At 70.7% G+C, this 56,110-nt stretch carries 52 protein-coding genes, 1 tRNA gene and 1 riboswitch (2 of these 54 running past the window's edge); of the genes, 29 read left to right on the top strand and 24 right to left on the bottom strand.

What is annotated here, in order from left to right; all coding sequences use genetic code 11:
• Positions 1-881, top strand: partial view of a DUF5926 family protein gene (locus ACIPSJ_RS16725; RefSeq protein ID WP_355713570.1) — the 3' portion only. It extends 109 nt beyond the left edge of the window; 881 of the gene's 990 nt are visible here — the last part of the coding sequence; the start codon falls outside the window, past its left edge; it ends in the stop codon at positions 879-881.
• A 342-nt stretch (positions 882-1,223) separates the two neighbouring features.
• Here ACIPSJ_RS16725 and ACIPSJ_RS16730 read toward each other — a convergent pair whose 3' ends face one another.
• Positions 1,224-1,919: a hypothetical protein gene (locus ACIPSJ_RS16730; RefSeq protein ID WP_401346448.1), complete on the bottom strand. Its 696-nt coding sequence runs from the start codon at positions 1,917-1,919 to the stop codon at positions 1,224-1,226.
• 54 nt (positions 1,920-1,973) lie between these two features.
• Entirely contained in the window at positions 1,974-2,648 is a 675-nt protein-coding gene (locus ACIPSJ_RS16735) for a bifunctional DNA primase/polymerase (protein ID WP_359212028.1), read from the bottom strand.
• Between the two features lie 656 nt (positions 2,649-3,304).
• On the opposite strand from ACIPSJ_RS16735, the gene ACIPSJ_RS16740 reads away from it, so the two are divergent.
• Together ACIPSJ_RS16740 and ACIPSJ_RS16745 are read left to right on the top strand one after the other, a co-directional pair.
• Positions 3,305-4,690: a PP2C family protein-serine/threonine phosphatase gene (locus ACIPSJ_RS16740; protein ID WP_401346449.1), complete on the top strand. Its 1,386-nt coding sequence runs from the start codon at positions 3,305-3,307 to the stop codon at positions 4,688-4,690.
• 121 nt (positions 4,691-4,811) lie between these two features.
• Positions 4,812-6,269, top strand: a complete 1,458-nt coding sequence (locus ACIPSJ_RS16745) for an aminopeptidase P family protein (RefSeq protein WP_359212034.1) — start codon at positions 4,812-4,814, stop codon at positions 6,267-6,269.
• 152 nt (positions 6,270-6,421) lie between these two features.
• Here the strand turns inward: ACIPSJ_RS16745 and ACIPSJ_RS16750 are convergent, their stop codons facing one another.
• From ACIPSJ_RS16750 to ACIPSJ_RS16765, 4 genes are all read right to left on the bottom strand, one after another.
• Positions 6,422-7,237 (bottom strand): triphosphoribosyl-dephospho-CoA synthase, encoded by an 816-nt coding sequence (locus ACIPSJ_RS16750; protein ID WP_359212037.1) that lies wholly within the window; start codon positions 7,235-7,237, stop codon positions 6,422-6,424.
• 10 nt (positions 7,238-7,247) lie between these two features.
• Positions 7,248-8,189, bottom strand: coding sequence for an intradiol ring-cleavage dioxygenase (locus tag ACIPSJ_RS16755; RefSeq protein ID WP_355724537.1), 942 nt, complete (start codon positions 8,187-8,189; stop codon positions 7,248-7,250).
• A 143-nt stretch (positions 8,190-8,332) separates the two neighbouring features.
• The gene (locus tag ACIPSJ_RS16760) at positions 8,333-8,908 is read right to left on the bottom strand and encodes a GNAT family protein (protein ID WP_359212043.1); all 576 of its coding nucleotides are present in this window, start codon (positions 8,906-8,908) and stop codon (positions 8,333-8,335) included.
• A 38-nt stretch (positions 8,909-8,946) separates the two neighbouring features.
• Positions 8,947-9,396 (bottom strand): ATP-binding protein, encoded by a 450-nt coding sequence (locus tag ACIPSJ_RS16765; RefSeq protein WP_355724531.1) that lies wholly within the window; start codon positions 9,394-9,396, stop codon positions 8,947-8,949.
• 283 nt (positions 9,397-9,679) lie between these two features.
• On the opposite strand from ACIPSJ_RS16765, the gene ACIPSJ_RS16770 reads away from it, so the two are divergent.
• The 9 genes from ACIPSJ_RS16770 to ACIPSJ_RS16810 all read left to right on the top strand — a co-directional run bounded on the left by ACIPSJ_RS16770 (position 9,680) and on the right by ACIPSJ_RS16810 (position 19,696).
• The gene (locus ACIPSJ_RS16770) at positions 9,680-10,546 is read left to right on the top strand and encodes a hypothetical protein (RefSeq protein ID WP_401346450.1); all 867 of its coding nucleotides are present in this window, start codon (positions 9,680-9,682) and stop codon (positions 10,544-10,546) included.
• A gap of 145 nt (positions 10,547-10,691) precedes the next feature.
• Positions 10,692-11,447, top strand: coding sequence for a YcnI family protein (locus ACIPSJ_RS16775; protein WP_401346452.1), 756 nt, complete (start codon positions 10,692-10,694; stop codon positions 11,445-11,447).
• A 105-nt stretch (positions 11,448-11,552) separates the two neighbouring features.
• A complete protein-coding gene (locus ACIPSJ_RS16780; RefSeq protein WP_359212053.1) occupies positions 11,553-12,206 on the top strand; it encodes an SCO family protein in 654 nt (217 codons plus the stop codon).
• Positions 12,203-12,682: a copper chaperone PCu(A)C gene (locus ACIPSJ_RS16785; protein ID WP_401346454.1), complete on the top strand. Its 480-nt coding sequence runs from the start codon at positions 12,203-12,205 to the stop codon at positions 12,680-12,682. Before ACIPSJ_RS16780 ends, ACIPSJ_RS16785 begins: the two co-directional genes overlap by 4 nt.
• Positions 12,683-12,696: 14 nt before the next feature.
• Positions 12,697-14,739 (top strand): copper resistance CopC/CopD family protein, encoded by a 2,043-nt coding sequence (locus ACIPSJ_RS16790; RefSeq protein WP_401346456.1) that lies wholly within the window; start codon positions 12,697-12,699, stop codon positions 14,737-14,739.
• An 8-nt stretch (positions 14,740-14,747) separates the two neighbouring features.
• Positions 14,748-16,025, top strand: coding sequence for an iron uptake transporter deferrochelatase/peroxidase subunit (gene efeB / locus ACIPSJ_RS16795; RefSeq protein WP_401346459.1), 1,278 nt, complete (start codon positions 14,748-14,750; stop codon positions 16,023-16,025).
• 133 nt (positions 16,026-16,158) lie between these two features.
• Entirely contained in the window at positions 16,159-17,094 is a 936-nt protein-coding gene (pheA, locus tag ACIPSJ_RS16800) for a prephenate dehydratase (RefSeq protein WP_359212065.1), read from the top strand.
• Between the two features lie 530 nt (positions 17,095-17,624).
• Complete coding sequence (serS, locus tag ACIPSJ_RS16805; RefSeq protein ID WP_355724507.1) at positions 17,625-18,902, top strand: serine--tRNA ligase; 1,278 nt, start codon at positions 17,625-17,627, stop codon at positions 18,900-18,902.
• The gene (locus ACIPSJ_RS16810; RefSeq protein WP_401346463.1) at positions 18,899-19,696 is read left to right on the top strand and encodes an HAD family hydrolase; all 798 of its coding nucleotides are present in this window, start codon (positions 18,899-18,901) and stop codon (positions 19,694-19,696) included. The genes serS and ACIPSJ_RS16810 overlap by 4 nt, the downstream gene beginning before the upstream one ends.
• A 91-nt stretch (positions 19,697-19,787) precedes the next feature.
• Here ACIPSJ_RS16810 and ACIPSJ_RS16815 read toward each other — a convergent pair.
• The 6 genes from ACIPSJ_RS16815 to ACIPSJ_RS16840 all read right to left on the bottom strand — a co-directional run bounded on the left by ACIPSJ_RS16815 (position 19,788) and on the right by ACIPSJ_RS16840 (position 23,965).
• Positions 19,788-19,875 (bottom strand) — tRNA-Ser (locus ACIPSJ_RS16815).
• Positions 19,876-20,183: 308 nt separating this feature from the next.
• The gene (locus ACIPSJ_RS16820) at positions 20,184-20,381 is read right to left on the bottom strand and encodes a hypothetical protein (protein ID WP_355724499.1); all 198 of its coding nucleotides are present in this window, start codon (positions 20,379-20,381) and stop codon (positions 20,184-20,186) included.
• Positions 20,382-20,460: 79 nt separating this feature from the next.
• Positions 20,461-21,180, bottom strand: coding sequence for an ABC transporter permease (locus tag ACIPSJ_RS16825; RefSeq protein WP_355724496.1), 720 nt, complete (start codon positions 21,178-21,180; stop codon positions 20,461-20,463).
• A 10-nt stretch (positions 21,181-21,190) separates the two neighbouring features.
• Positions 21,191-22,102 carry an ABC transporter ATP-binding protein gene (locus tag ACIPSJ_RS16830; protein WP_123975777.1) on the bottom strand — a complete coding sequence of 304 codons (912 nt, stop codon included), beginning with the start codon at positions 22,100-22,102 and terminating at the stop codon, positions 21,191-21,193.
• Positions 22,099-23,007, bottom strand: coding sequence for an ABC transporter permease subunit (locus ACIPSJ_RS16835; RefSeq protein WP_359212078.1), 909 nt, complete (start codon positions 23,005-23,007; stop codon positions 22,099-22,101). The genes ACIPSJ_RS16830 and ACIPSJ_RS16835 overlap by 4 nt, the downstream gene beginning before the upstream one ends.
• Positions 22,997-23,965 carry an ABC transporter ATP-binding protein gene (locus ACIPSJ_RS16840; protein WP_359212081.1) on the bottom strand — a complete coding sequence of 323 codons (969 nt, stop codon included), beginning with the start codon at positions 23,963-23,965 and terminating at the stop codon, positions 22,997-22,999. Before ACIPSJ_RS16840 ends, ACIPSJ_RS16835 begins: the two co-directional genes overlap by 11 nt.
• A 232-nt stretch (positions 23,966-24,197) precedes the next feature.
• Here ACIPSJ_RS16840 and ACIPSJ_RS16845 point away from each other — a divergent pair, with 232 nt between their 5' ends.
• From ACIPSJ_RS16845 to ACIPSJ_RS16875, 7 genes are all read left to right on the top strand, one after another.
• Positions 24,198-25,046, top strand: coding sequence for a M24 family metallopeptidase (locus ACIPSJ_RS16845; protein ID WP_401346467.1), 849 nt, complete (start codon positions 24,198-24,200; stop codon positions 25,044-25,046).
• Entirely contained in the window at positions 25,043-26,806 is a 1,764-nt protein-coding gene (locus ACIPSJ_RS16850) for an SDR family oxidoreductase (protein ID WP_401346469.1), read from the top strand. The genes ACIPSJ_RS16845 and ACIPSJ_RS16850 overlap by 4 nt, the downstream gene beginning before the upstream one ends.
• 73 nt (positions 26,807-26,879) lie before the next feature.
• Positions 26,880-27,827, top strand: a complete 948-nt coding sequence (locus ACIPSJ_RS16855) for a MerR family transcriptional regulator (RefSeq protein ID WP_401346472.1) — start codon at positions 26,880-26,882, stop codon at positions 27,825-27,827.
• 175 nt (positions 27,828-28,002) lie between these two features.
• Complete coding sequence (locus ACIPSJ_RS16860) at positions 28,003-28,572, top strand: RNA 2'-phosphotransferase (protein ID WP_401347412.1); 570 nt, start codon at positions 28,003-28,005, stop codon at positions 28,570-28,572.
• A 19-nt stretch (positions 28,573-28,591) separates the two neighbouring features.
• The gene (locus ACIPSJ_RS16865) at positions 28,592-29,056 is read left to right on the top strand and encodes a hypothetical protein (RefSeq protein WP_401346474.1); all 465 of its coding nucleotides are present in this window, start codon (positions 28,592-28,594) and stop codon (positions 29,054-29,056) included.
• A gap of 42 nt (positions 29,057-29,098) precedes the next feature.
• The gene (locus ACIPSJ_RS16870) at positions 29,099-30,001 is read left to right on the top strand and encodes an LLM class flavin-dependent oxidoreductase (protein ID WP_393544758.1); all 903 of its coding nucleotides are present in this window, start codon (positions 29,099-29,101) and stop codon (positions 29,999-30,001) included.
• A 71-nt stretch (positions 30,002-30,072) separates the two neighbouring features.
• Complete coding sequence (locus tag ACIPSJ_RS16875) at positions 30,073-30,960, top strand: HAD-IIB family hydrolase (protein ID WP_359212099.1); 888 nt, start codon at positions 30,073-30,075, stop codon at positions 30,958-30,960.
• A gap of 61 nt (positions 30,961-31,021) precedes the next feature.
• On the opposite strand, the gene cydD is transcribed toward ACIPSJ_RS16875, so the two are convergent.
• The 4 genes from cydD to hisC form a co-directional block, all read right to left on the bottom strand.
• Positions 31,022-34,606 (bottom strand): thiol reductant ABC exporter subunit CydD, encoded by a 3,585-nt coding sequence (cydD, locus tag ACIPSJ_RS16880; protein ID WP_401346477.1) that lies wholly within the window; start codon positions 34,604-34,606, stop codon positions 31,022-31,024.
• A gap of 70 nt (positions 34,607-34,676) precedes the next feature.
• On the bottom strand, positions 34,677-35,681 hold the full coding sequence (cydB, locus tag ACIPSJ_RS16885; RefSeq protein WP_355724465.1) for a cytochrome d ubiquinol oxidase subunit II: 1,005 nt from the start codon (positions 35,679-35,681) through the stop codon (positions 34,677-34,679).
• A gap of 18 nt (positions 35,682-35,699) precedes the next feature.
• Positions 35,700-37,208, bottom strand: coding sequence for a cytochrome ubiquinol oxidase subunit I (locus tag ACIPSJ_RS16890; protein ID WP_401346479.1), 1,509 nt, complete (start codon positions 37,206-37,208; stop codon positions 35,700-35,702).
• A gap of 245 nt (positions 37,209-37,453) precedes the next feature.
• Complete coding sequence (hisC, locus tag ACIPSJ_RS16895) at positions 37,454-38,533, bottom strand: histidinol-phosphate transaminase (protein ID WP_359212109.1); 1,080 nt, start codon at positions 38,531-38,533, stop codon at positions 37,454-37,456.
• A gap of 439 nt (positions 38,534-38,972) precedes the next feature.
• Here hisC and ACIPSJ_RS16900 point away from each other — a divergent pair, with 439 nt between their 5' ends.
• From ACIPSJ_RS16900 to ACIPSJ_RS16910, 3 genes are all read left to right on the top strand, one after another.
• Complete coding sequence (locus ACIPSJ_RS16900) at positions 38,973-40,085, top strand: LacI family DNA-binding transcriptional regulator (RefSeq protein ID WP_359212112.1); 1,113 nt, start codon at positions 38,973-38,975, stop codon at positions 40,083-40,085.
• 288 nt (positions 40,086-40,373) lie between these two features.
• Positions 40,374-41,471, top strand: a complete 1,098-nt coding sequence (locus tag ACIPSJ_RS16905) for a metallophosphoesterase (RefSeq protein WP_401346482.1) — start codon at positions 40,374-40,376, stop codon at positions 41,469-41,471.
• Between the two features lie 181 nt (positions 41,472-41,652).
• Complete coding sequence (locus ACIPSJ_RS16910) at positions 41,653-42,522, top strand: hypothetical protein (RefSeq protein WP_359212118.1); 870 nt, start codon at positions 41,653-41,655, stop codon at positions 42,520-42,522.
• Positions 42,523-42,743: 221 nt separating this feature from the next.
• Here ACIPSJ_RS16910 and thiC read toward each other — a convergent pair whose 3' ends face one another.
• The gene (gene thiC, locus ACIPSJ_RS16915; RefSeq protein WP_359212121.1) at positions 42,744-44,564 is read right to left on the bottom strand and encodes a phosphomethylpyrimidine synthase ThiC; all 1,821 of its coding nucleotides are present in this window, start codon (positions 44,562-44,564) and stop codon (positions 42,744-42,746) included.
• Positions 44,557-44,734: riboswitch (TPP riboswitch) on the bottom strand. It overlaps the preceding gene by 8 nt.
• Positions 44,735-44,805: 71 nt before the next feature.
• Here thiC and ACIPSJ_RS16920 point away from each other — a divergent pair.
• Entirely contained in the window at positions 44,806-46,344 is a 1,539-nt protein-coding gene (locus ACIPSJ_RS16920) for a YibE/F family protein (protein WP_401346484.1), read from the top strand.
• 133 nt (positions 46,345-46,477) lie between these two features.
• Here the strand turns inward: ACIPSJ_RS16920 and ACIPSJ_RS16925 are convergent, their stop codons facing one another.
• The 4 genes from ACIPSJ_RS16925 to ACIPSJ_RS16940 all read right to left on the bottom strand — a co-directional run bounded on the left by ACIPSJ_RS16925 (position 46,478) and on the right by ACIPSJ_RS16940 (position 48,711).
• Entirely contained in the window at positions 46,478-46,915 is a 438-nt protein-coding gene (locus tag ACIPSJ_RS16925; protein ID WP_401346487.1) for an SsgA family sporulation/cell division regulator, read from the bottom strand.
• Positions 46,916-47,014: 99 nt separating this feature from the next.
• Complete coding sequence (locus ACIPSJ_RS16930; protein WP_359212128.1) at positions 47,015-47,803, bottom strand: IclR family transcriptional regulator C-terminal domain-containing protein; 789 nt, start codon at positions 47,801-47,803, stop codon at positions 47,015-47,017.
• A gap of 211 nt (positions 47,804-48,014) precedes the next feature.
• On the bottom strand, positions 48,015-48,227 hold the full coding sequence (locus tag ACIPSJ_RS16935) for a DUF5326 family protein (protein ID WP_401346489.1): 213 nt from the start codon (positions 48,225-48,227) through the stop codon (positions 48,015-48,017).
• A gap of 166 nt (positions 48,228-48,393) precedes the next feature.
• The gene (locus ACIPSJ_RS16940) at positions 48,394-48,711 is read right to left on the bottom strand and encodes a cupin domain-containing protein (RefSeq protein WP_355728312.1); all 318 of its coding nucleotides are present in this window, start codon (positions 48,709-48,711) and stop codon (positions 48,394-48,396) included.
• A gap of 59 nt (positions 48,712-48,770) precedes the next feature.
• Between ACIPSJ_RS16940 and ACIPSJ_RS16945 the strand changes: the two genes are divergently transcribed.
• From ACIPSJ_RS16945 to ACIPSJ_RS16965, 5 genes are all read left to right on the top strand, one after another.
• The gene (locus tag ACIPSJ_RS16945; RefSeq protein ID WP_189262814.1) at positions 48,771-49,148 is read left to right on the top strand and encodes a phage holin family protein; all 378 of its coding nucleotides are present in this window, start codon (positions 48,771-48,773) and stop codon (positions 49,146-49,148) included.
• Positions 49,149-49,155: 7 nt separating this feature from the next.
• Positions 49,156-49,647, top strand: a complete 492-nt coding sequence (locus tag ACIPSJ_RS16950; RefSeq protein WP_401346492.1) for a low molecular weight protein-tyrosine-phosphatase — start codon at positions 49,156-49,158, stop codon at positions 49,645-49,647.
• On the top strand, positions 49,644-50,777 hold the full coding sequence (locus ACIPSJ_RS16955; RefSeq protein ID WP_359212139.1) for a cystathionine gamma-lyase: 1,134 nt from the start codon (positions 49,644-49,646) through the stop codon (positions 50,775-50,777). Before ACIPSJ_RS16950 ends, ACIPSJ_RS16955 begins: the two co-directional genes overlap by 4 nt.
• Before the next feature lie 229 nt (positions 50,778-51,006).
• Positions 51,007-51,912, top strand: a complete 906-nt coding sequence (locus ACIPSJ_RS16960) for a LysR family transcriptional regulator (protein WP_401346495.1) — start codon at positions 51,007-51,009, stop codon at positions 51,910-51,912.
• Between the two features lie 86 nt (positions 51,913-51,998).
• Complete coding sequence (locus ACIPSJ_RS16965; protein WP_123975752.1) at positions 51,999-52,481, top strand: NUDIX domain-containing protein; 483 nt, start codon at positions 51,999-52,001, stop codon at positions 52,479-52,481.
• Positions 52,482-52,485: 4 nt separating this feature from the next.
• Here the strand turns inward: ACIPSJ_RS16965 and ACIPSJ_RS16970 are convergent, their stop codons facing one another.
• Positions 52,486-53,964, bottom strand: coding sequence for a globin domain-containing protein (locus ACIPSJ_RS16970; RefSeq protein ID WP_401346497.1), 1,479 nt, complete (start codon positions 53,962-53,964; stop codon positions 52,486-52,488).
• Between the two features lie 285 nt (positions 53,965-54,249).
• Positions 54,250-54,882, bottom strand: coding sequence for an HAD-IB family phosphatase (locus ACIPSJ_RS16975; protein ID WP_359212149.1), 633 nt, complete (start codon positions 54,880-54,882; stop codon positions 54,250-54,252).
• A gap of 214 nt (positions 54,883-55,096) precedes the next feature.
• On the opposite strand from ACIPSJ_RS16975, the gene ACIPSJ_RS16980 reads away from it, so the two are divergent.
• Positions 55,097-55,963, top strand: coding sequence for a GNAT family N-acetyltransferase (locus ACIPSJ_RS16980; RefSeq protein WP_401346499.1), 867 nt, complete (start codon positions 55,097-55,099; stop codon positions 55,961-55,963).
• 70 nt (positions 55,964-56,033) lie between these two features.
• Here the strand turns inward: ACIPSJ_RS16980 and ACIPSJ_RS16985 are convergent, their stop codons facing one another.
• A protein-coding gene (locus ACIPSJ_RS16985) for a heme-binding protein (RefSeq protein ID WP_359212155.1) crosses the window boundary here: on the bottom strand, positions 56,034-56,110 show its 3' portion. Its footprint extends 343 nt past the window's final position; the window shows 77 of its 420 coding nt (coding positions 344-420); the start codon falls outside the window, past its right edge; it ends in the stop codon at positions 56,034-56,036.

The raw sequence follows: 56,110 nt of genomic DNA on the forward strand, positions 1-56,110 counted from the left end.
GCCCCTGCGGCAGCGGCCGGCGCTACAAGGCGTGCCACGGCCGGGCGGCCGCGCACGCGGCGACCGAGCTGGTGCACCGCCCCTTCGAGGGGCTGGCCGGCGAGGGCGACTGGGTGGCGCTGCGCGAGCTGGTGCCCGCCGCCACGGTCGAGCTGACCCTGAAGGACGGCCTGCCCGAGGGCGTCCCGTCGGTCACGCTCGCGACGGTGCTGCCGATGGCCTGGCCGGCGCTGCGCCGTGACGACGGCACGGTCCTCATCGGCCTGCAGAACGACACGGCCTCCGGCGACATCAGCCGCGACCTCGCCGACACCCTCCAGCGCGCGCTCGCCGCCGAGCCGGGCACCCCGGTGCAGGGCCGCCGCGCCCCCGCCGACAGCCCCCGGCTGCAGGACCTGCTCGACCCGAAGGGCCCGTTCGAGCCAGTTGTGCACGACGGCTTCGAGTTCTGGGTGCAGGACGCGGAGAACGCCACCCCGGACGTGACCGCCTCCCTGGAGCGGGCCAACGCGGCGGCCATCCCGACGGTGAAGCTGACCGGCGTCGACTCCGCCTACTGGTGCGAGACGCCCGAGAAGAACCATCTGCGGTGGGTCATGCCGTATCCCGAGGAGCAGCTTCTGGACGCTCTCGCGCGGCTGCACGCGGCGGGCCGGTCCAGCCTCGGCGAGGGCACCCGGCTGGTCGGTTCCTTCCGCGCCCACGGGCTCACCGTGCCGGTCTGGGACCTGCCGAGCGGGGTCGGCGCGGAGGACGTGGAGAAGCCGGCGGCCGAGTTCGCGGAGCGGCTCACGACCGCTCTGGCCTCGACGGCACCGCTCACGGCGGACGAGCGCCGGGCCCGTGGCGGGCTGACCAACCGACAGGTCACGCTCAGCTGACGATCAGCACGGGCAAAGGGTCGCGGCTGACCGACCGGTCAGCCGCCCCAGGTGTGTTGAATCGGGTGACTCCTGTCACAACTTCCCTACGTGGCAAGCAAATACGTGTCCGAATAGCCGAGATCGAATTTGCGAACCGCCGATCTCTTGTTACCGTCTCAGTAGCCCGGTTGCTGGTGCATCCCCCGTCGCCAGCAACCGGGCCCTTTCATGCCCGCGTCCGGTGTACGGACCGAGGCCGTTCGTCAACTCCCGTCTGACCTCCGCGAGTTGCCCCACTCGCCGCGCCCGTCACCACGGCCGAGCGACTCCCGGAGTCCCTCCCGGAGACGCTTCCCGAAGTCACTCCCGCGAAAGGTCGCCCAGGCTGCCCGCCGACGAGCCGGCGGAGCCACCGGAGCCGGTCCCAGGACCGCTCCCGGAACCGTTCTCGGAACCGTTCTCGGAGTTGCTCGCGGAGTTGCTCGCGGAACGCAGCAGCAGCCGCCCGTCGCCCTCCCGCGCCGCGAACTCCGTGACCGCCGTGTAGCCGTCCAGCGAGCCCCGTGCGCGCTCCCGGGGCGTCTCACAGGTGGCGGGCTCGTCGTCGGCGTCGGCGGCGCAGTGCGTCTGCACGGTGCGGCCGGCCGGGCCCATGAAGCTCAGGACGGCCTCCAGGGCCGACCCGGTGGCATTGCGGTAGTAGGTGCGCGCCCAGGTGTCCGGACCCTGCGCCATCACGCAGGTCTGCGCCTCCACCCCGTCGGGGGAGGTGAGTTCGGGGCCGCAGCGGGCGGCCGTGGACAGGCCCAGGCCGAGCACCAGGGGGGACCGGGCGGGCTTCGGCAGCTTCGCGTCGTCGTCATGGCGAGCGTCATGGCGAGCGTCGTGCCGGGCCGGGTGTGCGGTGGCGTCGCCCACCTGCCCCGCGGAGGCCACGGTCAGTGGCAGCGCCACCGCGCACACCATGACACCCGCGAGGGCGAGCAGACGCAGTCGGGAGTCCGGACCGCCGCGGAGCGGCCGTCGCCTACCGTGCCCCCCAGAATTACGCAGCATGTGCGGAGGGTAACCAGCGCGGCGCGGGAAGCCGGGTTCTCGCGCCCGACACCCTTACAACTCGGGTGCGCTCACACCCGTACGAGTGAGGGCGTCGACCACGGCGTCCACCACGGCCTCCACATCGGGCACCCACGGCTTGGCCGAGCCGGGCAGCGGCGCGCGCTCCCAGCGGATGGCGCCCTGGCCGGTCTCGGAGGGCGGCAGGGCGAGGTAGCCGCCCTCGCCGTGGAAGCGGAGCGAGCCGGGGACGAAGTCCTTGGCGTACAGCAGCTCGCCCAGCTGCTCCATGGAGTACGGCTTGACGAGCAGCGCCCACCGGTTGGGCGCGGCGACCACCGGGCCGAGGCGCATGCCGCGGCGGTCGAGGAGGGTGAGTGCGCGGGAGGCGGCGAGGGCCGGCAGGCTGACCGCGCAGGGCGCCTTGCCGCCGGCGGCACCGGTGGCGAGGACGATCGGGGCGGCCGGCCGGTTGCCCCACCACCAGCGCACCATGCGCTCGTCGGTGGTGGCGGCCAGCAGGCCGGGGTCGAAGGGGTGGGCGCCGGGGACCGTGCACTCCGGGTCGGGGCAGGCACAACGGGCCCGGCCCTGCGGGTCCGGAGCCACGCCCGGGAGTACGGGCCACTGCCATTCCGTCGCGAAGGTCAGGGCCGCGCCGAGCAGCTCAGGCCCCTTGTCGTTGCGCTTGGACAGGAGCCTGCGTCGCCTTCCGAGGATCTCGCGCATGAGCGCTCGTTCCTTTCCGTTGCACCGCTGGCAACACCGTGGACCACATCACATCATGTGTCGATCACTTCACTGTGCGTACCTGTTGGCGCATCACACCCCTGCGCTGGGCAAGGGGAACCCCATGGGGTCGAGCGGGGGCCGCGCCCGCGTTCAAGCACTGTGTCGTACTGCGTCGTACAGCTGCGTACTGCTGCTCGTACTGCGTCTATCAAAAGCACGGCCACGGCGTGGGGGTGGCGAAGTCTGGCGTTTTGCCGTTCCGAGTGTTTCTCTCCGCCTCCGCCACGGGAGGATGGGGCACGGTCGTCGGTGGTTAAGACGCCCGGGTCCGTTGCCGGGTTCCGGGTGGTCCCCAACCACCCCCGGCCTTCACCAAGTACGTACCCATCACGACCGCTGTGACGCTCTGTGGAGCAAGGCCAGTCGACCGCAATGAACCGTTACCCGAGTCAGTTTTAAGCCAACTTTGATTTTGTGCAAGCGGTCCGGGAGAAGACCTCAAGAGGCCCACGGACACCAGGAATCCCGGCAGGACAATGCTGGACATCCCCTCACGAGTGCGTGTACATGTGGAGACACTGCCAGTGGCGCAGAAAGACATGGGGGTTTGCGATGCTTTTGAGCAATACGCACAGGTCTGAAAGCCGGACGCGATGAACGCGCCGCACCCTCCGAAAGTGGCCGGAATCGATTCAACGGTTCCCACGCCCGCACACACTGTCGCGCCCGTGCCCGCCGCCCCCGGCGCAGCCCCCGTCCCGAAGGCCCCCGCCGCACCGGCGCCCGGCACCGTCCTCCAGGACCGGCTGGCCGGCTGGGTCTCCGACCTCACCACGCTGCACGAACTGACCGAACGGCTCGCCCGCGCCGACGGACTGGAGCCCGCCCTCCAAGAGCTGCTGCGCGCCGGTGCCGCCCTCGTGGGCGCCCGGCGCGGTCTCGTAGCGCTGGAGCCGGCCGACGGGCTCGGCCCGCGCACCACCATCGGCCTCGGTCTCGGCCGCGCGGACCTCGGTCACCTGGAGACCGTGCCGCCCGACGCGCTGCCGTACGACAGCGCCACCGCCGGCGAGATCGTGCACTCCGACCTGTTCGCCGAGGACGGCCTGCACCCCCGGCACCGCGAGGTCGCCGCCCGCCTCGGCTACGCCGCCAGTTACGCGCTCCCCGTGACCACCGACTCGGCCGTCCGCCTGGGCGCGGTCGTCTGGCTCTACGACGAGCCCGCCGAGCCCGACGAGCGCCGGCGCCATCTCATCGGCCTGTACGTCCGGTACGCGGCGGAGCACCTGGCCCGGCTGCTGGAGGTGGAGCGCACGCGCGCGTGCATGGCGACCATCGCCGAGGAGCTGCTCCCCTCCCGGCTGCCCCGGGTGGCCGGCGTCCAGCTCGCCGCCCGGCACCGCACCGGCCCGCGCGGCGGCGGCGACTGGTACGACGCGCTGCCGCTGCCCGACGCGGCCCTCGGGCTCGCCGTCGGCTCGGTGACCGGCTCCGGGCCCAGCGCGGTCGCCGCGATGGGACGGCTGCGCGCCTCCCTGCGGGCGTACGCCGTGATGGAGGGCGAGGACCCGGTCGCGGTCCTGTCCGACCTGGAGCTGCTGCTGCGGCTGACCGAGCCGGCCCGCTCCGCCACCGCCCTGTTCGCCTACTGCGAGCCGGCCCTGCGCAAGGTCACGCTGGCCGGCGCCGGGCACAGCCCGCCGCTGCTGATCGGGGAGCACCGCACCGAGTTCGCGGAGACCTCGGTGTCCGCGCCGCTGGGCATGCTGGCCTGCTGGGAGGCGCCCAGCGTGGAGATCCAGGCCGAAGCAGGCGAAACCGTTCTCTTCTACACCGACGGGCTGCTGCACCGTACCGGCGACCCGATGGACCGCGCCTTCGCCCGGCTGCACACGGCCGCCGCGAGCGTCCCGCGCCCCCTGCGCTGCGACCCCGGGGCGATCGCCGACCATGTGCTGCGCACCGTCCTGCCGGACGGCCTCGACGCGGCCGACAGCGAGGAGGACGTCGTTCTGCTGGCCGCCCGGTTCGACTGACCGGTCAGTCAGAAGCGGAGCTCGGCGCACGTCACACGGCCCGTGGTCCCCCTGTCCCTGGGACGCCGTTCGGTACGACCGTACGATGGACGGGATCCACAGCAGTGTCGAGGAGGATGACGTGGCCGACGAGCTCACCCCGGAGACCCCGGAAGAGAGCGAAGAGCCGATCAAGCAGCGCAAGAACGGCCTGTACCCGGGCGTGTCCGACGAGCTCGCCGAGAGCATGAAGTCCGGCTGGGCCGACACGGAGCTGCACGACCTGACCCCGGTCGAGCAGGCCGGGCACACCGCGCGCCGCCGCGCCGAGCTGTCCGCCCGCTTCCCGGGCGAGCGCCTGGTGATCCCGGCCGGCAACCTGAAGACCCGCTCGAACGACACGGACTACCCGTTCCGGGCGTCGGTCGAGTACGTCTATCTCACCGGCGACCAGACCGAGGACGGCGTACTCGTCCTGGAGCCGAAGGACGACGGCCATGTGGCCACCGTCTACCTGCTGCCCCGCTCCGACCGCGAGAACGGCGAGTTCTGGCTCTCCGGGCAGGGCGAGCTGTGGGTGGGCCGCCGCCACTCCCTGACCGAGTCCGAGGCGCTCTACGGCATCCCCGCCGCCGACGTCCGCGAGCTGGCCGACCAGCTCCGTGAGGCCACCGGCCCGGTGCGGGTCGTGCGCGGGTACGACGCCGGCGTCCAGGAGGCGCTGACCGACAAGGTCACCGCCGAGCGCGACGAGGAACTGCGTGTCTTCCTCTCCGAGGCCCGCCTGGTCAAGGACGAGTGGGAGATCGGCGAGCTGCAGAAGGCCGTCGACTCCACGGTCCGCGGCTTCGAGGACGTCGTACGCGTGCTCGACAAGGCCGAGGCGACCAGCGAGCGCTACATCGAGGGCACGTTCTTCCTGCGCGCGCGGGTCGAGGGCAACGACATCGGCTACGGCTCCATCTGCGCGGCCGGCCCGCACGCCTGCACGCTGCACTGGGTGCGCAACGACGGGCCGGTGCGCTCGGGCGAGCTGCTCCTGCTCGACGCCGGGGTCGAGACGCACTCGCTCTACACCGCCGACGTCACGCGCACGCTGCCGATCAACGGCACGTACAGCGAGCTCCAGAAGAAGATCTACGACGCCGTGTACGACGCCCAGGAGGCCGGCATCGCGGCGGTGCAGCCGGGCGCGAAGTACCGCGACTTCCACGATGCCGCGCAGCGGGTGCTGGCCGAGCGGCTCGTCGAGTGGGGGCTCGTGGAGGGACCGGTGGAGCGCGTGCTGGAGCTGGGTCTGCAGCGCCGGTGGACGCTGCACGGGACCGGGCACATGCTCGGGCTCGACGTCCACGACTGCGCTGCCGCGCGGACCGAGACGTATGTGGAGGGTGTGCTGGAGGCGGGGATGGTGCTGACCGTCGAGCCGGGGCTGTACTTCCAGGCCGACGATCTGACCGTGCCGGAGGAGTACCGGGGGATCGGGGTGCGGATCGAGGACGACATCCTGGTGACGGCCGACGGGAACCGGAACCTGTCCGCGGGGCTGCCTCGGCGGTCGGACGAGGTCGAGGCGTGGATGGCTTCGCTGAAGAGCTGATGGGCTGACGGATGTGAAATGGCCGGGTACCTGGGTGGGTGCCCGGCCATTGTTGCGTTCTGCGGGTGGGTGGGGGCTGCTCGCGCCCGCGCGGCGGTAGCCGCAAATCGAATACAGCCCCGCGCCCCTAAAGGGGCGCTGCGGCTAGGGCGTTACAAAGTGGGCAAGGCGTCCAGGAACAGTGCGCCTGCCATCAGTCCCGCGCTGCCCCTCGGGCTCCAGCCGCGTTCGTGCAGGTCCGCGTCCAGGGCGACGAGCGCCTCGGCTCCTGCCTCCGTCGCCGTGCCGCCTGCCTCCAGGACCCCCCGCGCTCCCGCCTGGACATGGCGCAGGCCCATGGGGCCCGTGTCGTAGAGGAGTTCGGTGTCCTGGAGGGTGGACATCACGGTGAGTAAGGCGTCGAGGCGGGCCTGGTTCTCGGTGGCGCCGGCCTTGCGGGCGGTGGCGAGGGCGTCGAGTGCCCTGCGGACGTGCGGGAATCCGGCGCGGGCCTCGCCGCGGGCGCCGGCCGCGCCGTACTTCGCGGAGATCGACGAACCCCGGGAGGGGCGCTTGGGGGCGCCCTTGTCGTTGAAGGCGGCGATCTTGCGCGCGTTCGCGGTGATGTCGCGGGCCTTGGCCCGGGGGTCCAGGGCGGCCGCGGCGACGAGGAGGCCGAGGGCCCACAGGGCGCCCTTGTGGCCGCCGCCGGCCAGACCGACCGAGTGCTCGGTGCACCGGCCGATCGCGCCCAGTTCCGCCCGCAGCACCGGCGAGGGTTCGCCGGTGCGGCGGGCGGAGGCGGCCATCGCCGCGAGGCCGGGCGCGAGCGCCTTGGCCGACCAGCGCAGACTGTCGTGCTCCTGGCGCGTGCTGCGGGCGTCCAGGTCACGCGGGTCGGGCAGCCCCGGCTTCGGGGCCAGCGCCAGCTGACCGGTGAGCGCGGTGACCGCGGCCACCGCCAGCGCGTCGTCCTCGCGACTTGTCATGTCCCTTACCTTATGAGGAGGCGGAGGCCGAAGGGGAGGCGCTGTCGCTGGGGGCGTCGCTCGGCGGGGTGCCCGTCGGAGCGTCGCTCGGCGGGGTGCCGCCGCCACCGCTGCCGGCGCCCGTGCTCTCGGCGTCCGGGTCGATGCCCAGGGTCAGCGAGCCCTTGTAGCCCTTCGAGGGGTCCTTCTTGTGCACGGCCTTCAGGGTCAGCAGACCGCTGGAGGCGCCACCGCCGTCGTACACCATGTCGTCGGCGAGGACGGTGTAGCTGCCGGTGTGCTTCGAGTAGGGCTCGAGCGTGAAGATCTCCTCGGCGATGTCGTCGTCGAAGAACAGCTGCCCGGTGTAGTTGACGATGCCGCCCTCGTAGGTGCCGTCCTCCTTCTCGCCGCCCGTGTGCACCTTCACGTGGATGTGGCAGGTGCGCGGGGTGTACCAGCCGGGGAAGATCGTCTCGAACTTGACGACCCCGTTGGCGTTGGCGATCTGGTAGCCGCGCAGATAGGTCTGGTCGTTGGCGGAGTCGCCCTCCTCGCTCTCCGCGGGGGCGGAGCCGCCGGGGTTGGCGGTGGTGTAGCCGGAGTAGTAGCCCCAGGCGTCGCAGTGCCAGATCTCGACCGCGGCGCCCTTGACCGGGGTGCAGCCGTCGGTGGCGTCCACGACGGTCAGGCGGAGGGTCAGCGGAACGCCGGCCTTGCCCTCGGTGATGTCCTTGCGCACCAAGGCACCATCGAGGTAGTACGGGCCTTCCGTGACGCTGGTCATCAGCGTCATGCACTCACTGCTGGTGGAGCTCGCGGAGGCCGAGGCGTCCGCGTCGGTGCTGTCGGTCGTGTCGGCGAAGGCCGACTGGAAGCCGGCGACCGCGAGGCCGCCGGCCGCCACCGTGCCGCCGGACACCGCGAGGGCCCGGCGCCGGGTGATCGACGTGTTTTTGTGGTTTCCCGTCATGGTCGACGAAGCTAGAAACGCCGTTTGTCAGGGGCATGGGCGGGAGCTGGCAACGAGCTGTGAACACCCAGGAAGCTGAAGCCGACGCGAAAACGCTGGTCACAGCGGTGGGTTGAGGCGGTCACAGCACCGGGGCGACGGCGTCACAGGGCCGGGGCACGGTCGTGCAGGACCCGCTGGAACAGCCGGCTGTCCCGCCATTCTCCATTGATGTGCAGATACTGCGGCGCATCACCGATCGTCTCGAATCCGCATTTCTTCAGCACCCGCTGGGACGTCGTGTTCTCGATCAGGGTGGACGCCTCGATCCGGTGCAGTCCCACGACATCCCGGGCGATCTCGCAGACCCGCTCCAGAGCGGCGGTGGCCAGACCCCGGCCCTGCTGATCGCCCGCCACCCAATAGCCGACGTAGGAACTGCAGAAAGGGCCCAGGGAAATTCCGGAAAGGGTGATCGCGCCGACGATCCGGCCGTCCTCGGACGACTCCATGACCCAGGGCGCCATCAGCCCGTCGGCGACCTGTCCCAGCAGGCCATCGATGCGTTCGGTCTGGCCCTCGACGGTGAAGAAGGACTCGGGTCTGACCGGTTCCCAGGGTTCGAGATGGCTTCGGTTGCCGACGTATGCGGCGCACAGCGCTTTCGCGTCGCCCACGGCAATCAGACGCAATATCACACCGGGCCTGAGCACACTTTCTTTAATCTTTCTGAGAATCATGCGCGCACCCTAGCGCGGGTGTTATGCGGGGGCGAGCTTCATGCCGAAAGCAGGGAAGGATCTTTCTTCCACTTGAGGATCTTGTCGAAGCTGACCACGGTGCCGCCGCGGCCGGGTTTGTTGCCGATGTGGACGTGATCGGCGAGTTCTCTGATGAGACAGAGCCCTCTGCCGTTCTCGGCGTCGGGGCGGGCGGGTCTGAGGTCCTGGGTGCGGGCGAACCCCGGACCGAGCCCCGGACCCGAATCGGCCACCTCGATACGGCACTTCTCGCCGTCCAGGTAGGCGGTGACCCGGTACGCCTCCGAGGGACGGCCGGCCCCGCCGTGCTCGACGGCGTTCGCACAGGCCTCGCTGAGGGCGACGGAGAGGTCGTAGGAGATGTCGGGATCGACGCCCGCCGTCTCCATCGTGCCGATCAGCAGCCGCCGGGCGAGCGGCACGCTCGCGGCCTCGCGCCTCAGATGGAGGGACCACCAGATGCTCATGCTCCAGCCTCCCGGCCGCGGCTCGACATACCGATACCTATTGCCACCCGTGCGCGGGTGTAAGCACTCCGTTCATGTGAGAACGCCCATCCGGGGGATGCGCCCCGGGAGGTTTCGGTGTATGAGCGGGTGGTTCGGCACAAGAATGATCTTTAGGTTCTTTCCCTCGATCACCTCTCGTATGCCGCCCACCACCCCTCCCCCCTCCCCCTTTCCGCAGGTAACGGAATCTTCCGGACCTGACGTCAAGCGGGTGCGGGTCCAGTGCGATGATGAGCGCGCCATGACTGCCCCCCGCCCGCGCACGGCGCGCACCGGAAGCGGACTGCGGCTCCTGCGGGCCGTGGTGTTCGCCGCGCTCTGCGTCGTGCTGGCCGCGGCGGGGCACGCCCTGGCCTCCTGCGCGACCGTCCCGCTGTGGACGCTCGGCGCGGGCTTCCTGGGCACCCTGGCACTCGTCGTCCCGCTGACCGGGCGGGCCCGCACCCTGCCGGGGATCGTGGCGCTGCTGGCGGTCCTGCAGACCGTCCTGCACACGCTGTTCGGCCTCGGCCAGCACGGGACCACCGCGCTGTCCGGCGGTTCGACGACCATGTCGTCGATGTCATCGGTGTCGTCCCTGTCCGCGGGCGACGCCTCGGCGGTCGAGCGGGCCGCGCGGCTGCTGTGCGGGGCCGGGGCGGCGCAGCTCAGCCCCGCCCACGCGTACAAGATCCTCGCGGACGCGCATCTCACCACCTCCTCCGCCACGGGCATGAGCACGGGCATGAGCGGGATGGGCGACACGGCGGGCACCGGGTCCTTCGGCTCGCTGCTGCCCTCCGTGCCGATGCTGCTCGGGCACGTGCTCGCGGCCGTCGTGGCCGGATGGCTGCTGCGCCGGGGCGATCTGGCGCTGCTGCGGCTGATCGAGCTGTCCGCCGATTCGGCGCGCGGGGTCGGGGAAGCGGCGCTCGTCCGTTTCCTGCGAGGGGCGCTCGCGCTGGCGCGCGCCCTGTGCGCCGGGCTCGTGGCGGTACCCGAGGCACCCGCGCGTGACCGCCACAGCGCCTGGGACGAACCGCCCGCCCCGTGCGCCGTCACGCTCCAGCACTCCGTGATCCGACGCGGTCCGCCGAGGGCCGCCGCCGTTCTCGCTCTCGCCGCCTGACACGACGCGACCAGCGCACTCACCGGGATCTGTCCGATCCGGAGGGGCCGGCCGCCGTCGTGCGGCACGCGCGCGTGCGTGCGCATTCCGCTGCCCGCACGCCCCCTCAACGACAGAACTCACTCAGAGTGGAGTGCTCCCTGCCATGAAGGCTTCTCGTATCGCCGCCGTCACCGCCGTCGCGGGTACGGCCGTGCTGGCCGTCTCCTCGCCCGCGTTCGCGCACGTCAGCGTCCAGCCCGAGGGCACCGCCGCCAAGGGCGGTTACGCGGTCATCGACTTCAAGGTCCCCAACGAGCGCGACAACGCCTCGACCACCAAGGTCGAGGTCAACTTCCCCACCGACCACCCGCTGGCCTCCGTGATGCCGCAGCCGATGGCCGGCTGGAAGATCGAGGTCACCAAGTCCAAGCTGGCCAAGCCGCTGGAGATGCACGGCGAGAAGATCGACGAGGCGGTCACCAAGGTCACCTGGACCGCCACCGACAACAAGGGCATCGAGGCGGGCTACTTCCAGAAGTTCCCGCTCTCCGTGGGCGCCCTGCCCGAGGACACCGACGAACTGGTCTTCAAGGCGGTCCAGACGTACTCCAACAAGGAGGTCGTCCGCTGGATCGAGGTGCAGCAGAAGGGCCAGGAGGAGCCGGAGAACCCGGCCCCGGTCCTCACGCTGTCCGCCGCCACCGACGACCACCACGGGACCGGCACCGCCGGCGACACCACGGCCGAGGACGCGTCCGCCAAGACCGAGACCACCGCCTCCGACGACACCGGTTCGTCCGGCGGCAGTGACACCACCGCCCGCGTCCTCGGCGTCGTCGGCATCGTCGTCGGCGCCGCCGGGGTCGCCTACGGCGTCCTCGCCGGCCGTCGCCGCTCCACCACCGGCTCCGAAGCCTGAGCCCCACGTCCGTAACGCGCACCGGGGTCGTGCGGACCGTCACCGCCGACGGCCGCCGTACCACCCCGGTGCGCGCCGGATCTCTCACATCTGGGACATTTTCCTATGCGCAAGAAGACGTTCGCCGCGGCCGCGCTGCTCGCCGCCGCCACCCTGACCCTCTCCGCCTGCGGCAGCGGCGACGACTCCACGTCACCCGTCACGGTGGTCGCCGGGGACACCTCGGACAAGGCCGCGACCATCCTCGACACGCCCTTCGAGAAGCCGGACCTGGTCCTCACCGACACCCAGGGCAAGAAGTACGACCTGCGGGCCGAGACCAAGGGCCGGCCCACACTGATCTACTTCGGCTACACGCACTGCCCCGACGTCTGCCCGCTGACCATGAACAACCTCGCGGTCGCCAAGAAGGCGCTGTCCAAGGCCGAGCAGGCGAAGCTGCGGGTCGTGTTCGTCACCACCGACCCGGCCCGTGACACCGCCGCCGAGCTCGGCAAGTGGCTCAAGGGCATCGACCCCAGCTTCGTGGGCCTGACCGGCGACTTCGCCACCATCCAGGCCGGCGCCCGCACCCTCGGCATCTCCATCGAGCCGACCCACAAGGACAAGAAGACCGGCAAGGTCGTCTCGGTGCACGGCACCCAGGTCATCGCGTTCTCGCCGAAGACCGACGGCGGTTACGTCCTCTACGGCGAGGACGCCACCGTCGACGACTACACCAAGGACCTCCCCAAGCTGATCAAGGGGGAGAACCCGTGAGGCCCGGCAAACACCTCGCCCTGACCGGGATAGCGATCACGGGGGCCCTCGCCCTCTCGGGCTGCGGCGGTTCCGGCTCCGGTTCCGGCTCCGGCTCCTCGGCGGCCGAGTTGTCCGTCGCCGCCTCCTACATGCCGCAGCCCGTCTCCGCCGACATGGCCGCCGGATTCCTGACGATCACCAACAAGGGCGGCACGAAGGACGAGCTGACCTCGGTCAGCAGCGACTCCGCCGGTGAGATCACCATGCACGAGACCAACGGCGGGGCGATGGAGGAGGTCGACTCCTTCGAGGTGCCCGCACACGGTCAACTCGTGTTCAAAAGCGGAGGCAACCATCTGATGTTCGAGAAGCTGAAGCGCCGCCCGGAACAGGGCGACACGATCACCGTGAAACTCAAGTTCGCCGAATCCGGTCCGCTCACCGTCGAGATGCCGGTGAAGTCCGCCACGTACAACCCGTCGACCGGACACTGAGGGAGGGACCGACCTTGAAGCGGACCATCACCCCCCGCCTGCGCACACTGGTGCTGCTGTTCCTCGCCGTCACCGGCGCGCTGCTGGCCGGCGCCGGGCCGGCCTCCGCGCACGCCGCGCTGACCGGCAGCGACCCCTCCCAGGGGGTGGTGGTCCCCAAGGCGCCCGACCAGGTCTCGCTCACGTTCTCCGAGAACGTGTCGATGAACGACAACTCGCTGCGGGTCCTCGACCCCCAGGGCAAGCGCGTCGACAAGGGCAAGCCCACCAACCTGAGCGGCACCACCTACGGCGTGCAGCTCAAGAGCGGGCTCGGCAAGGGCACCTACACCGTCGCCTATCAGGTCGTCTCGGCCGACAGCCACCCCGTCGCCGGCGCCTACACCTTCTCCGTCGGAGCGCCCTCCAGGACCGTCGCCTCGGTCGGGGACCAGGACGCGGGCGGCGGGGTCGTCGGCTGGCTCTACGGCTTCGGGCGGTACATGTCGTACGCCGGGTACATCGTGCTCGTCGGCGGCGCCGCCTTCGTGCTCGCCTGCTGGCAGCGCGGCTCCGGGGTACGGGCGATGCAGCGCCTGGTCGTCGGCGGCTGGCTGACGCTCACCGCGGCCACCCTCTGGCTGCTGCTCCTGCGCGGCTCCTACACGACCTCCGGCAGCGTCGGCGACATCTTCGACCTCAACCTGCTCGGCCAGGTCCTGCAGACCAAGCCCGGCGCGGCCCTGGTCTCCCGGCTGCTGCTGCTCGCGGCGGCCGCGCTGTTCATCGCCGTCCTCTTCGGCGCCTACGACAAGCGCGAGGAGGAAGAGGAGAAGCGCGACCTGACCTTCGGGCTCGCCATCGGCGGGACCGTGGTGGCCGCCGGGCTCGCGGCGAGCTGGGCCATGGCCGAGCACGCCTCCACCGGGCTCCAGCCGGGCATCGCGATGCCGGTCGACGTCCTCCATCTGCTCGCGGTCGCCACCTGGCTGGGCGGCCTCACGGCCCTGCTGGTCGCCCTGTACCGGGCACCCGCCGACACCCCCGTCGACGCCGCCGCCGTACACCGTTTCTCCCGCGTCGCCTTCGGGTCCGTGCTCGCCCTGGTCGCCACCGGCATCTACCAGTCCTGGCGCCAGCTCGGCTCCTGGTCGGCCTTCACCGACACGACGTACGGGCAGCTGCTGCTCGTCAAGATCGCGCTCGTGGCGCTGCTCGTCGGCATCGCGTCCATCTCGCGGCGATGGACGGGACGGCTCGCGGGCCCGACCGTGACGGAAGCCGTGGCGGAGGCCGCGACCGAGGCCGCGACCGAGGCCGCGACCGAGGAAGAGGAGACTGCCGAAGTCGAGGAGAGGGAGAAGGAGAAGGTCAAGGCGTCCGCCGCCACCAAGGAGGCCGCCGTCAAGTCCGGCGCCAAGGTCTCCGGCAAGGTCTCCGGCAAGAGCGGGTCGGCCGGTCGGTCCTCCTCCGCCGACGACGACAGCCCCGAGCGCGCCGCCCAACTGGCCCGGCAGCAGGCCGCCGTGGACAGCGCCCGGCAGAAGCGGGTCCGGGACGCCGACCCCTCCCGCTTCGGGCTGCGCCGCTCGGTGCTCGCGGAGGCCGGGGTCGCCGTCGTCCTGCTCGCCGTCACGACCGTGCTGACGCAGACCGAGCCCGGCCGTACCGAGCAGGAGGCCAAGGCCGCCACCGCGGCCTCCTCGTCGTCCTCCTCGGCATCGGACTCCTCCGGGGGCGCGCTGACCCTCGACATGTCCTTCGACACCGGCGGCACGGACGGCAAGGGCGTCGTCCGGGTCGACCTCGACCCCGCGACCGTGGGCAGCAACGAGATGCACGTCTACGTCCAGCGGCCCAACGGGCGCGCCTTCGACATCCCCGAGGTGAAGGTCGCCTTCACCCTCGCCGCCAAGAACCTCGGACCGCTTCCCGTGGCCCCCGACCACGTCACCACCGGGCACTGGGCCGCCAACGGGGTGCAGATCCCCATGGCGGGCGACTGGAAGGTCTCCGTGACCGTGCGGACCTCCGACATCGACCAGGTGACCGTCTCCAAGAACGCGCAGATCGGCTGAACCGCACCATGGCTGAACCGTCCTCGTCCCTCCGTCCGTCCGCTGGCCAGGAGAGTCCCGCGGCTCCCCCGGCCGGAGGCGTCAGCCGGCGTGCACTGCTCGGCACCGCCGGGGCCACCGGACTCGTCCTCGGCGCCGCGGGCGCGGGCGTCGGCTACGCGGCCGCGCCCGCCGGGGCCACCCCGCTCAGTTCGGTGGGCTCCGGCCGGGCGATGTTTCACGGGAAACATCAGCCGGGCATCACCGAGGGCCTCCAGGCGCGCGGCCATCTCGTCGCCTTCGACCTGGCGGCGGGCGTCGGCCGCACGGAGGCCGCCGCGCTGCTGCGCCGCTGGTCGACGACGGCCGGGCGGCTGATGGCGGGCGAGCCGATGACGCAGGACGACACCGATGTGGCCCGGGACGCGGGTCCCTCGTCGCTGACGATCACCTTCGGCTTCGGCAACAGCTTCTTCGCCCGCACCGGTCTGGAGAAGCAGCGCCCGTCCGCCCTGGACCCGCTGCCCGACTTCTCCTCCGACCACCTCGACCGGACGCGCAGCAACGGCGACCTGTGGGTGCAGATCGGCGCCGACGACGCCCTGGTCGCCTTCCACGCCCTGCGCGCGATCCAGAAGGACGCGGGCAGCGCGGCCAAGGTGCGCTGGCAGATGAACGGCTTCAACCGCACCCCGGGCGCTACCGCCCACCCCATGACGGCCCGCAACCTCATGGGCCAGCTGGACGGCACGCGCAATCCGAAACCGGCGGACTCCGACTTCGACCAGCGGATCTTCGTGCCGTCGTCGGGCGAGCCCGCCTGGATGGCGAACGGCTCCTACGCCGTCGTACGACGGATCCGCATGCTCCTCGACGACTGGGAGAAGCTGTCGCTCGCCGCCCAGGAGAACGTGATCGGGCGGAAGAAGGCGAACGGGGCCCCGCTGTCCGGGGGCACCGAGACGACGGCGATGGATCTGGAGAAGGCCAGGGCCGACGGCGAGTACGTCGTCCCGATCAACGCCCACGCCCGGATCACCCGGCCCGACCAGAACGGGGGCGCGGCCATTCTGCGGCGCCCGTTCTCGTACCACGACGGCATCGACGCCGACGGGACACCGGACGCGGGGCTGCTCTTCGTCTGCTGGCAGGCGGATCCGCTGCGCGGGTTCGTGCCGCTGCAGCGGAAGCTGGACCGCGGGGACGCGCTCTCGCAGTACATCCGGCACGAGGCGAGCGGACTCTTCGCGGTGCCGGGCGGGGCGGGCGACGGGGAGTATGTGGGACAGCGGCTGCTCGAAGGCTGATCAAGCGTGATCTGCGGTTACCACAGTGATTTCTGATCACTATTGGTGCGATTCCGCATTTCAAACCACCCGGTCGAGTGGTTCCGGCGAGACAAGTGAGCCGGGCTCCCCTGCGCCCATTAGGGTGAGGGACATGCCAGCGAGCTATGCGTATCTCGGTCCCGAAGGCACCTTCACCGAAGTCGCCCTGCGCACGCTTCCGGAGGCCGCCACCCGGGAGCTGATCCCCTACGTCTCGGTGCAGTCCGCGCTGGACGCGGTGCGCGGCGGCGAGGCCGAGGCCGCGTTCGTGCCGATCGAGAACTCCGTCGAGGGTGGGGTCACCACGACCCTCGACGAACTGGTCGCGGGCGAGCCGCTGATGATCTACCGCGAGGTGCTGCTGTCGATCACCTTCGCGCTGCTGGTCCGCCCGGGCACCAAGCTCTCCGAGATCAAGACGGTGACCGCCCATCCGGTCGCCCAGCCGCAGGTCCGCAACTGGCTGCGGGCCAACCTCCCGGAGGCGCTCTGGGAGTCCGCCGCCTCGAACGCGGACGGCGCCCGCCTGGTCCAGGAGGGCCGCTACGACGCCGCGTTCGCCGGCGCGTTCGCGGCCGAGCGGTACGGCCTTGAAGCCCTGGAGACCGGGATCCACGACGCGGAGAACGCGCAGACCCGATTCGTCCTGGTGGGCCGCCCGGCCCGGCCGGCCGCCCCGACCGGCGCCGACAAGACCTCGGTCGTGCTCTGGCAGAACGACGACCACCCCGGCGGGCTGCGCGACCTGCTCGGCGAGTTCGCCACCCGGGGCATCAACCTGATGCTGCTGCAGTCCCGGCCGACCGGCGCCGGCATCGGCAACTACTGCTTCTGCATCGACGCCGAGGGCCATATCTCCGACCGGCGGGTGGCGGAGGCCCTGATGGGGCTGAAGCGGATCTGCCGCCAGGTGCGGTTCCTGGGCTCGTATCCCCGGGCCGACATCAAACCGGGCGAGACCGTCGGGCCGCTGCGCCCGGGGACCTCGGACGAGGAGTTCGTGGCCGCCTCGGACTGGGTGGCGCGCTGCCAGGACGGCCGTTTCTAACCGGCCATACGTTCATATCTTCGTTATCCACAGGGGTTATCCACAGGTGCCCTTCTCGACCTGGGGACAAGTCGACAGCGACGCATGAGTCTGTCGACAAATCGGCCTACAGCACCCCGATGGGGTCGTGATCACTCGCATCACCCTTCGTCCACTCGTTTCCCATGGTTCATCTTTTGGAGCGACGCCTTTCCACTCGAAAGTGGGTGTTGCCCCGGTTTGAACCGGGAATTCCTCTCTTCACAGGACGCTTACGGAGTGATCAATTCCGAAGTCCACACCTCATCCACACACCCTGTGGATAACTCTCGCGAGGGTAGGGATCCCTGTGGACAACCGCGCCCCCAAGTCCCGCTCTCCACAAGGAAATCGAGTCAACCACCGGCCGCGCGCTTGCCCCGTCCCGGGGAGTGAGACACTTTTTATTGACACGCTCGGCAATTCCCCCATAACCGAACGTAAGCCGCGATTCGGAACACATACGAATAGTGATTCGTGAGCGGCCACCCCGCCCCGGTAGCCTTGGCTCCGTGATTGACCTTCGCCTGCTCCGTGAGGACCCCGACCGTGTGCGCGCCTCCCAGCGCGCCCGTGGAGAGGACGTCGCGCTCGTCGACGCCCTGCTCTCCGCCGACGAGCGGCGCAGGTCCTCCGGCGTCCGCTTCGACGAGCTGCGCAACGAGCAGAAGTCGCTCGGCAAGCTCATCCCCAAGGCGTCCGGCGACGAGAAGGCCGAGCTGCTGAGGAAGACGGGCCAGCTCGCCGCCGACGTCAAGGCCGCCGACGCCGAGCAGCACGAGGCCGACGAGGAGACCAAGCGCCTCGCGCTGCAGCTCGGCAACCTCGTGCACCCCGACGTCCCGGTCGGCGGCGAGGAGGACTTCGTCGTCCTGGAGACGCACGGCACCATCCGCGACTTCGGCGCCGAGGGCTTCGAGCCCAAGGACCACCTGGAGCTCGGCGAGGCGCTGGGCGCCATCGACGTCGAGCGCGGCGCCAAGGTGTCCGGCTCGCGCTTCTACTACCTGACGGGCGTCGGCGCGCTCCTGGAGCTGGCCCTGGTCAACGCGGCGATCGCGCAGGCCACCGAGGCCGGGTTCACCCCGATGCTGACCCCCGCGCTGGTCCGCCCGCGCGCCATGGAGGGCACCGGCTTCCTCGGCCAGGCCGCGGAGAACGTGTACCACCTGGAGAAGGACGACTACTACCTGGTCGGCACGTCCGAGGTCCCGCTCGCCGCGTACCACATGGACGAGATCATCGACGCCGACCAGCTGCCGCGCCGGTACGCGGGCTTCTCGCCCTGCTTCCGCCGCGAGGCGGGCACGTACGGCAAGGACACCCGCGGCATCTTCCGTGTGCACCAGTTCGACAAGGTCGAGATGTTCTCCTACGTCGCTCCGGAGGACGCGGAGAACGAGCACAAGCGGCTCCTGGACTGGGAGAAGCAGTGGCTGACCGGCCTTGAGCTGCCCTTCCAGGTCATCGACGTGGCCTCGGGCGACCTCGGCGCGTCGGCGTCCCGCAAGTACGACTGCGAGGCGTGGATCCCGACCCAGGGCAAGTACCGCGAGCTGACGTCGGCCTCCAACTGCGACAGCTTCCAGGCCCGCCGGCTGTCCGTGCGGATGCGGGACGGCAAGAAGGTGCAGCCGCTCGCGACGCTCAACGGCACGCTGTGCGCCGTACCGCGCACGATCGTGGCGATCCTGGAGAACCACCAGCTGGCCGACGGCTCGGTGCGCGTGCCCGAGGTGCTGCGCCCGTACCTGGGCGGCCGGGAGGTCCTGGAGCCGGTGTCCCGGTGAGCTTCCCCTACGGGCTCATCGCCACCGACCTCGACGGGACGCTGCTGCGCTCCGACGAGTCGATCTCCCCGCGCACCCGTGAAGCGCTCGCCGCGGCCACCGCGGCGGGCGCCGCGCACATCGTCGTCACCGGCCGCGGGGTCCCGTGGACCCGGCACATCCTCGACGACCTCGGCTACGACGGCCTCGCCGTCTGCGGCCAGGGCGCGCAGGTGTACGACGCCGGGTCGCACCGTCTGCTGACGTCGGTGACGCTGGACCGCCGGCTGGCCGGCGTCGCCCTCGCGAAGATCGAGGCGGAGGTCGGCCCGCTGTACCTCGCGGCGAGCCGCGACGGCCTCGACGGCGACGTGCTGGTGGGGCCGGGGTATGCGGTGACGGGGCATCTCCCGTCGACCCCGTTCACGGACGTGGCCGACCTCTGGGCGGCGCCGCTGAACAAGATCTACATACAGCACCCGGAGCTGTCCGACGACGAGCTGGCGGAAGCGGCCCGGCAGGCTGCCGGGGGCTTCGTCACGGTGGCCATGGCGGGCGAGGGCATCGTGGAGCTGCTTCCGCTCGGGCTGTCGAAGGCGACGGGGCTGTCGCTGGCCGCGCGCCGGCTGGGGCTGAAGTCCGCCGACACGATCGCCTTCGGCGACATGCCGAACGACGTGCCCATGTTCGCCTGGGCTTCGTACGGGGTGGCCATGGCCAATGCTCATGAAGAGCTGAAGGTGGTGGCCGACGAGGTGACGTCCTCGAATGAGGAGGACGGGATCGCGGTGGTCGTGGAGCGTCTGCTGGGCTGAGGTGGTGGGGTAGCTGCGGGCCGTCTGTGGCTGGTCGCGCAGTTCCCCGCGCCCCTTGGGTAGGGACACTCACGCACGTTTACAAGTTCTGCGGAGGATGCACGGATCGAACGTGCGCGGGCTGTTCAGGCCCGACCATGGCTTAGCAAGCCAGTGCCTTACCACTCGGCCAATCCTCCGGGTGGGCGGCCCACGCGAGAGCGACCATCGCGTGCTCGAAGCGGCCGCCCCGGGCAGCTACACGGCGATCCGCCGAGGGCTGCCCTGGTGGGAGCGGGACGTACTGTCGTGCATGGACATCGTCCGGCTCCTCTCCCAGCTGGCGGGTGACACGACAACTGTGCCTTCGGGCCGAGTTGGACGCCAGTGATTATTTGAGAGGCGCCCACTGCACACGCCCCATCAGGGGCGCTGGGGGCACCCCCGGCCGAAGGCTGGGGGAGGAACTGCGCGACCGGCCCCCACCGGCGCGCAGCCGAAGTACCACCTACCGGCGCCACCAACGCCGCCGCCCCTTGCTGAAGAACCACCCGGCGGGCGGCTCGTCCGACCGCCACGGCTGGGGTTCCGGCGCCTCCGCGCGCCAGCGCGCCGCCAGCATCCGCGCCCGCGCGGACGGCTCCGAGGTCTCGGCCGACCGTATGAAGTCCTCGTTCAGAACGATGCCGTCCCAGTCCTCTGCCATCCCCGTCCCTCTCCACAGAACGTCCCCTTTGCCCAGTGTGCCCGGACAGAGGTGAAGCCCCCGTCAATAAGGCGGGCGTCTACTCCTCGCCCGCCAGCGTCAGCGAGCGCAGCTTCTGGCCCGCGTACCAGGTCGCCAGGACGGTGACCGCGATCAGCAGCACCGTGGCCGTCGTCAACGACACGTCGGACGTGACCAGTTCGCCGCCGGTCACCTTGTGGGCGACCGCCAGGGCCCACTGCTGAACGCTCAGTGTGCGCGCGCCGGACACCAGGGAGCCGAACAGGGCCTCCCAGACGAGGGCGTAGACGAGCCCGAAGACCACCGCGTGCCGCGACACCGTGCCCAGCAGCAGGAAGAGCGCGGCGTAGGCGATGGAGGCGACGAGGGCCGCGACCGTGTAGGCGACGGCGATCTGCTGGCCGTTGCCGTTGAGGACGAAGCCCGCGATGAGCATCGGCAGGGCCGAGAACACCATCGTCACGGCGATCGCCACGATCAGTTTGGTGAAGATGATCGTCGGCCGTTTGATCGGCTTGGACAGCAGGTACACCACCGAGCCGTCGTCGATCTCCGGGCCGATCGCGCCGGTGCCGGCGATGACGCCGATGATCGGCACCATCGTGGCGAGCCCGAGGCCGCCGAGCAGGTCCGCGGCGGTCTGGTCGTCGGCACCGGCGAGGCCGCGGACGACGACGGAGATCGCGATGAGCAGCAGGGGCAGGGCGCCCAGGATGAGGGCCCGGCGACGGCCGAGCAGGGCCCGGTAGGTGAGGCGGGCGACTGTGGGGTCGTACATCTTCGGCCTCCTACGCCGCGACCAGGTAAGAGAACACGGATTCGAGGGACTCGTCGGACGGCGAGACCGTGAGCAGCCGGATGCCGTGGTCGCGGGCGACCTTGGGCAGCAGGGCGGTGAAGCGGCCGAAGTCGACGGCCTGGATGCGCAACGCGCCCTCGGTGACGTCCACTTCGATGCCCGAGGTGGAGGGGTCGGCGATGAGGGCCGCCGCGAGCGCGCGGTCGTCGCTGGAGCGGACCAGGTAGCGGTGCGGGCGGTCGGTCATCAGGCGGCGGATCTTGCGGAAGTCGCCGCTGGCCGCGTGCCGTCCGGCGACCACGACCTCGATGTGCCAGGCGAGTTGCTCGACCTCTTCGAGGATGTGGGAGGAGAACAGGACCGTGCGGCCCTCGTCGCCCATCCTGCGCAGCAGATCCATCAGCTGCATGCGCTGGCGGGGGTCCATGCCGTTGAAGGGCTCGTCGAGGAGGAGCAGCGAGGGGTCGTGGACCAGGGCGGACGCCATCTTGACGCGCTGGCGCATGCCCTTGGAGTACGTCTGGATCTTGCGGTCCTGGGCGTACTCCATCTCGACCGTGGCGAGCGCCTTCTGGGCCGCCTTGGCGCCGAGGCCGTGCAGTTCGGCGTTGGCGACGACGAATTCGCGGCCGGTGAGGAAGTCGTACATCGCCTCGCGCTCGGGGACGATGCCGATGTGCTTGTAGATGGCCTCGTTGCGCCAGGTCGGCTGGCCGTCGAGGGTGACCGTGCCGGTGGAGGGGGCGAGGAAGCCGCCCATCATGTTGATGAGGGTGGACTTCCCGGCGCCGTTGGGGCCGAGGAGGCCGGTGACTCCGGGGCCGATGGTCATGGTGATGTCGTTGACGGCGACCACGTTGCCGAACCAGCGGGAGACGTGGTCGATGGAGAGCGTGGTCACAGTCCCACCTTCTTGTAGCGGCGCAGCAGAAGGCCGTAGCAGGCGGCGATGAGGCCGAGGACGACGAGCAGGTACACCGCGCCCTGGGCGTGGGAGGGTCCGTCGCCGCCGGGGAAGGTGTTGGTGCCGCCGAGCAGGGCGGAGCTCAGGCCGCCGATCAGGGTGACCGGCGAGAACAGGCCGATCCACGGGATGGCGCCGGTGCTGCCCTGGGAGTCGGCGATGGCCTGGAGGGTGGAGACAGCGCCGTAGGAGATGGTCAGGACGGCGATCACGGCGGCGATGCCGAAGCCGCGGCGCGGCGTGATCGCCGCGATGACCAGGCCGATGCCGGCGAAGAGGAGGGACAGCAGGGCCGCCGAGAGCAGTCCCTGGCCGAACCCCTTGGTCTGGTGGGCGAAGTCCATCTTGGAGAGCAGGGCGCCCACGTAGAGCACGACCAGCGGGGCGCCGGTGAGGATGAACATCGCGGAGCCCAGGGCGGCGAACTTGGCCCGGACGTAGTCGGCGGTCTCGATGGGCCGCGAGAAGTACAGCGGGATGGTCTTGAAGCGCAGGTCGCGGGAGACGGCCTGGGGTGCCTGCGAGGCGACGTACAGGCTGATGACGGCCTGCATGATGATCGCGTACCGCGTGTAGGACACCGGCAGGTCGTGCGCCTTGGTGGCGACGGCGACGGCGACCATGATGGCCGCGGGCACGCACATCACCGCGAACAGCAGCATCGGCAGCACCTTGGACTTCACCGAGCGGCCGAGGCCGTAGGAGCCGCGCAGGGTCTGCGAGTAGAGGGACAGGCGGGCGTAGGCGCGGCCCAGGCGCGGGCCGTCGTAGCCGCGGTAGCCGATGTCGTGGATCCGGGACTGGTCACCCGCGGGGGTGGCCAGGGGCTGCTCAACCGCCATGGACGGCCGCCTCCTTCCGCTGCTCGTCGTCGCTGCTGGTGAACACCTCGGAGATGTGGTGCCGGCGCTGCTCCATGCGCACCAGGCCGAGGCCGAGGTCGGCGACCACGTCGCGGATCAGGTCGTACGTCTCCTCGCCCTGGGCGGTGAGCAGCAGGATGTGGCCGGCGCCGGGGAGGCCGCCGCCCTCGTTGTCCGTCTCCACCCCGCGCGCGTGCAGCGCGTCGCGCACCGCGCGGGTGCCGTCGGGGTGCGTGTCGCTGTCGGTGACCTCGATCGCGAGGGTGGTGGTGCTCTGCGTGAAGTCCGTGGTGGAGCTGGAGCGCAGCAGCTTGCCGCCGTCGACGACGACCACGTGGTCGCAGGTGCGTTCCAGCTCGCCGAGCAGGTGCGAGGTGACCAGGACCGAGATGCCGAAGTCCGTGTGGATGCGGCGGATCAGGCCGAGCATCTCGTCGCGGCCGACCGGGTCGAGGCCGTTGGTCGGCTCGTCGAGGAAGACCAGCTGCGGGTCGTGCACCAGGGCCTGGGCGAGCTTCACGCGCTGCTTCATGCCGGTCGAGTAGCCGCCGATGGGGCGGTACCGCTCCTCGTAGAGCCCGACATGGCGCAGGGTGTCGGCGGTGCGCTCGCGCGCGGCGGCGGGCGGCAGGCCGGACATCCGGGCCATGTGCACGACGAACTCGGTGGCCGAGACGTCGGGCGGCAGGCAGTCGTGCTCCGGCATGTAGCCCACGCGCTCGCGGATGGCGGCGCCCTTGGTCGCGACGTCGAGGCCGAGCACCTCGGCACGGCCCTCGGTCGCGGGGGACAGACCCAGCAGGATCTTGATCAGGGTGGACTTGCCGGCGCCGTTGGCTCCGACGAGTCCGGTCACACCGGGTCCGATGTCCACGGACAGCCGGTCGAGCGCGGTCACCCGGGGGAACCGCTTGCTCAGGCTTTCGGTCGCGATCACAGTCACATCGTCGAAGGTAGTGACCTGGACCACGGCCGGTCGTCAGACCCGAGAGCCGTCTTCGCATCACTCTCGAGTATTACGGGGCCCTAGGGGATCCCCTGCTTGAGAGCTACGCAGAGTTATCCACAGGCCCCGTCCCTCCTATTGACGTCGCCTCTAACAACTGTCACATTCACCAGTGTCAAGTTACGGGCACGTACCGCGGTCGACGGAGACGGGGACGGGGCGGATGACGACGGCAGTGGCATCGAAGGAAGAACGCGCCACGGAGCTCCAGGGTTTCCGGCGGGTGCAGCGACTCGCGTACGAGTGCGCCGAGGCGGTCGCGGCCCGGCTGGAGCCGGGGATCACCGAGCGCGAGGCGGCCCGGATGCAGCGCGCGTGGCTGCGCGAGAGGGGCGTGCGGGACTGGTTCCACCTCCCCTTCGCCTGGTTCGGCGACCGCACGGCGTTCGTCAACTTCCGCATACCGCTGCAGTTCTTCCCCACCGACCGCCGGCTGGAGCCCGGGATGCCCTTCATCCTGGACATGGCCCCGGTGTACGAGGGCTACACGGCCGACATCGGTTACTCGGGCTCCCTCGGGGCCAACCCCGTGCAGGAGCGGCTGATGGCCGACCTGGAGGCGCACCGGGAGCTGCTCCTGCGCGAGGTGCGCGAGCGGCGGCCGCTGCGCGAGATCTACCAGGACGTGGACCGCCTGATGGTCCGCCAGGGCTACGCCAACCGGCACCGCGCGTACCCGTTCGGCGTGATCGCCCACAAGGTGGACCGGGTGCGACAGCGGCGCTGGTCACCGCATCTCTTCGGGTTCGGCACCCAGTCCCTCAAGGGCCTCGCCGCCGACGCGCTGCACGGCCACCGCGAGGGCTGGTCGCCCCTGTGGTCGCCGTACCGCTTCTCCGACCACCCGCCCCGGCCGGGCCTGTGGGCGGTCGAACCGCACCTCGGATTCCGGGGTACGGGCGCCAAGTTCGAGGAGATCCTGGTCGTCACCGACTCCCGGGACCCCGAGCAGAGCGCCTTCTGGCTGGACGACGATCTGCCGCACGTGCGGCGCTGGGCGGAGGACAAATGACGGCACTGGAAGGCGCGCGCGAGCGCCGGGTACACACGGGCGGCGTCGACCTGTGCGTGGCGGAGCTGGGCGACCCGTCGGACCCGACGGTCGTCCTCGTCCACGGCTACCCGGACAGCAAGGAGGTCTGGTCCGAGGTCGCGGCCCGCCTGGCCGGCCGCTTCCACGTCGTCCTGTACGACGTCCGGGGCCACGGCCGCTCGACGGCCCCGCGGCCACTGCGCGGCGGCTTCACCCTGGCCAAGCTGACCGACGACTTCCTGGCGGTCGTGGACGCGGTCAGCCCGGACCGCCCGGTGCACCTCGTCGGCCACGACTGGGGCTCGGTGCAGTCCTGGGAGTTCGCCACGGTGGGCCGCACGGAGGGCCGGATCGCCTCCTTCACCTCGATGTCCGGTCCGTCCCTCGACCACTTCGGGCACTGGATCAACGCGCGCGTGAAGCGCCCCACGCCCCGCCGGGTGGGCCAGCTCCTCGGCCAGGGCGCCAAGTCCTGGTACGTGTACCTGCTGCACACCCCCGCCCTGCCCGAACTGGCCTGGCGCGGCCCGCTCGGCAAGCAGTGGCCCAAGATCCTCCAGCGGGTCGAGCAGCTCCCCGCCTCCGGCGACTACCCCACCGCCTCCCTGCCCTCGGACGCGGCACACGGCGCCTGGCTGTACCGCGACAACGTACGGTCCCGGCTGCGCCGCCCGCGCGAGGACGCGCACGCGCACGCGCCCGTACAGCTCATCACGCCCCTCGGCGACGCGTTCCTCTCCGAGCGGCTCTACGACGACCTGGAGCGCTGGGCGCCGCAGCTGACCCGGCGCACCCTGCCCGACAAGCACTGGATCCCGCGCACCCGGCCGGACCAGGTGGCGGCCTGGATCGAGGAGTTCGTGACGTCGGTGGAGGACGGGCGGGGCGCGGAGCCCAAGCGCGCCGACCGCCACGCCCAGCGGTTCGGCGGACAGTTGGTCCTGGTCACCGGCGCGGGCAGCGGCATCGGCCGGGCGACGGCGTTCGCCTTCGCCGAGGCGGGCGCGCGGGTGGTGGCCGTGGACCGGGACGCGGAGGCCGCCGCCCGCACGGCCGAACTGTCCCGGCTGGTCGGCGCGGCGGACGCCTGGGCGGAGACGGCCGACGTCTCCGACGAGCAGGCGATGGAGAAGCTGGCGGAGAAGGTCCACCGCGAGTACGGCGTCCTGGACGTACTGGTCAACAACGCGGGCATCGGCCTGTCGGGGTCCTTCTTCGCGACGACCACGGACGACTGGCGCAAGGTCCTGGACGTCAACCTCATGGGCGTGGTCCACGGCTGCCGGCTCTTCGGGGCCCGGATGGCGGAGCGCGGCCAGGGCGGCCACATCGTGAACGTCGCGTCGGCGGCGGCCTACCAGCCCTCCCGCGCCCTGCCGGCCTACAGCACCTCCAAGGCGGCGGTGCTGATGCTCTCCGAGTGCCTGCGCGCCGAACTGGCGCCCCGGCGCATCGGGGTGACCGCGATCTGTCCCGGCATCGTCAACACCAACATCACGTCGACGGCGCGCTTCGCCGGGGTCGACGAGGCGGAGGAACGGCGGAGGCAGCAGCGCTCCGCGCGGTTGTACGGGATGCGGAACTACCCGCCGGAGAAGGTGGCTTCGGCGATCCTGGAGGCGGTGGAGAAGAACAGGGCCGTGGTGCCGGTGACGCCGGAGGCGCGGGGGGCCCGAGTGCTGTCGCGGGTGGCGCCGGGGGTGCTGCGGCGGATCGCGCGGGTGGAGCCGAAGTTGTGACGGGGGCGTAGGCGGCGGCCGCGGGCGCCGCGCCAGCCACCTTTCCCAACCGCACCAGCCAAGGAACCCCCACATGACCGACCCCCCGGCCACCCCCTCCTACCGCATCGAGGACCTGGCCCACCGCAGCCGGACCACCGTCCGGACCATCCGCGCCTACCAGGACAAGGGGCTGCTCCCCCGCCCGGAGCGTCGAGGGCGGGCCAATGTCTACTCCGACGCGCATCTCACCCGCCTGCACCAGATCGCCGATCTCCTGGCCCGCGGCTACACCCTGGCGTCCATCAAGGAGCTGCTCGACGCCTGGGACACCGGGCGGGGCCTGGCGGGCGTCCTCGGTCTGGTGACCGAGGCGGAGGGGCCCTGGACGGACGAGGAACCGGTCCGGCTCTCCCGCGCCGAGCTGGACGCCCGCTTCGGGGGCACCCCCGACGACCTGGCCGTCGCCGAGGCAGTGGAGCTCGGCATCCTGGAGCCGGCGGACGGCGACCCCGACTCGTTCCTCGTCCCGAGCCCGCAAGAGCTCGCCGTGGCAGCCGAGTTGCACGCGGCCGGGGTACCCCTCCTCGCGATCTCGGAGCACCTGCGGGAGTTGAGGGTCCAGGTGGAGCACATAGCCGCCCGTTTCCTGGAGTTCACCACCGAGCACGTCTTCGCCCGCTACCTCGACGACCCGGACCACCGCACCGACGCGAAAGCAGCCGAGGCGGCCTCGCTCGTACGACGCCTGCGCCCCCTCGCACAGCAGACGGTGGACGCCGAACTCGCCCGCGCCATGCGCCTGTTCGCGACCCGTGAGGTCCGGCGACAGCTGGGTGCGGGGGAGCGGCCCGCCGGCCGGGAGGAGTCGCGTACGGTGTCTCTTCCCGCCGACACGATTCAGGCCGTACGCCGTCTTGTTGGTTCCGACCGCACCGCCGAGTTCATCGCGCTGGCCGCCGAACGCGAGGTACGGGCCCGGCACTTGGACGAGCTGACCGCACATCACCGCCCTGTTAACGATCTTGACGAAACGCCGTGAATCGCCCAGCGGTTGTCCACAACACCGCCAATTCCCCTGTGGATAACCGTACTTGGTTGTGGATCAAACCTCCGGCGAAAAATAACTGCGTGATCCCCGTCTCTCCCGGCACGCTGGTGAGGTGAACGACAAGAAGAGCCCCAGACGGAACGACAGACGAGATGACAAGCCGAACATCGGACAGAACGACAAGGCGTGGGACGAGCGGCGCACCGTGAAGGTGTCGAAGTACCTCTCGAAGCACCTGCGCCACCAGCCCGAGCGCATCGGCCTCGCGCTCGACGAAGCCGGCTGGGTGGAGATCGACACGCTGCTCGCGGCGGTGGCCGCACACGGCTTCCCGGTCACCCGTGAGGAACTCGACCACGTCGTCGCCAGCAACGACAAGCAGCGGTTCGCGATCGACGGCAGCCGGATCCGCGCCAGCCAGGGCCACAGCATCGAGGTCGAACTCGGACTGCCCCCGGCGCCCCCGCCGCCGTACCTCTACCACGGGACCGTCGCACGGAACCTGGGCGCGATCCGGACCGAGGGCCTGCGGCCCATGAACCGGCACGACGTACACCTGTCGGCGGACCGCGAGACCGCGACCCGGGTCGGCGCCCGGCGCGGCCGTCCGGTCGTGCTGTCGGTCGACGCGGGCGCGATGCACCGAGACGGCCACGTCTTCCACGTCAGCGCGAACGGGGTCTGGCTGACCAGGGCCGTACCGCCGGAGTACCTGCGCTTCCCCGACGCGCACTGACCCCGGCATCATGACTGGTATGGACCATTCGGATTACACCGGGCACCTCCCCACGACCGAGGCGGCCGTCACCGCTCTCCACGCGATCGCCGCCGAGTACGGCCGCGAGATCGAGGTGACGCACGACATCGGCGCCGACCGGACCTCGCGCCGCGGCGCGGCGGGCTTCGGCGTCACCACCGACCCGGACGGCTCGCTGCCGCACGAGGCGTACGCCGAGTTCGGCGGGGTGCCCCGGGTGCACGTGCGGCTCTACCCGGAGGACGACGCGCTGATCACGGTCGAGGGCGTCGAGTTCCACGACATCCCGCGCGACGACGTGCCCGCCTTCCTCCGGTCGGTCTTCGGCGGCCTGGCCCACGTCCGCGCCCGCCGCTTCCCGCCCACCGCCTCGCTGGTCGTGCCGCTGCCCGGGGACCGCACGTACAAGGAGCACCTCTCCGCGAACCTGCTCACGCCGTGGCTGAGCGGCCGCATACGGTGACCGTTTCGTCCGTTGTCGACGGGTCCCCTTAGTCTCGGACGCATGAGTCTGCGTCTGAGCACCGTGATCCTGCCGTACCGCCGCTGGAGCGAGGGCGGCCGTGCCGCCTGGACGCGGGCCGAGGAACTGGGCTTCCACACCGCCTACACCTACGACCACCTGTCCTGGCGCACCTTCCGGGACGGCCCGTGGTTCGGTGCGATCCCGACGCTGACCGCCGCCGCGACCGTCACCGACCGGCTCCGCCTGGGCACGCTCGTCACCTCGCCGAACTTCCGGCATCCGGTGACGCTCGCCAAGGAGCTGATCTCACTCGACGACATCTCCGGCGGCCGGGTGACACTGGGCATCGGCGCCGGCGGCACCGGCTTCGACGCCACCGCGCTGGGCCAGGAGCCGTGGACCGCGCGCGAGCGCGCCGACCGGTTCGCCGAGTTCGTGCCGCTGCTCGACCGGCTGCTCACCGAGGACTCCGTGACCCACGAGGGCGCGTTCTACTCGGCCCACGAGGCGCGCGACATCCCCGGCTGTGTGCAGCGGCCCCGGCTGCCCTTCGCGGTCGCGGCCACCGGCCCGCGCGGGCTGAAGCTGGCCGCACGGCACGGCCAGGCCTGGGTGACCACCGGCGACCCGAAGCTCTACGAGAACGGCACGCCCGAGCAGTCGGTCGAGGCGCTCCGCGGCCAGCTGGGCAGGCTCGGCGAGGCCTGCGCGGCGATCGGCCGGGACGCCTCGGAGCCGGAGAAGGTCCTGCTCACCGGGTTCACCCCGGACCGGGCCCGGCCGCTGGAGTCCCTGGACGCCTTCGTGGACTTCGCCGGCCGCCACCAGGAGCTGGGCTTCACCGAGCTGGTGATCCACTGGCCCATCCCCGACTCGGACTTCGCGGCCGAGCAGAAGGTCTTCGAGCAGATCGCCATGGAGGCCCCGGCCCAGCTGGGCTGAGGCGCCCTTCAGGACACTTCGGAGTCGTCTGTGTCTCATCTGTGCACTGTGCCGCACTGGCGTGCGGGCATATGCGCGAGAATGGCCCGGTGACCTCAGCGACCCGACAGCCCGAGACCCCTGCCTTCGCGACCCCGCCCCGGCTGATCGCCACCGATCTCGACGGCACCCTGCTGCGCGACGACAAGTCGGTCTCCCCGCGGACGGTGGCCGCGCTGGCCGCCGCCGAGGAGGCGGGTGTCGAGGTCTTCTTCGTCACCGGCCGCCCGGCCCGCTGGATGGACGTGGTCAGCGACCACGTGCACGGCCACGGCCTGGCGATCTGCGGCAACGGCGCCGCCGTGGTCGACCTGCACGGCGGCCGCGGCGCCCACCGCTTCGTGAAGGTGCGCGAGCTGGCCACGCAGAACGCGCTGGACGCCGTACGGCTGCTGCGCGACGCCGCGCCCGGCACGGTGTACGCGATCGAGCAGACGTACGGCTTCCACCAGGAGCCGGCCTATCCCAAGATGCACATGGAGATACCGGACCATCTGCTGCCCGCCGAGGAGATCCTCGCGGCCGGCGGTCCGAGCGGCGGCGAGCCCGTGCTCAAGATCCTCGCCTACCACCCCGAGCTCGACCCCGACGCCTTCCTCACTCTCGCCCGGCTCGCCATCGGCGACCGCGCCGCCGTCACCCGCTCCAGCCCGAGCGCCCTGCTGGAGATCAGCGGCCCGGGTGTCTCCAAGGCCAGCACGCTCGCCCTGGAGTGCGCCGAGCGCGGCATCTCGCCCGAGGAGGTAGTGGCCTTCGGCGACATGCCCAACGACGTCGAGATGCTGACCTGGGCCGGCCGTTCGTACGCGATGGGCAACGCCCACCCCGCCGTCATCGCCGCCGCCTCCGGCCGCACGGTCGCCAACAACGAGGACGGGGTGGCGGTCGTGATCGAGCAACTGCTGTCCGCCCGCGGCTGACGCCACCGCAACAGCCGACGGGTCCTGATCGCCCAAGGGGTCCAAGGAGTCCAAGCCGTCTCTAAGGGGTGGCCGTACCCACCAGTGACTCCGCCGCCGCCTCCCGTTCCGCCATCGCGCGCAGCGGCCCCGCCCCGGCGGCCAGCTCCGCGTACGGGCCGCGCTGCACCACCCGGCCCGCGTCGAGCACCAGCACCTCGTCCACGGCCTCCAGGCCCGCCAGCCGGTGCGTGACGAGCACGGTCGTACGGCCCTCGGTGGCGGCCAGCAGATCCGCGGTGAGCGCGTCCGCCGTGGGCAGGTCCAGATGCTCGGCGGGCTCGTCCAGGACGAGCACCGGGAAGTCCGCGAGCAGCGCCCGGGCGAGCGCCAGCCGCTGCCGCTGCCCACCGGACAGCCGGGCCCCGTGCTCGCCCACGAGGGTGTCCAGTCCGTCGGGCAGCCCGTCCACCCAGTCGAGCAGCCGGGCCCGGCCCAGCACGTCCCGCAGGTCCTCCTCGGTGGCGTCCTTCCGGGCGAGCAGCAGGTTCTCGCGCACGGAGCTGTCGAAGAGGTGCGCGTCCTGGGCGCACAACCCGACGAGCCGCCGTACGTCGTCACCGTCCATGCCGTAGGCGTCCACTCCGGCGAGGGTGTAGGAGCCCGCGTCCGGGTCGAGGAACCGCAGCAGGATCTGGGCGAGCGTCGTCTTGCCGGAGCCGGAGGGACCGACCACGGCGACCCTGCGCCCCTCGGGGAGCGTGAGGTCGACCCCGGCGAGCGCGTCCCCCCGCCGGCCCTCGTAGCGGGCGGACAGGCCCTTCAGCACGAGGGGGAACGGCGTGGCGGGCGCCTGGCGCGGCCGCTCCGGCTCCCGTACCGGCTCCGGCGCGTCCAGCACCTCGTAGAGGCGCTCGGCGCTCTTACGCACCCGCTGCCGGTGCCGCACGGCGAGCGGCAGCCCCAGCACGGCCTCGAAGGCGGCCAGCGGGGTGAGGACGACGACCGCCATCGTCACCCCGTCGAGCCGGCCGTCGGCGACACCCCGGGCACCCAGCAGCGCGGTCGCGGCGACGGTCAGGCCCGTCAGCAGTGCGGTCAGGCCGTCGCCGAGCGCGGTGGCCGTGGCGCCCCGCGAGGCGATCCGGGTGAGCGTGCCGTCGGCCTGCCGGGCCTCGGCCCTGCGGGCGGGCAGCGCACCGGCGACCGTCAGTTCGGCGGTACCGGTGAGCAGGTCGGTCACCCGGGTCGCGAGCAGCCCGCGGGCAGGCGCCAGCCGCTGCTCGGCGCGACGGGCCACGGCGGAGGTGACCAGCGGAACTCCGACACCGGCCGCCAGCAGTCCCACCGCGAGGGCGGCCCCGGCCTCGGGCAGCAGCCAGGCCGTGAACCCCACGGCACCGGCGGACACGGCCACCGCGACCCCGGCGGGCAGCAGCCACCGCAACCAGTAGTCCTGCAGGGTGTCCACGTCAGCGACCAGCCGGCTGAGCAGGTCGCCCCGCCGGGTGGCCCGCAGCCCGGCGGGGGTCAGCCGTTCGAGGCGCCGGTACACCGCCACCCGCGTGTCCGCGAGCATCCGCAGCACGGCGTCGTGCGACACCAGTCGCTCGCTGTACCGGAACACGGCCCGCCCGATCCCGAACGCCCGCGTGGCCGTCACGGCGACCATCAGATACAGCACCGGCGGCTGCTGCGAGGCACGCGAGATCAGCCACCCGGAGGTCGCCATCAGCCCCACGGCACTGCCGAGCGCCAGAGCCCCGAGCAGCAGGGCGAGCAGCAGCCGCCCCCGCCGGGCACCGGACGCTGCGCGGACCCGCGCGAGCACGCTCCTCGAACGGCCGCCCACCGCCGGCTCCGGGAGCCCGCCTTCCCCCGGGCTGCCTTCCTCCAGGCAGCTTCCCGTCAAGCCGCTTTCCAACTGCCCGAGCGGCTCCGCCACCTCACCTTCCGACGAACCGAGTCGGGTGATGGGTGGGCGAAGGTCCTGAGGGTCCAGGGGGCGGAGCCTCCTGGTGGCCTCGCCGCCGGAGAGCCGCACCACCCGGTCCGCCACCGACAGCAACGCCGGCCGGTGCACGACCAGCACCACGGTCCGCCCCTCGGCGAGCCGTCGTACCGCCGCCACGACCTCCGCCTCGGTCGCCCCGTCCAACGCGGCCGTCGGCTCGTCCAGCAACAGCACCGGCCGGTCCGCGAGAAACGCCCGCGCCAGCGCCAGCCGCTGCCGCTGCCCGGCGGAGAGTCCGGCGCCGTCCTCGCCGAGAACCGTCTCCGCCCCCTCGGGCAGCGCGTCCACGAACTCCAGCGCCCCCGCGTCCCGCAGCGCCCGCCGTACCGCGTCCTCGTCCGCGTCGGGACGCGCGAGCCGTACGTTCTCGGCGATCGTCCCGGCGTACAGGTGCGGTCGCTGCGGCACCCAGGCGATCCGCGACCGCCAGGTCTCCGGGGCGACGTCGGCGAGATCGGCTCCCCCGATCCGCACCCGGCCCTCCGTCGGCCGTACGAACCCCAACAGCGCGTTCAGCAGCGTCGACTTGCCCACCCCGCTGGGGCCGACCAGGGCGACGGTCTCGCCGGGTTCGACGGTGAACGAGACGTCGGTGACCGCGTCCGCCGTGCGACCCGGGTAGCGGACCGTGACCCCTTCAAAGGCCAGAGAGACAGCAGCAGGCACCTCGCCGGCCCCGGACACCGGCACCGGGGTCTCCAGCACCGCGAAGATCTCCTCGGCCGCCGCGAGCCCCTCCGCCGCCGCGTGGAACTGGGCGCCCACCTGGCGCAGCGGCAGATACGCCTCGGGCGCCAGCACCAGGATGACCAGCCCGATGTACAGGTCCATGTCGCCGTGGACGAGCCGCATGCCGATGGTCACGGCGACCAGCGCCACCGACAGCGTGGCCAGCAGTTCCAGCGCGAAGGAGGAGAGGAAGGCGATCCGCAGGGTCCGCATCGTCGCCTGCCGGTACTCGCCGGTGATCCGGCGGATGGACTCGGCCTGCGCCTTGGCCCGGCCGAACACCTTCAGCGTGGGCAGCCCGGCGACCACGTCCAGGAAGTGGCCGGACAGCCGGGACAGCAACCGCCACTGACGGTCCGTCCGGGACTGGGTGGCCCAGCCGATCAGCACCATGAAGAGCGGGATGAGCGGCAGGGTTCCCACGATGATCGCCGCGGACACCCAGTCCTCCGTGACGATCCGCGCCAGCACCGCGACCGGCACGACCACCGCGAGCCCCAACTGCGGCAGATAGCGCGAGAAGTAGTCGTCGAGGGCGTCGACACCACGCGTGGCGAGGGTGACCAGCGACCCGGTCCGCTGTCCGCTCAGCCAGCCGGGACCGAGCGCCACCGCCCGGTCCAGGAGCCGCCCTCGCAGCTCGGACTTGACCGCCGCGCTCGCACGGTGCGCGGCGAGCTCCGTCAGCCAGGAGACCAGCGCCCGGCCGCCGGCGACGGCCGCCAACAGCAGTAGGGGAGTGCGGAGTTCGGAGACCGAGTGGCCGTGCTGGAAGGCGCCCACCACCACCTCGGCGATGAGCATGGCCTGGGCGATGACCAGCCCGGCGCCGACGGCACCGAGACCGACGACGGCCACCAGGAAGAGGCGGGTGGTGCGGGCGTACCGCAGCAGACGGGGATCGATTGGTTTCACGTGAAACATGCCCTTCGGCCCAGGGAGGGTGTTTCACGTGAAACAGCGTGAATCATCGTGAATCACCCTCCCGCCGGACTCAGTGCGCGGCTTCGGCGATGTGCTGCGTGCCGATCCGCTTGCGGAACACCCAGTACGTCCACCCCTGGTAGAGCAGGACCAGCGGCGTGGCGATCGCCGCGAGCCAGGTCATGATCTTCAGGGTGTACGGGCTCGACGAGGCGTTGGTGACCGTGAGGCTCCAGTCCGCGTTGAGCGAGGACGGCATGACGTTCGGGAAGAGCGACAGGAAGAGCATCGCCACGGCGGCCACGATGGTCACCCCGGACAGGGCGAACGCCCAGCCCTCACGCCCTCGCAGGTTCGCCCCGAGCGCGGCGACCAGCGCCACGACGGCCACCACCAGGGCGACCAGGCTCTTGCCGTCACCGCTGTCGGCCTGGGTCCACAGGAGGAAGGCCAGCGCCAGCACGGCGGTGAGCAGTCCGACCTTGGTCGCCAGCTTCCGCGCCCGTACCCGGATGTCGCCGACCGTCTTGAGCGCGGTGAACACCGTGCCGTGGAAGGTGAACAGGGTCAGCGTCACCAGTCCGCCGAGCAGGGCGTACGGGTTGAGCAGGTTCCAGACGGTGCCGACGTACTCGAAGTTCCGGTCGATCTTCACGCCGTGCACGATGTTCCCGAAGGCCACACCCCACAGGAACGCCGGGATCAGCGAGGTCCAGAAGATCGCGGTCTCCCAGTTGCGCTGCCAGTTCTCCTCGGGCCGCTTCGCCCGGTACTCGAAGGCGACACCCCGGACGATCAGGCAGACCAGGATGACCAGCAGGGGCAGATAGAAGCCGGAGAAGAGGGTGGCGTACCACTCGGGGAAGGCGGCGAAGGTGGCGCCGCCCGCAGTGAGCAGCCAGACCTCGTTGCCGTCCCAGACGGGGCCGATCGTGTTGATCAGCACCCGCTTCTCCAGCCGGTCGCGGGCCAGCAGCTTGGTGAGGATGCCGACCCCGAAGTCGAAGCCCTCCAGGAAGAAGTAGCCGGTCCACAGGACGGCGATCAGCACGAACCAGACGTCGTGAAGTTCCATGACTGCGTCTCCCTCGGCCTAGTACGAGAAGGCCATCGGCTTGTCGGCGTCACGGGCCTCGCCGCCGATCTTCGTGGGCGGGTTGAGGTCGTCCTCGGTGAGCTCCGGCGGGCCGGCCTTCACGTACTTCACGAGCAGCTTGACCTCGACGACGGCGAGGACGGCGTACAGCGCGGTGAAGGTGATCATCGAGATGAGGATCTCGGCCTGGGAGACCCCGGGAGAGACCGCGTCCCGGGTCTGCAGGACGCCGTAGACGACCCACGGCTGGCGCCCCATCTCGGTGAAGATCCAGCCCCAGGAGTTGGCGATCAGCGGGAAGCCGAGGGTCCAGATCGCCACCAGCCAGTACAGCCTGCCGAGCTTGGGGCTGAGGGCCTTGTTCTTGAAGAGGACCAAGTTCGGCACCTCGTCCTCACCGACCCGCAGGTGCTGCGGCAGCATGAACTTCTTGCGGGTCAGCCAGAGTCCGAGGATGCCGATGGCGAAGGACGCCATACCGAAGCCGATCATCCAGCGGAACGCCCAGAAGGTGACCGGGATGATGGGCCGGTAGTCGCCGGCGCCGTACTTCTGCTGCTCGGCCTTGTTGGTGTCGTTGATGCCGGGGACGTACGAACCGAAGTCGTCGTCGGCGAGGAACGACAGTATGCCGGGGACCGACAGCTCGACGGTGTTGTGGCCCTTGCTCACGTCGCCGTAGGCGAAGACCGAGAACGGCGCCGAGTTCTGGCCGTCCCACAGGGCCTCGGCGGCGGCCATCTTCATCGGCTGCTGCTTGAACATGACCTTGCCGAGGGTGTCGCCGCTGATCGAGGTGAGCAGGCCGCCGATGACCAGGGTGATCAGACCGAGCCGCAGCGACGTCTTCATCACGGTGATGTGCTTCTTGCGGAAGAGGTGGAAGGCGGCGATGCCGACCATGAACGCGCCGCCGGTCAGGAAGGACGCGGAAAGCGTGTGGAAGGCCTGGGCCAGCGCGGTGTTCTGGGTGAGGACCGCCCAGAAGTCGGTGAGCTCGGCGCGCCCCCTCACCTTGTCGATCTTGTAGCCGACGGGGTGCTGCATCCACGAGTTGGCCGCGAGGATGAAGTACGCGGACAGGATCGTACCGATGGAGACCATCCAGATGCAGGCCAGATGGATCCTCTTGGGCAGCTTGTCCCAGCCGAAGATCCACAGCCCGATGAAGGTGGACTCGAAGAAGAACGCGATCAGCGCCTCGAAGGCGAGCGGAGCACCGAAGATGTCGCCGACGAACCGCGAGTAGTCCGACCAGTTCATGCCGAACTGGAACTCCTGCACGATGCCGGTGACCACCCCCATCGCGATGTTGATCAGGAAGAGCTTGCCCCAGAACTTGGTCGCCCTGAGGTACTTCTCCTTCTCCGTGCGCACCCAGGCGGTCTGCAGACCGGCCGTGAGGGCGGCCAGCGAGATCGTCAGCGGGACGAACAGGAAGTGGTAGACGGTGGTGATGCCGAACTGCCAGCGCGCCAGTGTCTCCGGCGCCAGAGCCAGGTACACGTCGTCAGTCTCCTTACGTCGCCGTACTACAGCGGCACTCCGCCCCTTTTGTCACGTACATCACGGGCAAACGGGACGAGCTTGTGAATGCATTCACATTCACAAGCCATTATGACGCACTGATTATCGGAGGTGGAAGGGGGGTCCGACTTGAGCCGTTCGGCACCCTCCCGACATGGACGTACGGGGCCGCCCGGCCCGGGAACACCGGCCGGGCGACCCCGTACACAGGGACCTGTCGGGGGCTAGAGCTCCTTGCGGAACGCCTCCGCCACCTTCACGAAGATGTCGTTCGCCTCGGTCTCGCCGACCGTGACCCGCACGCCCTCGCCCGGGAACGGCCGGACAACCACGCCGTGCTCCTCGCAGGCTCCCGCGAAGGCCGCCGTACGCTCCCCCAGCCGCAGCCACACGAAGTTGGCCTGGGTCTCGGGCACCGTCCAGCCCTGGGCGCGCAGCGCCTCGACCACGCGCTGCCGCTCGCACACCAGCGAGCCCACCCGGCCGAGCAGCTCGTCCTCGGCCCGCAGCGAGGCGATCGCCGCCTCCTGGGCGATCTGGCTCACACCGAACGGCACCGCCGTCTTGCGCAGCGCCGCCGCCACCGGCTCGTGGGCGACCGCGAAGCCGACCCGCAGCCCGGCGAGGCCGTAGGCCTTGGAGAAGGTCCGCAGGACGCAGACGTTGGGCCGCTGACGGTAGATCTCGATGCCGTCCGGCACCTCGGGGTCGCGGATGAACTCCCGGTAGGCCTCGTCGAGGACCACCAGCACATCGCTCGGCACCCGGTCCAGGAACCGCTCCAGCTCGGCCCGCTTCACGACCGTACCGGTCGGATTGTTGGGGTTGCAGACGAAGATCAGGCGGGTGCGGTCGGTGATCGCGTCCGCCATCGCGTCCAGGTCGTGCACCTCGCCCGGCGTGAGCGGCACCCGGACCGAGCGGGCGCCGCTGATCTGCGTGATGATCGGGTACGCCTCGAAGGACCGCCAGGCGTACATCACCTCGTCGCCCGGGCCGCTGGTGGCCTGGATCAGCTGCTGGGCCACACCGACCGAGCCGGTACCGGTGGCCAGGTGGCCGAGCGGGACGCCGAAACGGTCCGACAGCTCGTCCATCAGGCCGGTGCAGGCCATGTCCGGGTAACGGTTGAAGGCGGAGGCGGCCGCGGTGACCGACTCCATCACGCCGGGCAGCGGGGGATACGGGTTCTCGTTGGAGGAGAGCTTGTACGCGACCGGACCGTCGGCCGCGGCCGGCTTGCCCGGCTTGTAGGTGGGGATACCCTCCAGCTCGGCGCGCAGCTTGGGGCTCGTCTCGCTCACCGCAGTCCTCCTCGCGACCACCGGCGGACCGTCCGCGCCGCCGACATCCAATACTGCTCACCTTATGAGGATTCGGCGCCCGTGCGTACAGCGGCGGAGCAAGCGGACAGCCGGGACCGGCGAACCTCATCCGCCCCACCGGCATCACGGGCATCACCGTACGAAGGCGCATTTATTGGGGGCGCGCCCTACATATATCTATGCGCCGGTGGCTCGCGCCGTGGCGCGCATCACCCGTGAAGGTGAGTTGAGACCTCTTCGAAACATCGAGCACTTGGCAGGCCCATGCGTGCCGACAAGTCACGTCTCCCTATTGGATCGTTCAACTGACTTTCTTTCTAAGGTAGTTGACCCTGTTTGACCTTGCAGAAACGTGCCTGTCAACGCGTGCATATGCGTCCGCACTACCCCACCGCATGAGCCCTACTATCGGCTCGCCATGACAGCAGCAGGGAAGCACCAGGTGAGCCGCGCGGAAACCTCTCGGCGAGGCAGCCGGCCGGGCCGGGCGGGCATCAGAGACGTGGCCGCCGCCGCCGGAGTCTCCATCACGACCGTGTCCGACGCCCTGAACGGCAAGGGCCGGCTCCCGGATGCCACCCGGCGCCATGTCCGCGAGGTGGCCGACCGGCTCGGGTACCGCCCCTCGGCCGCCGCCCGAACCCTCCGTACCGGCAAATCGGGCCTGATCGGCCTGACCGTGACGACCTACGGGGATGAACCTTTCACCTTCACCGAGTTCGCGTACTTCGCCGAGATGGCGCGGGCCGCGACCTCGGCGGCACTCGCCCGCGGCTACGCCCTGGTGATCCTGCCCGCGACCTCGCGCCACGACGTGTGGTCGAACGTCGCCCTGGACGGCACGGTCGTCATCGACCCCTCCGACCAGGACCCGGTGGTCAGCGAGCTGGTGCGGCAGGGCCTGCCGGTGGTCTCCGACGGCCGCCCGGCGGGCGCGCTGCCGGTCACGGCCTGGGTGGACAACGACCACGAGGCCGCCGTGCTCGGCATCCTCGACCATCTGGCCGCCGCCGGCGCCCGCCGGATCGGCCTGCTCACGGGCACCACGACGGACACGTACACCCATCTGTCGACCACCGCCTACCTGCGCTGGTGCGAACGCGTCGGCCAGGATCCGGTCTACGAGGCCTACCCGGCGCACGACCCGTGCGCGGGCGCCGTAGCGGCCGACCGGCTGCTGGCCCGCCCGGACCGCCCGGACGCCGTCTACGGCCTGTTCGACCCCAACGGCACCGATCTGCTCGCCGCCGCCCGCCGCTACGGGCTGCGGGTCCCCGACGACCTGCTGCTGGTGTGCTGCAGCGAGTCGACCGTGTACGCCAACACCGAGCCGCCCATCACCACGCTCTCGCTCAAGCCGCGCCGGATCGGCACGGCGGTGGTGCAGCTGCTGATCGACGCGATCGAGGGAGTCGAGTCGGACCAGCCGGTCGAGCAGGTGATACCGACCGAACTGATCGTGCGTACCTCCTCCCAGCGACGGGCACCACGCACCACGGTCAGCCCGCCACGGGCACCGGAGGAGGAGTAGCACGGCCACCCGGAGAGGCGTCCGGCCCACCCGCCGGACGCAACCGGAAGGCGGGCGGCCGACCTGCCCGGTCCCGTCGGACGGCGACCGGCAGGTGACCGGCAGAGGTCCGAACCCCTGCCCAACCGGGGCGAAAGCCGCGCTGAACTGGACTCCTGCCCCGATTCACCACCCCTGGGTCATCACACGGAGCTACGCGCATTCCTATGATGGGCCCACGACACCGCGGGCCGCTGCGACCAGGCAGTCCGAAGCGGTGCAGATGCGGCGCGATGGTGGAGGGGTCTGATGACTCAGGGGGCCGGTCAGGGACCCGAGACGGAGCGGACGGCGACGTTGCGCGACTTCCGGGTGCCGGCGTACGTCAACGAGACCGGTCCGTACGCCCACGGCACCCACCCCGGCGACGTCGCCCCGCCGCTCGACGAGGCGTACCCCGAGGGGCCCGACGAGTACCCGGACGGATACACGCCCACCCAGCGCGACCTGCCCGTCATCAACCGCGGCGACACCATCCAGCTGCCGGTCGACCCGGCCACCGCCCCGGCCGCGCAGCTCGCTGCCGGTCCCGGGCCGCTGTACGTCGTCGGCGATGTGCACGGCTACTTCGAGGAGCTGCTCGCCGCGCTGCGGGAGCAGGGCCTGATCGACGCCGACGGCAGCTGGTGCGCGGGCACCGCCCGGCTCTGGTTCCTCGGCGACTTCACCGACCGGGGTCCGGACGGCATCGGCGTCATCGACCTGGTGATGCGGCTGTCCGCCGAGGCGGCCGCGGCCGGCGGCTACTGCAAGGCCCTGATGGGCAACCACGAGCTGCTGCTGCTCGGCGCCAAGCGGTTCGGCGACACCCCCGTCAACTCCGGCGCGGGCACCGCCACCTTCCAGGCGGCCTGGCTGCTCAACGGCGGCCAGAAGACCGACATGGACCGGCTCCAGGACCACCACCTCCAGTGGATGGCCCGCCTGGACGCGGTCGAGGAGGTCGACGGCTATCTGCTGGTGCACTCCGACACCACCGCCTACCTCGACTACGGCGACTCGATCGAGGCGGTCAACGACACCGTCCGCGAGACCATCACCCGTAATGACGCGGACGAGGTCTGGGATCTCTTCCGCAAGTTCACCAAGCGCTTCTCCTTCCGTGACGAAGGGGGTGCAGACGCCGTCCGTTCCCTTCTCGATACGTACGGCGGCACCCGGATCGTTCACGGACACAGCCCGATTCCCTATCTGCTGGGGGAAGTCGGCTCCGAGGAGGGCGAAGAGGGCACCGGTCCCGTTGTGGAAGGACCGCACGTCTACGCCGACGGTCTGGCCATCGCCATGGACGGCGGAGTGACCATGGCCGGAAAGCTGCTGGTGAGGCAACTTCCACTGGACGCCTGAGCGTTCGATGCGCTGTTCTATCCCTCCGGCTTCACACGCGGGCCACCCCCAATTTCCGGCAACCCCCTGTCACCGCGTGCCGTAACGGCTCTACCATCGGTTTATCCGTAGCAGGCTCCCCTCCGTTTCTGCCCGACGGCTCGCCGGCGTGCGAGCCCCCAGCCCTACGGAGCATCGGGGGATGCACATGAACAGCGTTCCGCAGCACCTGCACAGCGAGGACCGCCAGGAATACGAGCGGATCCTCGATGAGGCGCTGCGCTCCGCCCCTTACCGTCCCGAACTGGCCGGTATAGGCCAGCGTTTGAACACCGAACAGCTGCGCACCATGGCGCTCAACGCCACCGCACTGATCGCGGCGGCCGCGGCGACCGAGTACCAGCACTACGTGAAGGTCCGCGAGGAACTGCGCAACCCTGCGCGGTCCACCCCGGCCACCGTCCAGGAGACCGGCTCCACGGAGCCGGGCGCGGGCGGTGCGGTGGGGCTCGCCACCACTCTCGGCGAGGCCGCCGAGACCACCGGCGCCGGAGGCTTCGCCCTCGCCCTGGTCCTGGCGCCCGTGCTCGCCGGCACCGCTGCCGCGATCTTCCTGCTCGTCGGCTACGTCCTGAAGATGCTGGACCCGGCCCCGGCGTTCGCCCAGACCATGCTCACCGCGGGCTGGGTGTTCGGCGTCGTGACCGCGGCCGCCATCCTCATGGCCGGCGCGGGTCTGCTGCTCACCGCACTGCGCAACAGCCCCTCGCTGGAGGCAGGACCCTACGGCGAACCCGGCGGGGAGGTGGCCAAGGCCCGGGAGGCCTGGCGGGACGCCCTGCTGGAGCGCGGCATCCTGCCTTTCCTCCGGGAGGCGCTGGCCACCGAACCCGGCACGGCCGGGCTGCGCCGTACGGCCCCGTCCGGTCCGGCGGGCCGGATGCCACGCCTCGGCTACGACCGTCCCGGCTTCAGCACCGACGACGGCGCCGGCGCCGCCCCCCGCCCGAGCTTCACCAGCCCGGACTACACCAGCCCGGACTTCGGAGGCCCGGAACACCAGCCGGAATGACCCGGCTTGCGCCCCCGGCCAGGGGGCGCAGGCCGGACACCCGGTCCACGAGGCGGCACCGGGGAGCTGACGGGCCGCGCGCCCGCCGTACTCCTCCCGCGCCGCCCGGGTGGCGGCGGTGTTCGTCCGCGACCGGTCGGTGAGAGACGCCTCGCGGGCCACCGGGGGCACGGATGCCCGCCAGGGTGCTGGACGACCCGGACCGGCACCAGGGGAGCGGCTCAGTCCGCCAGCGGCAGATAGACCCGGTTGCCGCTCGCCGCGAACTCCTTCGACTTCTGGAGCATCCCCTCCGCGATCTCCTCGGGCGACGCTCCCTCGGCCGCCGCGCCGCCGAAGCGCTCGTTGATGCTCTGGCTGATCTTCATCGAGCAGAACTTCGGCCCGCACATCGAGCAGAAGTGGGCCGTCTTGGCCGGCTCCGCCGGGAGGGTCTCGTCATGGAACTCGCGGGCGGTGTCCGGGTCCAGGGCGAGGTTGAACTGGTCCTCCCACCGGAACTCGAAGCGGGCGTCGGACAGTGCGTCGTCCCACTCCTGGGCGCCCGGGTGGCCCTTGGCGAGGTCGGCCGCGTGGGCGGCGATCTTGTAGGTGATGACGCCGGTCTTGACGTCGTCCCGGTTGGGCAGGCCCAGGTGCTCCTTGGGCGTGACGTAGCAGAGCATCGCCGTGCCCCACCAGGCGATCATCGCGGCGCCGATACCGGAGGTGATGTGGTCGTACGCCGGCGCGATGTCCGTGGTCAGCGGGCCGAGCGTATAGAACGGAGCTTCATCGCAGATCTCCTGCTGAAGGTCGATGTTCTCCTTGATCTTGTGCATCGGGACATGGCCCGGGCCCTCGATCATCGTCTGTACATGGAAACGCCTGGCGATCCGGTTGAGTTCCCCGAGCGTGCGCAACTCCGCGAACTGCGCCTCGTCGTTGGCGTCGGCGATGGAGCCGGGGCGCAGGCCGTCACCCAGCGAGTAGGTGACGTCGTAGGCGGCGAGGATCTCGCAGAGTTCCTCGAAGTTCTCGTACAGGAACGATTCCTTGTGGTGCGCCAGGCACCAGGCCGCCATGATCGAGCCGCCGCGCGAGACGATGCCGGTCTTGCGGTTGGCGGTCAGCGGGACGAACGGCAGCCGCACGCCCGCGTGGACGGTCATGTAGTCCACGCCCTGTTCGGCCTGCTCGATGACCGTGTCCTTGTAGATCTCCCAGGTCAGCTCCTCGGCCCTGCCGTCGACCTTCTCCAGTGCCTGGTAGAGCGGCACCGTGCCGATGGGGACGGGGGAGTTGCGCAGCACCCACTCGCGGGTGGTGTGGATGTTGCGGCCGGTGGAGAGGTCCATGACCGTGTCTGCGCCCCACCGGGTCGCCCAGGTCATCTTCTCGACCTCCTCCTCGATCGAGGAGGTCACCGCCGAGTTGCCGATGTTGGCGTTGACCTTCACCAGGAACCGCTTGCCGATGATCATCGGCTCGATCTCCGGATGGTTGACGTTGGCCGGCAGCACGGCCCGGCCCGCCGCGATCTCCTCGCGGACCACCTCGGGAGAAACGTTCTCGCGGATGGCGACGTACTCCATCTCCGGGGTGATCTCGCCCCGGCGGGCGTACGCGAGCTGGGTGACCGCCTCGCCGTCCCGGCCACGGCGGGGCTGGCGCGGGCGGCCCGGGAAGACCGCGTCCAGGTTGCGCAGACCGCCGCGCGGCGAGGTGTGCTTGATCCCGTCGTCCTCGGGACGGACGGGGCGGCCCGCGTACTCGGCGGTGTCGCCACGCGTGATGATCCAGTTCTCCCGCAGCGGCGGCAGACCCCTGCGGACGTCGGTCTCGACGAACGGATCGGTGTACGGGCCCGAGGTGTCGTAGAGCGTCACCGACTGCCCGTTGGTGAGATGCACCTGACGGACCGGCACCCGAAGGTCGGGGCGCGAACCCTCGACATACCCCTTGTGCCAGCCGATGGACTTCCCGGCCTCCAGGGGCGATTCACCCGAAATGGGCTGTTCGTCCTGACTGAAGGCAGGCGTGCGTACGTCCTTGTCGGTCATGAGACCTACTCCCTACGCCGGCATTACCCGGTAACAGGTTCGGCGGTCGACGCAGCGGCTTCCGTCGGGCGGCGTTCCCTGTGAAACATCACTCGTTCCACGTGAAACATCGCGAATACGGAGGTCAGCGCCCTCTCAGCCCGGTGCTCCGAGCTCCCGCGTGTGCAAAGGTGCCTCCACGCTAGCGTCAATTCGGGCGCGGTGAACAGGGGGCCCCTGCCGTTCTTGCGATGATCGGGCGGTGACCTCGACACAGCAGCACCCTCATCCGCCCCCCGAGCCGAGGCGCGGCAACGGCGCCCCGCAGGGCGGCGGTGCCGGCCACGGGGGCCATGGTGCCGGTGACGGACACAGCCACGGGCAGGGCCGGTCGTACGACCAGGGCCACGCGCCCGGACAGGGCCGACAGCCCGGCCACGACCATGCCCACGCACACCCGCCCGGAGAGGGCCCCGACCAGGGCCGCTCCGGAGCCGGCGGCGGGCACGGCCACTCGCACAGCCACAGCCACGGACCCGCCGCGCCTGTCTCCAAGCATCTGCGCAAGGTCATCGCGGCGATCCTGATCCCCTTCACCGCCGCGGTCGTGGTCGGCCTGGTGGTGCTGTGGCCCGGCGGTGCCCCACCGCACGAGCGCACCGGCGTCGGCTTCGACCGCCAGACGCAGCAGGCGACGGTCACCAAGGTCGTCTCGGTCAGCTGCAAGTCGGTCAACGCCTCCGGGAGCGGCTCGACCGGCGACACCTCCACCGCCGACGGCGGTTCCTCGAAGCAGGAGGACGACAGCACCTGCAAGAAGGCCACGATCCGGGTCGACACCGGCAAGGACAAGGGCCGTACCTTCACCGAGATCGTGCAGCCCGATCAGTCCCGGCAGTTGCACGAGGGTGAGCAGGTCGTGGCCGCCTACGAGCCTTCCGCACCCAAGGACCTGCAGTACTCGGTCACCGACGTCAACCGGAAGTTCCCGATGGCGCTGCTCGCCGGCATCTTCGCGCTCGCCGTCGTGGTGGTGGGCCGGCTGCGCGGTGTGATGGCGCTGGTCGCTCTGGCGGTCAGCTTCCTGGTGCTGACCATGTTCATCCTGCCGGGGATCCTGCAGGGCTCGAATCCGCTGCTGATGGCGGTGGTCGGGTCGAGCGCCATCATGCTGATCGCCCTGTACATCTGCCACGGGCTGTCGGCCCGGACCTCGGTGGCGGTGCTCGGCACCCTGGTCTCGCTGTGTCTGATCGGCGTCCTCGGCTCGGAGTTCATCGACTGGGCCGCGCTCACCGGCAACACCGACGACAACACCGGTCTGATCCACGGTCTGTATCCGTCGATCGACATGAGCGGTCTGCTGCTGGCCGGTGTCATCATCGGTTCGCTGGGTGTCCTGGACGATGTGACGGTGACCCAGACGTCGGCCGTCTGGGAGCTCCACGAGGCCAATCCGACGATGGGCTGGCGCGGGCTGTACCGGGCGGGCATCCGCATCGGCCGCGACCACATCGCCTCCGTCGTCAACACCCTCGTCCTGGCCTACGCGGGCGCCGCGCTGCCCCTGCTGCTGCTCTTCTCGATCGCGCAGAGCAGCGTGGCCACGGTCGCCAACAGCGAGCTGGTGGCCGAGGAGATCGTGCGCACCCTGGTGGGTTCGATCGGCCTGGTCGCCTCGGTGCCCGTCACCACGCTGCTGGCGGCCCTGGTGGTGTCGGCCGACCGGCCCGGCAAAGAGGCGGTCGCGGCCGTGGAGGCTCCGGCGCACGGCGGGCGGGGGCGACGCCGGAAGCGGTGAGAGCGCGGCGCTCGGCCCCGGAGGGCGGGCCGTGCGAGGAGCAGGGCACGGCGCCTGCGGAGGGCGCGCAGAAGCGTTCCTGCGCCCCCTCGCGCGGCTCGGCGGAGCGGATCCCGCCCCGTGCCGTAACGCTTCAGCCGGCGCTCTGCTCCTCGGCCAGGATGCGGTCCAGAGCCTCGTCAAGGTGGGCGTCGAAGTCGGCCAGCGCACCTTCCTGGCCGAGCGGCACCAGCTTGTCCGTACGGTCGAGGAAGGCCACCAGGGGCGGCGTGGAGGAACGGAACACGGCCTGGTCACCGCCGACCTGAAGCCGGATCAGCACTTCGCCCAGCACCTCGGAATCGGCGGGCGCGATGTGCACATCGCCCTCCCCGCACGGCCGGCCCACCCCGTCGATCAGCAGCTCCCGGCCGAAGGCCCAGGTCACCGGCGCGTCCCCGGGCAGATGGAAGGTGAGCCGCACGGCATACGGATCACACGTCTCGTAGCGCAACTCCACGGGGATGCGGAAGGAGAGCTCCTCCGAAACGAGAAAGCTCATCATGACTTCTGCTTGTACGGACTCGCGCATCGCCTACCCCGTCATATGACACCGACCGGCCGGGATTTACCCCTTTAATGGTGGTCAAATCTTGCTGAACGTACACGGGAGATCACAAGGAGTGAGTTTTCAGATACTGATAGAGATCGCCAGTGATCCCAGATGCCGTCCCACCTCTGCCTGGAGCAGCCCTACGGCCGGCAGCAGCCGGTCGGACTGGTGCAGGGGAAGAGAGATGGCCATCGTGGCGGCCGTGGTGCCGACGGTGATGGGGATCGCCGCGCACACCGTCCCCAGCGCGTACTCCTGACGTTCCACCACCGGCTCCATCCGCCGCGTCCGCTCCAGGCGTCGCAGCAGCGCATGGCTGTCACGGACCGTGTACGGGGTGAGGGCCTGGGCGGGGTAGCGGCCGAGATGGTCGCGGCGGGCGTCCTCGTCCAGCTGGGAGAGCAGACACTGGCCGATGGCGTGCGCGTGCCCGGTCTCGCGGAAGTCGGCCCACTCCTCGACCGCGGGACAGCCCGGGGAGTCGGAGACGCACCTGACGTCGATCTCGCCGTCCCGGTACATCGCGTAGTACACCGGCACACCGATCGAATCGCGCCAGTGGGCGAGGGTGTCGGCCACCGCGCTGCGACGTTTCTGCTGCGCGCCGCTGCTGCTCAGCCGTTCCGCCGCTTCGCCGAGGAAGAACAGCCCCTTGTCGCGGTGCAGATAGCCCTCGTGGACCAGGGTCCGCAGCAGGTGGTAGGCGGTGGGCAGCGCGAGGCCGGTCTCGCGGGCCAGCTGTTTGGCCGGGGCGCCGTGTTCGTGCCCGGCGACGCACTCCAGCAGCCGCATCGCACGCTGCACGGACCCGATGAGGGTGGCCGAGTGCGACTGGGCGGGGTCGGCCGGGGCGGCCGGCCGCTGCACGGGGGGCGTGCTGGAACGGCGTTGGGCGGGGGGCGGGGGATGTTCCGTGGGTGCGGAGGTGGCGTCAAGCGTGGCCAAGGGTCACTCCCGGAGCGCGAGGGGGTCAGCGACTCTAACCGTCCGCCGCCGCTCCGGGTCGGCGCGTGCGGGAAACTTCCCTCCCCCGAGGGAACCGGCGATTCCTGTTACCGGACGCCGATTCCCACGGTCCTCACCAGTCGCCCTTCGACGAGGAGTTCGACATGAACTTCCGCACGATGTAGATCAGACCGCCGACCAGCGCCACGAAGATCAGCAACTTGAAGAGCAGGAACACCACCCAGCTGATCACGGCCGTGATCAGGCCGCCGAACACGACGAGGGCGATGACCGGCACCGCGATCCACTTCACCCACCACGGCAGTCCCGTGAAGATCTCTCGCATTGCCCTGTCCCCTCAGCTTTCTCGTGCGCTCCGGCACGTACGGTCTCGTGCGTCCCGCACGATGCGATGTCCTGTACTCGATGCTAGAGCCGCGAGGGGGTCGTCCGGAGACCTCGGATCCCTTGTCCTCCCCTGACCCTTCCCCTAGGGAACCCCGAGAGCCGGGTCAGGCCTCGGGCGGAGAGAAGACGACCAGAACCCTCAGATCCTCGCTGATGTGATGGAACTTGTGGGCCACCCCGGCCGGCACGTACACCACGCTGCCCCGCGCCACCTGCGTCGTCTCCATGCCGACGGTGATCGCGGCACGGCCGCTGACGACGAAGTAGACCTCGTCCTGGTGGTGCGGCTGCTGCGGGTCGTGCGAACCCGCGTCGAGGGCGTAGAGGCCGACCGACATGTTCCGCTCCCGCAGGAACTGCAGGTAGGCACCGTCGTTGGCGGCGCGCTCCGCCTCCAGTTCGTCCAGCCGGAATGCCTTCATCTCAGTTGTCGCCCTCGCCTCACTATTTGCATCCGATCTCTTCTGTCACGATCAGACACATGAAGAATTTCGTAGTCAAGACGATCGCCAACGCGGGCGCCCTGGCGGTCGCCGTGTGGCTGCTCGACAAGATCACCCTGACCGGCGACAGCACGCCCAAGAAGGTCTGGACGCTGATCCTGGTCGCCCTGGTCTTCGGTCTGGTGAACTTCCTGGTCAAGCCGATCGTGAAGGTCCTGACCTTCCCGCTGTTCATCCTCACCCTCGGCCTGATCACCCTGGTGGTCAACGCGCTGATGCTGCTGCTGACGTCGTGGGTGTGCGACAAGCTGGACCTGAGCTTCCACGTGGACGGGTTCTGGACGGCCGTGCTGGGCGGTCTGATCATCTCGATCGTGTCCTGGGCCCTGAACATGATCCTGCCCGACACCGACTGAGCGCCCGATGACCTACCGCGTCTGCTTCGTCTGCACCGGCAACATCTGCCGTTCCCCGATGGCCGAATCCGTCTTCCGGGCCCGGGTGGCCGAGGCCGGCCTCGACGACCGCGTCGAGGCCGACAGCGCCGGCACCGGCGGCTGGCACGAGGGCGACGGCGCCGACCCGCGGACCGTCCGCGTCCTGACGGAGCACGGCTACGACGGCGAGCACACCGCACGCCAGTTCCAGGCGTCCTGGTTCGCCCGCCTCGACCTGGTGATCGCCCTCGACTCCGGCCACCTGAAGTCCCTGCGCCGCCTCGCCCCCACCGAGGAGGACGCCCGCAAGGTGCGGCTGCTGCGCTCCTACGACCCGGCCGCGGGCGACGACCTCGACGTACCGGATCCGTACTACGGCGCTCTGGACGGCTTCGAGGAGTGTCTTGAGATGGTGGAGGCGGCGAGCGAGGGCCTGCTCGCCGCAGTACGGGACGAGGTGGAGGGAACAGCCGGATGAGCGACGCGTCGCAGGGCGAGGGCACGCGCGCGGTGCGCGCGGGGCTGCCCGAGCCGGTCAAGAACGAGCCGACCCTGCCCGGGCCGGTGTTCGCCGCCCACTTCCATCTGCCCGGCGAGGTGAGCGGCCCCTACGCCTACGGGCGCGACGAGAACCCGACCTGGACCCATCTGGAGCGGGCCATCGGCGAGTTGGAGGCGCCCGGCAGCCAGGACGTCGAGACTCTGGTGTTCGCCTCCGGTGTGGCGGCCATCTCCGCGGTGCTCTTCTCCCAGCTGCGCGCCGGGGACGCGGTCGTCCTGCCCTCCGACGGCTACCAGGTACTGCCCCTGGTCCGCGCCCAGCTGGAGACGTACGGCATCGAGGTGCGCACCGCGCCGACCGCCGGCGACGCCCAGCTCGACGTCCTGGACGGGGCGAAGCTGCTGCTGATCGAGTCTCCGTGCAACCCCGGGCTCGATGTGTGCGACATCCGCCGTCTCGCCGGGGAGGCACACGCGCGGGGCGCGCTCGTCGCCGTCGACAACACCCTGGCCACCCCGCTCGGCCAGCGGCCGCTGGCACTGGGCGCCGACTTCTCCATGGCCAGCGGGACCAAGCAGCTCACCGGTCATGGGGATGTACTGCTGGGGTACGTCTCCGGACGGAACGCGGAGGCCATGGCCGCCGTACGCCGCTGGCGCAAGATCGTCGGCGCGATCTCCGGGCCCATGGAGGCCTGGCTGGCCCATCGCTCCCTCGCCACCCTCCAGCTGCGCGTGGACCGGCAGAACGCGACCACTCTGCTGCTCGCGGAGGCGCTGCGCGAGCGGCCCGAGGTGACCGGACTGCGCCACCCGGGGCTGCCCGACGACCCCGCGCACAAGATCGCCTCGCAGCAGATGCGCCGCTACGGCTCGGTGATCTCCTTCACGCTGCCCTCGCGCGCGCGTGCCGAGCGTTTCCTCGAGTCGCTGCGGCTGGTCGACGACGCGACGAGCTTCGGCGGGGTGCGCTCCACGGCGGAGCGGCGGCGGCGCTGGGGCGGGGACGACGTGCCGGAGGGCTTCATCCGGCTGTCGGTCGGGGCCGAGGATCCCGAAGACCTGGTGGCCGATGTGCTCCGCGCGCTCGACGAGTCGGATCGGTGACCGGATTACGGACGCCTTCGCGAGCCCCGCTGCGCATAACGGACGGTCCGAGCCTCCCCCCTCGTGGCTCGGACCGTCCCGGTTCTCGCGCGCCAAGAACCGCGCGACCAAGGCTAGTTGACTCTGCGTCAGTGTCCAATCACTGTAGCAACAGAGACCTATCGACTTATTTATAGTTGAAGGCCTGCCCGGGGGCCGGAAAAGGGCAGGCCGAACGGGAGGGTGTGCGATGGATCTGGCCTTGCTGCGCACCTTCGTGACCGTGCACCGGGCCGGCTCCTTCACCCGCGCCGCCGCGCTGCTCGGCCTCTCGCAGCCGGCGGTGACCTCCCAGATCCGGACCCTGGAGAAGCAGCTGGGCCGCCCTCTCTTTCTGCGGCAGGCCCGCGGGGTGACCCCCACGACCATCGGCGACGAACTCGCCCACAAGGCCGCGCCGCATCTCGACGCCCTCGTGGAGATAGCGGAACGCGGCCTCGACGACGACTCCTCGATTCGCACCCTGCACCTCTCGGGACCACCCGAGTTCACCGCCGAACGCGCCCTGCCGGCCCTGTCGGAGCTGGCCGGCGACGTCGGCCAGGGCTTCGCGCTGCGCGCCTCCTTCGGGAACGCCGAGGAGACCCTGGAGGGGCTGTCCGCCGGGCACCATGACCTCGCCATCAGCACGGCCCGGCCGCGCGGCGCCCTGCTCACCGCCACCGCGCTCTGCGACGAGGAGCATGTGCTGGTCGCCGCTCCGCGCTGGGCCGAGGAGATCGGCACCACGACGGTGCGCGAGAAGGGCTCGCCCGTCCTGGACAACCTGCCGGTCGTCGAGGTCCATGAGTCGCTGCCCTTCGTCTCGCGCTACTGGGGCTCCGTCTTCGACGCGCGTCCGGCCGCCTCCGGCACGGTCGTGGTGCCCGATCTGCGTGCGGTCCTCGCCTGTGCCGTCGCCGGTGCCGGCCTCGCCGTGCTGCCCCGCTATCTGTGCGCCACCGCCCTGGAGCGCGGCGAGGTCGTGGCGCTGCACGATCCCGCGGTGCCGCCGCTGCGGACGTACTTCCTGGTGGTGCGCACCGGCACGCTCGCCATGCCGCATGTGGCCCGAGCGCACGAGTGGCTCCAGCACGCGGCCGTGGAGTGGGGCTGAGCGCGCATGTCCGAGTTCACGCGGTGCGGCGGCACGGTGGCGCTTCGCGATGTTTCACGTGGAACCAGCTGGGCCACATTTCTCCCATGACCGTCCGACCCGTGGTCAAGCGCACCGCCCGCGCCGTTCTTCTGGACGGCGACGACCTCATCCTGATCAAGCGCACCAAGCCCGGTGTCGATCCCTACTGGGTCACGCCCGGTGGCGGGGTCGAGCCGGAGGACACCACCGTCGTCGACGCCCTGCACCGCGAGGTGCACGAGGAGCTCGGCGCCAAGATCACCGATGTCGTGCCCTGCTTCGTGGACACGGTGGAGCACATCGGAGACAACGGCAGCGCGACCGGTGTGAAGGTGCAGCACTTCTTCGTCTGCCGGCTGGAGTCCATGGACCCGGCCCTGCGGCACGGCCCCGAAGTCGACGAGCCCACCGGCGAGTACGAGATCGTGCGCGTCCCCTTCACCCGCGTCGGGATCGCCTCCGTGCACCTGGTCCCGCTGTCCCTGCGGCACTATCTGGACGGCAACATCGAAGGCGTACGGGCCATGCACGCGCCCGACCTCGGCTGACGGGTCAGTCGCCGACGACAACCAGTTCCTCGACCGAGTCGTGCCGTATGCGGTGCGCGGGGATACCGATGTCCCGCAGTGCCCGTACTCCGTTGCGGATCATGCCGGGCGGACCGGAGACATAGGCGTCGTACTCGCTCCACGGGCCGTAGGCACGGATGGCGTCGGGGAGCTGGAGGTGCGCCTGCTGGTCGACGACCGCGCGGACCGAGAGCCAGGGATGACTCTGCTGGAGCCGGAGCAGGGTGTCGATGTCGTACAGGTCGTGGTCGGTCCGGGCGCCGTAGAACACCTCGACCGGGCGACGGGAGCCGCGGTCGGCGATGTCCTCGACCAGCGCCTTGATGGGGGCGATGCCGGTGCCGCCGCCCAGGCAGAGCAGTCCGTTGCCCCTGCTGTGGTCGACGGTCATCGAACCGGCGGCCGGGCCGAGCCGGATGACGTCACCGGGGCGGGCGCGGTGCACCAGCGCGTTGGAGACCCAGCCCGCCGGGACGGCCTTCACATGGAACGTCAGCAGCCCGTCCGAACGGGGCGCGGAGGCGAACGAGTAGTGCCGCCACACCCGTGGCCACCACGGTGTCTCCAGGCTCGTGTACTGCCCGGCGAGGAAGGGGTACGGCTGGTTCGGGCGGACCGTGACCACCGCGACGTCCGCGGTCCTGAGGTCGTGCGTGACGACCTCCGCATGCCACCAGGCCGGCGCGCGGAGCTCGTCCGCTGCCGCCGCGTCGATCATCACCTGGGACATCGTGGTGTACGCCCGCACCCAGGCCGCCTCCGTCTCCGGGTCCCAGATGGCCGAGGCGTATTTGCTCAGGGCGCCGATGAGGCACTCGCCGACGGCCGGGTAGTGCCCGGCGTGGGTGCCGTACTTGCGGTGGCCTCGGCCCAGGTTCTGGAGGTACTCGACCAGGACCGGCGTGTTGTCGATGTGCTCGGCCGCGGTGAGCAGCGCCTTCAGCAGCCGGTCCCGCTGGGTGTCCATGGCGGCCGGGAACAGCGAACGCAGTTCGGGGTGGCGGACGAAGAGCAGCGCGTAGAAGTACGAGGTGACCTTGTCGGCCATCGGACCGACCTCGGCCATCGTCCCGCGGATCCGGAGCGCGTCCGGGGAGGCACCGGGGGGCGGCTGTGCGCTGCGCTGAGGGGGGACGCGTCGGTCGAAGGCATCGGGCGCGGACTGTTCGGCCGGCGGTACGAAGGGCCGGGGCGCCGCGTGCTGGCCGGTCGGCGGCAGCTGGGCGGCTTCCTGGGGGCGGGACGGCTCCTGCGTCGGCGGTATTCGCCCCGGGGGCTCCGCGGGCGCGGGACGCGGGCCCTGGGACGTCTCCTGCTGACCACCCGGCGCGACCGGCGGCTCGGCGGAGGGCTCGCCCGGGGGCCTGGTGGGGGCTGACGTGAACCAGCTGCCCCCGCCGGCCCCCTCGTTGCCCGCCGACGTGGTGGTCGGAGCGTCCATGGTGTGCCTCGCCTCGAACATCTTTCGGTCGGTCTGCGCACCTCCTCGCTCGGAAGGTGCCTGCTTGCCCCCGTTGACGGCTAGTTCTCCCCGGTCGGGCCCGCGGCCGACACGGCCACATTGAACCCGTGCTTCCCTCGCGTACGGACAAGTAAGGCGAGAGTGTGACAAGGGCCGCAGTCGCTCCCCCGGAGCGGCTCGCCCCGGACATGAACCGGAGTCGACCCTACCGGCCGTCGCTCGGCGCACAAGTCCCCCCTGCCCCGGCCGCCGATCCGGCAACGGGCGAAGCATCGATTCCCTCAATTACCGGGCGGCACAAGCCATTTCATAGGCATCCCATAGATCCCGGCCCGTGTAGGAGTACGTCGCCAGACCGGCGAGATGTCCGTCCGCGTTGACCGCCACGGACACCGGGACCGCGGCGAACAGATCCCGGTCCGACATCGAGTCGCCGTAGGCCACGCAGTCCGCCCGATCCACCCCGAAGCGCTCGCACAGGCGGTCCGCGATGGTGACCTTGGCCGCGGCCGTGAGGGCTCCCGCCGGATCCAGCGGCTCGACGAACGGCACCGCCGGGAAGCGCGACCCGAAGGCGGCATGGGCTCCCCAGCCCAGCAGTCGCTCCACGAAGAACGAGGGCGACAGGGAGATCACCGCGCAGTAGTCGCCCGCATCCCTGATCTCGGCCCAGACCTCCCGGATCCGGGCCAGCCAGGGCGCGCCGTCGAATGCCGTGGTCACCTGTGCGTCGGTCAGCTCCGCCCAGAGGGTGTACACCCGGTCCGCGTACTCCGGCGGAGTTATCCGTCCCGCGGTGATCGCCCGGTCGAGTTCCACCGTCTCTGCTTCCAGGCCGAGTTGGCGGGAGATCTCGACAGGCGCGGAAGTCCCGTGCAACAACGTGCCGTCAAGATCGAAGAGATGAAGTCGCGCCATGGGCCCGAGGCTACTGGGGAGCGATCGCATCTCCCCAGGGTGGGCGCGGCCAGCGATCACAGGCCGGTGCACGGCGCCTGGAGGGCCATGTTTCACGTGAAACGTCCCGCGTCTGTCCAGGGCCTGTGCTGCCGGCTACGGCATGGCCAAAAGCGCGTGCGTCTCCCCTGAAACGGGTGGACGACGAGGGTGCGGGTCGGCAAGCCTGACCCGCGTGCCAACTCCTTCCGTCGCTGCTCTGCCCATTCGCCGACTGACGCCGCGCGATCTCACCGCCTGCGCCGACTTGTCCGAGGACCGGGGGTGGCCGCGCGAGGAACACAAGTGGCGCCTGCTCCTCACCGCCGGGAAGGGCTACGGCATCGACGACCCCGCCGGGGGCCTGGTCGCCGCCTGCGTGATCACGGAGTACGGCCCGGGAGAACGCCCTGAACTCGGCGCGGTCGGCATGGTCCTGGTAGCCGAGCGGCATTCCCGGCAGGGCGTCGGGCGCCGGCTGATGCGGCACATCGTCTCGGCGGTGGGAACGACTCCCCTGACCCTGTACGCGACGCCGTACGGCCGTCCGCTCTATGAGGAGCTGGGGTTCAAGACCACGGGACACTCGGAGATGCTGTCCGGTCTCTTCACAGCGGGCGGGTCCGAGCCGCGGGTGGCGACACGGGCGGCCACCGCCGAGGACCTCGGTGCCATCCTCCGGCTGGACGAGGAGGTGTTCGGCGCCGACCGCACCCCGCTCATCACGCGGCTGCCCGCGTTCTCGGACCAGTTGCGCGTCGCCGTGGACGACGGCCGGATCGTGGGATACGCGGCTGCCTGGCCCAACATGGACACCCATGTCGTCGGCCCGCTGATCGCCGACGACGCGGAGACGGCGAAGTCCCTCATCGCCTCGCTCGCCGCCCACACCGACCGGCCGCTCCGCACCGACATCGACGTCCGGCACGAGCAACTGCGGGCCTGGGCGAAGGAGCGCGGGCTGGCTTCCGTGGCCATGAACACCGTCATGGCCTACGGCATCACGGAGCCGCCCGGAGACTGGACCCGGCGCTTCGCACCGCTGACGGTGGCGGCGGGCTGAGACGTCCACGGCACGGCGAACGCCGGCTCTCCTCCGGGGGAGCCGGCGTTCCGCGCTGAGCGGGGTGCGATCAGACCAGTGCCTGGACGGCGGTGGTGGCGAAGCCGTGGTCCTGGTCGGGCGCGCCACCGCCGACTCCGATCGCCC

The organism is Streptomyces sp. NPDC090088, from assembly GCF_044747345.1.
In the GTDB taxonomy this organism is placed as follows: Bacteria; Actinomycetota; Actinomycetes; order Streptomycetales; family Streptomycetaceae; genus Streptomyces.

Excerpts from the sequence above, each read along its gene's own strand:
- ACIPSJ_RS16755 (WP_355724537.1), bottom strand. The coding sequence starts at position 8,189 with ATGACGGGAAACCACAAAAACACGTCGATCACCCGGCGCCGGGCCCTC.
- ACIPSJ_RS16905 (WP_401346482.1), top strand. The coding sequence starts at position 40,374 with ATGACTCAGGGGGCCGGTCAGGGACCCGAGACGGAGCGGACGGCGACG.
- ACIPSJ_RS16925 (WP_401346487.1), bottom strand. The coding sequence starts at position 46,915 with ATGCGCGAGTCCGTACAAGCAGAAGTCATGATGAGCTTTCTCGTTTCG.
- ACIPSJ_RS16730 (WP_401346448.1), bottom strand. The coding sequence starts at position 1,919 with ATGCTGCGTAATTCTGGGGGGCACGGTAGGCGACGGCCGCTCCGCGGC.
- ACIPSJ_RS16760 (WP_359212043.1), bottom strand. The coding sequence starts at position 8,908 with ATGATTCTCAGAAAGATTAAAGAAAGTGTGCTCAGGCCCGGTGTGATA.
- ACIPSJ_RS16775 (WP_401346452.1), top strand. The coding sequence starts at position 10,692 with ATGAAGGCTTCTCGTATCGCCGCCGTCACCGCCGTCGCGGGTACGGCC.
- efeB (WP_401346459.1), top strand. The coding sequence starts at position 14,748 with ATGGCTGAACCGTCCTCGTCCCTCCGTCCGTCCGCTGGCCAGGAGAGT.
- ACIPSJ_RS16820 (WP_355724499.1), bottom strand. The coding sequence starts at position 20,381 with ATGGCAGAGGACTGGGACGGCATCGTTCTGAACGAGGACTTCATACGG.
- ACIPSJ_RS16975 (WP_359212149.1), bottom strand. The coding sequence starts at position 54,882 with ATGGCGCGACTTCATCTCTTCGATCTTGACGGCACGTTGTTGCACGGG.
- ACIPSJ_RS16825 (WP_355724496.1), bottom strand. The coding sequence starts at position 21,180 with ATGTACGACCCCACAGTCGCCCGCCTCACCTACCGGGCCCTGCTCGGC.
- cydB (WP_355724465.1), bottom strand. The coding sequence starts at position 35,681 with ATGGAACTTCACGACGTCTGGTTCGTGCTGATCGCCGTCCTGTGGACC.
- ACIPSJ_RS16845 (WP_401346467.1), top strand. The coding sequence starts at position 24,198 with ATGACGACGGCAGTGGCATCGAAGGAAGAACGCGCCACGGAGCTCCAG.
- ACIPSJ_RS16770 (WP_401346450.1), top strand. The coding sequence starts at position 9,680 with ATGACTGCCCCCCGCCCGCGCACGGCGCGCACCGGAAGCGGACTGCGG.
- ACIPSJ_RS16740 (WP_401346449.1), top strand. The coding sequence starts at position 3,305 with ATGAACGCGCCGCACCCTCCGAAAGTGGCCGGAATCGATTCAACGGTT.
- ACIPSJ_RS16865 (WP_401346474.1), top strand. The coding sequence starts at position 28,592 with ATGGACCATTCGGATTACACCGGGCACCTCCCCACGACCGAGGCGGCC.
- ACIPSJ_RS16850 (WP_401346469.1), top strand. The coding sequence starts at position 25,043 with ATGACGGCACTGGAAGGCGCGCGCGAGCGCCGGGTACACACGGGCGGC.
- ACIPSJ_RS16765 (WP_355724531.1), bottom strand. The coding sequence starts at position 9,396 with ATGAGCATCTGGTGGTCCCTCCATCTGAGGCGCGAGGCCGCGAGCGTG.
- ACIPSJ_RS16910 (WP_359212118.1), top strand. The coding sequence starts at position 41,653 with ATGCACATGAACAGCGTTCCGCAGCACCTGCACAGCGAGGACCGCCAG.
- ACIPSJ_RS16870 (WP_393544758.1), top strand. The coding sequence starts at position 29,099 with ATGAGTCTGCGTCTGAGCACCGTGATCCTGCCGTACCGCCGCTGGAGC.
- pheA (WP_359212065.1), top strand. The coding sequence starts at position 16,159 with ATGCCAGCGAGCTATGCGTATCTCGGTCCCGAAGGCACCTTCACCGAA.
- ACIPSJ_RS16960 (WP_401346495.1), top strand. The coding sequence starts at position 51,007 with ATGGATCTGGCCTTGCTGCGCACCTTCGTGACCGTGCACCGGGCCGGC.
- cydD (WP_401346477.1), bottom strand. The coding sequence starts at position 34,606 with ATGTTTCACGTGAAACCAATCGATCCCCGTCTGCTGCGGTACGCCCGC.
- ACIPSJ_RS16940 (WP_355728312.1), bottom strand. The coding sequence starts at position 48,711 with ATGAAGGCATTCCGGCTGGACGAACTGGAGGCGGAGCGCGCCGCCAAC.
- ACIPSJ_RS16780 (WP_359212053.1), top strand. The coding sequence starts at position 11,553 with ATGCGCAAGAAGACGTTCGCCGCGGCCGCGCTGCTCGCCGCCGCCACC.
- ACIPSJ_RS16875 (WP_359212099.1), top strand. The coding sequence starts at position 30,073 with ATGCGCGAGAATGGCCCGGTGACCTCAGCGACCCGACAGCCCGAGACC.
- ACIPSJ_RS16945 (WP_189262814.1), top strand. The coding sequence starts at position 48,771 with ATGAAGAATTTCGTAGTCAAGACGATCGCCAACGCGGGCGCCCTGGCG.
- ACIPSJ_RS16835 (WP_359212078.1), bottom strand. The coding sequence starts at position 23,007 with ATGGCGGTTGAGCAGCCCCTGGCCACCCCCGCGGGTGACCAGTCCCGG.
- ACIPSJ_RS16900 (WP_359212112.1), top strand. The coding sequence starts at position 38,973 with ATGACAGCAGCAGGGAAGCACCAGGTGAGCCGCGCGGAAACCTCTCGG.
- ACIPSJ_RS16965 (WP_123975752.1), top strand. The coding sequence starts at position 51,999 with ATGACCGTCCGACCCGTGGTCAAGCGCACCGCCCGCGCCGTTCTTCTG.
- thiC (WP_359212121.1), bottom strand. The coding sequence starts at position 44,564 with ATGACCGACAAGGACGTACGCACGCCTGCCTTCAGTCAGGACGAACAG.
- ACIPSJ_RS16750 (WP_359212037.1), bottom strand. The coding sequence starts at position 7,237 with ATGACAAGTCGCGAGGACGACGCGCTGGCGGTGGCCGCGGTCACCGCG.
- ACIPSJ_RS16735 (WP_359212028.1), bottom strand. The coding sequence starts at position 2,648 with ATGCGCGAGATCCTCGGAAGGCGACGCAGGCTCCTGTCCAAGCGCAAC.
- ACIPSJ_RS16955 (WP_359212139.1), top strand. The coding sequence starts at position 49,644 with ATGAGCGACGCGTCGCAGGGCGAGGGCACGCGCGCGGTGCGCGCGGGG.
- ACIPSJ_RS16935 (WP_401346489.1), bottom strand. The coding sequence starts at position 48,227 with ATGCGAGAGATCTTCACGGGACTGCCGTGGTGGGTGAAGTGGATCGCG.
- ACIPSJ_RS16950 (WP_401346492.1), top strand. The coding sequence starts at position 49,156 with ATGACCTACCGCGTCTGCTTCGTCTGCACCGGCAACATCTGCCGTTCC.
- ACIPSJ_RS16970 (WP_401346497.1), bottom strand. The coding sequence starts at position 53,964 with ATGTTCGAGGCGAGGCACACCATGGACGCTCCGACCACCACGTCGGCG.
- ACIPSJ_RS16855 (WP_401346472.1), top strand. The coding sequence starts at position 26,880 with ATGACCGACCCCCCGGCCACCCCCTCCTACCGCATCGAGGACCTGGCC.